Source organism: Roseovarius sp. ZX-A-9 (assembly GCF_028369135.1).
GTDB lineage: Bacteria > Pseudomonadota > Alphaproteobacteria > Rhodobacterales > Rhodobacteraceae > Roseovarius.
In genome coordinates, this window is record NZ_JAPWHW010000015.1 from 1 (window position 1) to 56,531 (window position 56,531).

53 protein-coding genes and 1 pseudogene (1 of these 54 running past the window's edge) are annotated in these 56,531 nt (G+C 66.2%); 28 read left to right on the forward strand and 26 right to left on the reverse strand.

The genetic code is table 11. From position 1 onward, the window contains the following. From O3306_RS14650 to O3306_RS14660, 3 genes are all read left to right on the forward strand, one after another. Positions 1-191 (forward strand): hypothetical protein (locus tag O3306_RS14650; protein ID WP_272008639.1); only part of this gene is annotated, 191 nt, incomplete at its 5' end. A gap of 126 nt (positions 192-317) precedes the next feature. Further along, positions 318-1,925, forward strand: coding sequence for a hypothetical protein (locus O3306_RS14655; protein WP_272008641.1), 1,608 nt, complete (start codon positions 318-320; stop codon positions 1,923-1,925). Between the two features lie 108 nt (positions 1,926-2,033). After that, entirely contained in the window at positions 2,034-2,927 is an 894-nt protein-coding gene (locus O3306_RS14660) for a fructose bisphosphate aldolase (protein WP_272008643.1), read from the forward strand. Between the two features lie 16 nt (positions 2,928-2,943). Here O3306_RS14660 and O3306_RS14665 read toward each other — a convergent pair whose 3' ends face one another. Continuing rightward, complete coding sequence (locus O3306_RS14665) at positions 2,944-4,557, reverse strand: acyl-CoA dehydrogenase family protein (protein WP_272008645.1); 1,614 nt, start codon at positions 4,555-4,557, stop codon at positions 2,944-2,946. Between the two features lie 176 nt (positions 4,558-4,733). Between O3306_RS14665 and O3306_RS14670 the strand changes: the two genes are divergently transcribed. Next, positions 4,734-5,033, forward strand: coding sequence for an FtsB family cell division protein (locus tag O3306_RS14670; RefSeq protein ID WP_272008647.1), 300 nt, complete (start codon positions 4,734-4,736; stop codon positions 5,031-5,033). Positions 5,034-5,042: 9 nt separating this feature from the next. On the opposite strand, the gene betA is transcribed toward O3306_RS14670, so the two are convergent. Continuing rightward, entirely contained in the window at positions 5,043-6,719 is a 1,677-nt protein-coding gene (gene betA / locus O3306_RS14675; RefSeq protein ID WP_272008649.1) for a choline dehydrogenase, read from the reverse strand. Positions 6,720-6,857: 138 nt separating this feature from the next. Between betA and betI the strand changes: the two genes are divergently transcribed. Next, on the forward strand, positions 6,858-7,541 hold the full coding sequence (betI, locus tag O3306_RS14680) for a transcriptional regulator BetI (RefSeq protein WP_272008651.1): 684 nt from the start codon (positions 6,858-6,860) through the stop codon (positions 7,539-7,541). A gap of 83 nt (positions 7,542-7,624) precedes the next feature. Further along, on the forward strand, positions 7,625-8,665 hold the full coding sequence (locus O3306_RS14685; protein ID WP_272008653.1) for a PLP-dependent cysteine synthase family protein: 1,041 nt from the start codon (positions 7,625-7,627) through the stop codon (positions 8,663-8,665). Here the strand turns inward: O3306_RS14685 and O3306_RS14690 are convergent. Continuing rightward, positions 8,662-9,306, reverse strand: coding sequence for a hypothetical protein (locus tag O3306_RS14690; protein WP_272008655.1), 645 nt, complete (start codon positions 9,304-9,306; stop codon positions 8,662-8,664). The two genes, O3306_RS14685 and O3306_RS14690, sit on opposite strands and share 4 nt — an antisense overlap. Positions 9,307-9,542: 236 nt before the next feature. On the opposite strand from O3306_RS14690, the gene selD reads away from it, so the two are divergent. Further along, positions 9,543-11,723 carry a selenide, water dikinase SelD gene (gene selD / locus O3306_RS14695; protein WP_272008656.1) on the forward strand — a complete coding sequence of 727 codons (2,181 nt, stop codon included), beginning with the start codon at positions 9,543-9,545 and terminating at the stop codon, positions 11,721-11,723. On the opposite strand, the gene mnmH is transcribed toward selD, so the two are convergent. Continuing rightward, positions 11,716-12,762 carry a tRNA 2-selenouridine(34) synthase MnmH gene (mnmH, locus tag O3306_RS14700; protein WP_272008658.1) on the reverse strand — a complete coding sequence of 349 codons (1,047 nt, stop codon included), beginning with the start codon at positions 12,760-12,762 and terminating at the stop codon, positions 11,716-11,718. The two genes, selD and mnmH, sit on opposite strands and share 8 nt — an antisense overlap. Positions 12,763-13,054: 292 nt before the next feature. Between mnmH and hmgA the strand changes: the two genes are divergently transcribed. From hmgA to O3306_RS14730, 6 genes are read left to right on the forward strand one after another with little or no spacing between them, the layout of a single operon-like run. Then, positions 13,055-14,416, forward strand: coding sequence for a homogentisate 1,2-dioxygenase (gene hmgA, locus O3306_RS14705; RefSeq protein ID WP_442970009.1), 1,362 nt, complete (start codon positions 13,055-13,057; stop codon positions 14,414-14,416). A gap of 31 nt (positions 14,417-14,447) precedes the next feature. Then, on the forward strand, positions 14,448-15,413 hold the full coding sequence (locus O3306_RS14710; protein ID WP_272008660.1) for a fumarylacetoacetate hydrolase family protein: 966 nt from the start codon (positions 14,448-14,450) through the stop codon (positions 15,411-15,413). An 8-nt stretch (positions 15,414-15,421) separates the two neighbouring features. Next, the gene (locus tag O3306_RS14715) at positions 15,422-16,372 is read left to right on the forward strand and encodes an MBL fold metallo-hydrolase (protein WP_272008662.1); all 951 of its coding nucleotides are present in this window, start codon (positions 15,422-15,424) and stop codon (positions 16,370-16,372) included. Next, entirely contained in the window at positions 16,369-16,884 is a 516-nt protein-coding gene (locus tag O3306_RS14720; RefSeq protein ID WP_272008664.1) for a DinB family protein, read from the forward strand. Before O3306_RS14715 ends, O3306_RS14720 begins: the two co-directional genes overlap by 4 nt. After that, positions 16,884-18,518: an FAD-dependent oxidoreductase gene (locus O3306_RS14725; protein WP_272008666.1), complete on the forward strand. Its 1,635-nt coding sequence runs from the start codon at positions 16,884-16,886 to the stop codon at positions 18,516-18,518. The genes O3306_RS14720 and O3306_RS14725 overlap by 1 nt, the downstream gene beginning before the upstream one ends. A 3-nt stretch (positions 18,519-18,521) precedes the next feature. Then, complete coding sequence (locus tag O3306_RS14730) at positions 18,522-18,710, forward strand: DUF2783 domain-containing protein (RefSeq protein WP_272008668.1); 189 nt, start codon at positions 18,522-18,524, stop codon at positions 18,708-18,710. A gap of 27 nt (positions 18,711-18,737) precedes the next feature. Here O3306_RS14730 and O3306_RS14735 read toward each other — a convergent pair whose 3' ends face one another. Beyond that, entirely contained in the window at positions 18,738-19,346 is a 609-nt protein-coding gene (locus O3306_RS14735) for an enoyl-CoA hydratase/isomerase family protein (RefSeq protein ID WP_272008670.1), read from the reverse strand. Then, positions 19,343-20,101 (reverse strand): SDR family oxidoreductase, encoded by a 759-nt coding sequence (locus O3306_RS14740; protein ID WP_272008672.1) that lies wholly within the window; start codon positions 20,099-20,101, stop codon positions 19,343-19,345. Before O3306_RS14740 ends, O3306_RS14735 begins: the two co-directional genes overlap by 4 nt. Positions 20,102-20,239: 138 nt before the next feature. Between O3306_RS14740 and O3306_RS14745 the strand changes: the two genes are divergently transcribed. After that, complete coding sequence (locus tag O3306_RS14745; RefSeq protein WP_272008674.1) at positions 20,240-21,760, forward strand: DUF2125 domain-containing protein; 1,521 nt, start codon at positions 20,240-20,242, stop codon at positions 21,758-21,760. A gap of 52 nt (positions 21,761-21,812) precedes the next feature. Here O3306_RS14745 and O3306_RS14750 read toward each other — a convergent pair whose 3' ends face one another. Next, on the reverse strand, positions 21,813-22,205 hold the full coding sequence (locus O3306_RS14750) for a GFA family protein (protein WP_272008676.1): 393 nt from the start codon (positions 22,203-22,205) through the stop codon (positions 21,813-21,815). A gap of 134 nt (positions 22,206-22,339) precedes the next feature. Between O3306_RS14750 and O3306_RS14755 the strand changes: the two genes are divergently transcribed. Further along, positions 22,340-23,686, forward strand: coding sequence for a TldD/PmbA family protein (locus tag O3306_RS14755; protein ID WP_272008677.1), 1,347 nt, complete (start codon positions 22,340-22,342; stop codon positions 23,684-23,686). Beyond that, complete coding sequence (locus tag O3306_RS14760) at positions 23,673-24,446, forward strand: inositol monophosphatase family protein (protein ID WP_272008679.1); 774 nt, start codon at positions 23,673-23,675, stop codon at positions 24,444-24,446. Before O3306_RS14755 ends, O3306_RS14760 begins: the two co-directional genes overlap by 14 nt. 51 nt (positions 24,447-24,497) lie before the next feature. Here the strand turns inward: O3306_RS14760 and plsY are convergent, their stop codons facing one another. From plsY to O3306_RS14790, 6 genes are all read right to left on the reverse strand, one after another. Then, positions 24,498-25,103, reverse strand: a complete 606-nt coding sequence (plsY, locus tag O3306_RS14765) for a glycerol-3-phosphate 1-O-acyltransferase PlsY (protein WP_272008681.1) — start codon at positions 25,101-25,103, stop codon at positions 24,498-24,500. After that, a complete protein-coding gene (pyrC, locus tag O3306_RS14770; protein WP_272008683.1) occupies positions 25,103-26,392 on the reverse strand; it encodes a dihydroorotase in 1,290 nt (429 codons plus the stop codon). The genes plsY and pyrC overlap by 1 nt, the downstream gene beginning before the upstream one ends. A 122-nt stretch (positions 26,393-26,514) precedes the next feature. Next, positions 26,515-27,039 (reverse strand): aspartate carbamoyltransferase catalytic subunit, encoded by a 525-nt coding sequence (locus tag O3306_RS14775; RefSeq protein WP_272008685.1) that lies wholly within the window; start codon positions 27,037-27,039, stop codon positions 26,515-26,517. Beyond that, positions 27,036-27,464, reverse strand: coding sequence for a hypothetical protein (locus tag O3306_RS14780; protein ID WP_272008687.1), 429 nt, complete (start codon positions 27,462-27,464; stop codon positions 27,036-27,038). The genes O3306_RS14775 and O3306_RS14780 overlap by 4 nt, the downstream gene beginning before the upstream one ends. Positions 27,465-27,490: 26 nt before the next feature. Beyond that, positions 27,491-28,024, reverse strand: a complete 534-nt coding sequence (locus O3306_RS14785; RefSeq protein ID WP_272008689.1) for a hypothetical protein — start codon at positions 28,022-28,024, stop codon at positions 27,491-27,493. After that, positions 28,021-28,989 carry an aspartate carbamoyltransferase catalytic subunit gene (locus O3306_RS14790; RefSeq protein ID WP_272008691.1) on the reverse strand — a complete coding sequence of 323 codons (969 nt, stop codon included), beginning with the start codon at positions 28,987-28,989 and terminating at the stop codon, positions 28,021-28,023. Before O3306_RS14790 ends, O3306_RS14785 begins: the two co-directional genes overlap by 4 nt. A 168-nt stretch (positions 28,990-29,157) precedes the next feature. On the opposite strand from O3306_RS14790, the gene O3306_RS14795 reads away from it, so the two are divergent. The 6 genes from O3306_RS14795 to O3306_RS14820 all read left to right on the forward strand — a co-directional run bounded on the left by O3306_RS14795 (position 29,158) and on the right by O3306_RS14820 (position 36,796). After that, positions 29,158-29,964, forward strand: a complete 807-nt coding sequence (locus O3306_RS14795; RefSeq protein WP_272008693.1) for a uracil-DNA glycosylase — start codon at positions 29,158-29,160, stop codon at positions 29,962-29,964. Continuing rightward, on the forward strand, positions 29,961-30,560 hold the full coding sequence (locus tag O3306_RS14800; RefSeq protein ID WP_272008695.1) for a metallophosphoesterase family protein: 600 nt from the start codon (positions 29,961-29,963) through the stop codon (positions 30,558-30,560). The genes O3306_RS14795 and O3306_RS14800 overlap by 4 nt, the downstream gene beginning before the upstream one ends. Then, positions 30,557-31,177, forward strand: a complete 621-nt coding sequence (locus tag O3306_RS14805) for a LysE family translocator (RefSeq protein ID WP_272008697.1) — start codon at positions 30,557-30,559, stop codon at positions 31,175-31,177. The genes O3306_RS14800 and O3306_RS14805 overlap by 4 nt, the downstream gene beginning before the upstream one ends. Before the next feature lie 3 nt (positions 31,178-31,180). Further along, positions 31,181-31,723 (forward strand): molybdenum cofactor biosynthesis protein B, encoded by a 543-nt coding sequence (moaB, locus tag O3306_RS14810; protein ID WP_272008699.1) that lies wholly within the window; start codon positions 31,181-31,183, stop codon positions 31,721-31,723. Positions 31,724-31,815: 92 nt separating this feature from the next. Next, complete coding sequence (locus tag O3306_RS14815; protein WP_272008701.1) at positions 31,816-33,276, forward strand: efflux RND transporter periplasmic adaptor subunit; 1,461 nt, start codon at positions 31,816-31,818, stop codon at positions 33,274-33,276. Positions 33,277-33,391: 115 nt separating this feature from the next. Beyond that, complete coding sequence (locus O3306_RS14820; protein WP_272008702.1) at positions 33,392-36,796, forward strand: efflux RND transporter permease subunit; 3,405 nt, start codon at positions 33,392-33,394, stop codon at positions 36,794-36,796. Here the strand turns inward: O3306_RS14820 and O3306_RS14825 are convergent. Next, entirely contained in the window at positions 36,775-37,593 is an 819-nt protein-coding gene (locus tag O3306_RS14825; RefSeq protein ID WP_272008704.1) for a protein-disulfide reductase DsbD domain-containing protein, read from the reverse strand. The two genes, O3306_RS14820 and O3306_RS14825, sit on opposite strands and share 22 nt — an antisense overlap. Positions 37,594-37,806: 213 nt before the next feature. Between O3306_RS14825 and O3306_RS14830 the strand changes: the two genes are divergently transcribed. Further along, positions 37,807-38,361 carry a YqgE/AlgH family protein gene (locus O3306_RS14830; protein WP_272008871.1) on the forward strand — a complete coding sequence of 185 codons (555 nt, stop codon included), beginning with the start codon at positions 37,807-37,809 and terminating at the stop codon, positions 38,359-38,361. Between the two features lie 75 nt (positions 38,362-38,436). Here O3306_RS14830 and O3306_RS14835 read toward each other — a convergent pair whose 3' ends face one another. From O3306_RS14835 to O3306_RS14870, 8 genes are all read right to left on the reverse strand, one after another. Beyond that, on the reverse strand, positions 38,437-41,022 hold the full coding sequence (locus O3306_RS14835; RefSeq protein ID WP_272008707.1) for a TIGR02302 family protein: 2,586 nt from the start codon (positions 41,020-41,022) through the stop codon (positions 38,437-38,439). 46 nt (positions 41,023-41,068) lie between these two features. Next, positions 41,069-42,334: a diaminopimelate decarboxylase gene (gene lysA / locus O3306_RS14840; protein ID WP_272008709.1), complete on the reverse strand. Its 1,266-nt coding sequence runs from the start codon at positions 42,332-42,334 to the stop codon at positions 41,069-41,071. 74 nt (positions 42,335-42,408) lie between these two features. Next, positions 42,409-44,421 carry a M3 family metallopeptidase gene (locus O3306_RS14845; protein WP_272008711.1) on the reverse strand — a complete coding sequence of 671 codons (2,013 nt, stop codon included), beginning with the start codon at positions 44,419-44,421 and terminating at the stop codon, positions 42,409-42,411. A 3-nt stretch (positions 44,422-44,424) separates the two neighbouring features. After that, positions 44,425-45,480, reverse strand: a complete 1,056-nt coding sequence (locus tag O3306_RS14850) for a HesA/MoeB/ThiF family protein (RefSeq protein WP_272008714.1) — start codon at positions 45,478-45,480, stop codon at positions 44,425-44,427. Continuing rightward, complete coding sequence (gene dut, locus O3306_RS14855; protein ID WP_272008716.1) at positions 45,480-45,941, reverse strand: dUTP diphosphatase; 462 nt, start codon at positions 45,939-45,941, stop codon at positions 45,480-45,482. The genes O3306_RS14850 and dut overlap by 1 nt, the downstream gene beginning before the upstream one ends. Before the next feature lie 36 nt (positions 45,942-45,977). Further along, complete coding sequence (gene coaBC / locus O3306_RS14860; RefSeq protein ID WP_272008718.1) at positions 45,978-47,171, reverse strand: bifunctional phosphopantothenoylcysteine decarboxylase/phosphopantothenate--cysteine ligase CoaBC; 1,194 nt, start codon at positions 47,169-47,171, stop codon at positions 45,978-45,980. Between the two features lie 102 nt (positions 47,172-47,273). Continuing rightward, on the reverse strand, positions 47,274-48,038 hold the full coding sequence (locus O3306_RS14865; protein WP_272008720.1) for a ChaN family lipoprotein: 765 nt from the start codon (positions 48,036-48,038) through the stop codon (positions 47,274-47,276). Further along, positions 48,035-48,913 (reverse strand): RNA polymerase factor sigma-32, encoded by an 879-nt coding sequence (locus O3306_RS14870; RefSeq protein ID WP_272008722.1) that lies wholly within the window; start codon positions 48,911-48,913, stop codon positions 48,035-48,037. Before O3306_RS14870 ends, O3306_RS14865 begins: the two co-directional genes overlap by 4 nt. Positions 48,914-49,021: 108 nt before the next feature. Here O3306_RS14870 and cobU point away from each other — a divergent pair, with 108 nt between their 5' ends. The 4 genes and pseudogenes from cobU to O3306_RS14890 all read left to right on the forward strand — a co-directional run bounded on the left by cobU (position 49,022) and on the right by O3306_RS14890 (position 52,537). Continuing rightward, on the forward strand, positions 49,022-49,543 hold the full coding sequence (gene cobU, locus O3306_RS14875; protein ID WP_272008725.1) for a bifunctional adenosylcobinamide kinase/adenosylcobinamide-phosphate guanylyltransferase: 522 nt from the start codon (positions 49,022-49,024) through the stop codon (positions 49,541-49,543). Next, the gene (locus tag O3306_RS14880) at positions 49,540-50,112 is read left to right on the forward strand and encodes a histidine phosphatase family protein (protein WP_272008726.1); all 573 of its coding nucleotides are present in this window, start codon (positions 49,540-49,542) and stop codon (positions 50,110-50,112) included. The genes cobU and O3306_RS14880 overlap by 4 nt, the downstream gene beginning before the upstream one ends. Before the next feature lie 60 nt (positions 50,113-50,172). Next, positions 50,173-51,045 carry a glutathione S-transferase gene (locus O3306_RS14885; RefSeq protein ID WP_272008728.1) on the forward strand — a complete coding sequence of 291 codons (873 nt, stop codon included), beginning with the start codon at positions 50,173-50,175 and terminating at the stop codon, positions 51,043-51,045. 68 nt (positions 51,046-51,113) lie between these two features. Continuing rightward, positions 51,114-52,537: pseudogene (locus O3306_RS14890) on the forward strand (YifB family Mg chelatase-like AAA ATPase). Here the strand turns inward: O3306_RS14890 and O3306_RS14895 are convergent. The 4 genes from O3306_RS14895 to rsmI all read right to left on the reverse strand — a co-directional run bounded on the left by O3306_RS14895 (position 52,515) and on the right by rsmI (position 55,699). Next, on the reverse strand, positions 52,515-53,408 hold the full coding sequence (locus O3306_RS14895) for an alpha/beta hydrolase (protein WP_272008730.1): 894 nt from the start codon (positions 53,406-53,408) through the stop codon (positions 52,515-52,517). The pseudogene O3306_RS14890 and the gene O3306_RS14895 overlap by 23 nt on opposite strands. Beyond that, a complete protein-coding gene (gene gshB, locus O3306_RS14900; RefSeq protein ID WP_272008732.1) occupies positions 53,405-54,340 on the reverse strand; it encodes a glutathione synthase in 936 nt (311 codons plus the stop codon). Before gshB ends, O3306_RS14895 begins: the two co-directional genes overlap by 4 nt. A gap of 61 nt (positions 54,341-54,401) precedes the next feature. Next, on the reverse strand, positions 54,402-54,815 hold the full coding sequence (locus O3306_RS14905; protein ID WP_272008735.1) for a YraN family protein: 414 nt from the start codon (positions 54,813-54,815) through the stop codon (positions 54,402-54,404). Further along, positions 54,812-55,699, reverse strand: a complete 888-nt coding sequence (gene rsmI, locus O3306_RS14910) for a 16S rRNA (cytidine(1402)-2'-O)-methyltransferase (RefSeq protein ID WP_272008737.1) — start codon at positions 55,697-55,699, stop codon at positions 54,812-54,814. The genes O3306_RS14905 and rsmI overlap by 4 nt, the downstream gene beginning before the upstream one ends. An 86-nt stretch (positions 55,700-55,785) precedes the next feature. Between rsmI and O3306_RS14915 the strand changes: the two genes are divergently transcribed. Further along, positions 55,786-56,531, forward strand: partial view of a penicillin-binding protein activator gene (locus O3306_RS14915; RefSeq protein ID WP_272008739.1) — the 5' portion only. Its footprint extends 439 nt past the window's final position; the window shows 746 of its 1,185 coding nt (coding positions 1-746); it begins with the start codon at positions 55,786-55,788; its stop codon lies off the right edge, out of view.

Genomic DNA, 56,531 nt, shown 5'->3' on the forward strand with positions numbered 1-56,531 from the left:
TCATAAGCAGTTTACGACAACTGCACTATGGCGCATTGCGACGCCGGTTGATGCAGGAGCCATCCACCCCATCCGCACAGCTGCCATCCGGGACGATGAAACCGCCCCCTGCAAATTTCAGCGAAGGCATTAGCCTGTTCAGACCCATATTGCGTTCGGGGGCAAACGTGGATTTTCAATACGAACTGTAAGGGGTTTGATATTCCGTGCGGGCTTTGGCGGGCGCGTCCGGCGAGGGTAAGGGAATCCGCTATTGTATGCGGCACGGTCGCTCGGCTAGCCTGTTGCGAACTGCACCGGGACAAAAGGACGCCGTCATGAATGCTCTGAAATCCGCGATACTGGCCACCTGCACCTGCCTTGCCCTGCCTGTCGCGGCACTGGCCGAGGGCGACCCCAAACCGGGCCTGCTGGATCTCATCACGCCGGACGCCATCGCCGGATCGCTGGCCAGCGTCGCCATTTCGGCGCTGCGCACCCAGATGGAAGTGGAATACGACCATATGGAGACCGACGTGATGCGCGGGACGGTGGCGCTGTCGGGGGTGACGCTGCGCCCGCAACTGCCCTATGACCGGGCCCGCCAATGCGAGGTCAAGCTGGCGCGGATCCGCTTTGACATCGGCAAGCAGCGCCCGCTTCTGGCAGCCTCGAACATTTCGGTGACAGCGATCGGCGCGCGCGCCAACATCGCCTGTCTCGACCGCGATATCGGCTTGGCGCTGCGCACCGCAGGCTATCCGCAGATCGAGCTGGACCGGCTGGTTTACGAGATGGATTACTTCCACGGCTCTGGCGAGATTCGCGCCAATGCTTCGGCCACGATCAATGATCTGGCGACGATCGACCTGGCGATGTCCGGCGCGATCCTGCCCCGGCTCGACCGCTATGGCTATACCGGCGATCCGGCGATCCGGCTGCGCCGCGCGGTGCTGGGATTGCAGGATCATGGAGGTTGGGAGCGCCTGTCGCAGCTCATGCCCGAGAACCTGCGCCAGCCGGATGTGATCCGTGGCCTGGGTACCGAAGAGCTGACCAACATGCTCAGCCAGAACGGCACCCGCGCGCTGACATCGACCGAGCGGCGGTTCATCGAGGATCTGATGGACCACGTTGCGCGGTTTGTCCGCACCCCCGGCGAAATCACCATCGAGGCCGAACTGCCCGCCGACGGGATCGTGATCGAACCCGAAGTGTACCAATCGCCCGAGGAACTGTTGCAGGCGCTGGCCCCCGATGCGCGTTCTGCGCCGCTGGCCCAGTCGCAACTGCTGAGCGAAGATCTGCTGAAACGCAAACAGGCCGAGCTTTCGCGGGCCGACCGGCTGGAACTGGCGCAGGCGCTGCTGGAGGGCAGGGGCCTGCCGCGCGCCGAGGCGCTGGTGCCCGACTTGCTGGCGCCGATGGTCGACGCAACCAGCGCTGACGGCGCGCAGGCCGCGTTGATGACGGCGCAGGCGCTGATGCCATATGACGCCGGCAAGGCCTATCAGTATGCGCTGATCGCCAGCGAGGCGCGGCTGCCCGAGGCGGTGCCGCTGCTCGATGCGCTGGAGGCGCGGCTGACGACCGGTGCGGTGATCGACGCGCAGGACACCTACCTGGACGCCAGCGGTGCCGAGATCGGCGCAGCGGCCCTGCCAGCGGATGGCGACGTGCGCGCGGTCCGGCGGCTGGCACTGGCGCATTTCACCGGGCTGGATGCGGCGCGCTCTTACCGGCTGGCCTATTACTATGCGCTGATCGCCGAGGCGGCGGGTGATATCGGCGCGCGGCCCCTGCGCGAGGACATCGAGGCGCGCTTTGCCAATCGCGGCGACACCGTAAACGCGCTCTGGATTCAGACCCGGACCAGCGTGCAGGAAAAGGCGCTGTCGGACTGGGTCGAGTTGGGGCTGGCGGCGCGCTTCCGCCGCGACGACTGACTGGCGGCGCTGGCGGTCGCCGTTAGCGCCACCACAATTGCAACGCAGACGTCGCTCGCCTAGAAGCGGGGCAATTCGACATATCCATTACAGAGCGGAGCCGCACAGATGCCCAACCAGACCCAAGCCGAGAAGATGCGCAGCGCAGGCGGATTTATCGCCGCACTTGACCAGAGCGGTGGTTCCACGCCCAAGGCGCTGAAGCTCTACGGTGTCGACGAGAGCGCCTATGGGTCCGAGGCTGAGATGTTCGACCTGATTCACGCCATGCGCGCGCGCATCGCGCAGGCCCCGGCCTTTACCGGCGACAAGGTGATCGGCGCGATCCTCTTCGAGATGACGATGGACCGGCAGATGGGTGGCAAGCCGACCGCGCAGTTCCTGTGGGAAGAGCGCGGCGTCGTGCCGTTTCTCAAAGTGGACAAGGGGCTGGAGGACGAAGCAGACGGCGTGCGCCTGATGAAACCGATGCCGGATCTGGATGCGTTGCTGGAACGCGCCCGCGCCGCGGGTATCTTCGGCACCAAGATGCGCTCGGTCATCGACGCCGCGTCCGCCAGCGGCATCGCCGCCAACGTGGCGCAGCAGTTCGAGGTGGGTCGGCAGATCCTGGGCCACGGCCTGATCCCGATCATCGAGCCGGAAGTGACGATCACGATTGCCGACAAGGCCGCGGCCGAGGATATTCTGCTGGCCGAACTGACCAAGGCACTGGATGCGCTGCCCGAAGGCACGCAGGTGATGCTGAAGCTGACCCTGCCCGAGACGGCGAACCACTACAAATCTCTCGTTGATCACCGGGCGGTGATGCGGGTGGTGGCGCTGTCTGGCGGGTATTCGCGCGAAGAAGCCAATGACCGGCTGGCGCGCAACACGGGCGTGATCGCCAGCTTTAGCCGGGCCCTGACCGAAGGGCTCTCGGCGGATCAGAGCGACGCGGATTTCAACGCGACGATTTCGGCCACGATCGACAGCATCTACCAGGCGTCAATCGCGGGGTAGGTGCGGGCCGCGCCCCTCACGGCCCCAATCGCGCCAGAATAGCACCCGTATCCACCCCGGTGATCGCGCCGGCGGTACGGCCGCGCGCCTCCAGCCGGGTGGCGACATAACCATCGCTCACGGCGGGCGGCGCGTGGCGGATCAGCACCGAGGCAGTCAGCAGGGTCGCAAGGCTCTCGACATACCAGCGCAGATCGCCCTCGTCCGGCAGACACGGGAAGCGCCGTATATGCGCGTCGAGTGCGGCGTCATAGCGCCGTGACTGGCCGGTGGCGGCGCCCAGTTCCGCGCTCAGGATTTCGGCGGCGGCGGGCATGCGGCGCAACGTGCGCAGGAGATCCAGACAGATCACGTTGCCCGACCCTTCCCAGATAGCATTCAACGGTGCCTCGCGGTAGAGCATCGGCAGCGGGGTGTCCTCGATATAACCCATGCCGCCCAACGCCTCCATCGCCTCGAAGACCAGCGGCGGGCACAGCTTGTTGCCAAGGTATTTGGCCAGCGCCACGCCCAGCCGCGCCAGCGTGCGGTCGGCCTCTGATCGCCCGTCAAAGGCGCGGGCGACATGCAGGCCCAGCGCCAATGTCCCCTCCCAGTCCAGCGCCAGATCGGCCAGCACGCGGGCCATCAGCGGCTGGTCGATCAGCTTCGCGCCAAATGCGCTGCGGTGCCGCGCCCAGTGATGTGCCTCGGTCAGGGCGGCGCGCATCAGCCCCGCCGGGGCCATCGCGGTATCAAGGCGCGTGTGATGCACCATCTCGATGATTGTGCGCACGCCTGCCCCCTCGTCCCCAAGCCGGTGGGCGCAGGCATCGGCATATTCGATCTCTGCCGAGGCGTTGGAGCGGTTGCCCAGCTTGTCCTTGAGCCGCTGGATGTGCACCGCGTTGCGCGCGCCCTCCAGCCAGCGGGGCACGACAAAGCAGGTCAGCCCGCCCGGTGCCTGCGCCAGCGTCAGGAACCCGTCGGACATCGGTGCGGAGCAGAACCATTTATGCCCGCGCAGCCGGTAGAGATCACCGTCGCGTTCCGCGCGGGTCGTCGTGCCGGTCAGGTCCGAGCCGCCCTGTTTCTCGGTCATAGCCATGCCCATCGTCGCTGCCGCCTTGCGTGGCAGGGGGACGGGCGCGGGATCGTGCAGGCGCGCGGTCAGCTTGGGGCTCCACTCGGCAAACAGCGTCTTGTCGGCGCGCAGCGCGGGCACGGCGGCGTAGGTCATGGTCATCGGGCAGCAGACGCCCGGCTCTACCTGGCTGGTCAGGTAGACCATTGCGGCATGGGTGCTGTGCCCGCCTTCCGCACCCTCCCACGGCAGCGCGGCATAGCCGGCCCCGAGCCCCAGCTGCATCAACTCGTGATAGGCCGGATGATAGCGCATCTCGTCCAGCCGACGACCGCCTGCATCAAACAGCACCGCCTCGGGTGGGTTGCGATTGGCGGCGCGGCCCGCCGCGCGTGTCTCAGCCCGGCCCAGCCTGCTGCCGTAGCGGGCCAGATGCGCGGCGTCGGCGGTGTGGGCATGATCCTGCAATGCCGGGTCATCTGCCCAGAGGTCGAGATCGCCGCGCGGTTCGGGTTGATTCGTGACCACATGGGTGTCGGTCTCTGTCCGGGGCGGGGAATGGGGCATCGGCGGGTCTCCTTTGGCGCACCCATTAAGCGGATCACATGCCCTGATTGCAACGGCTGCGACCATTGCACACCGCGTGGCGGGAAAACGATTCCCAAACCGGGCGGGATATGCGACTGTCCCCGAACAGCGCCCGTCAGAGGCGCGGATATTGAAGAGCACCGAGGCAGACCGACATGATCACCCGCAAGAAACCTGCGCTGGGCGTATTGGCCTATTTCGCCGTGGCGTTCAGCCTTTGTGTCTATTTCACATTCGCCGCCGTTCAGGGCGATTACGGCCTGTTCAGCCGGGCCGAGATCGAAGCGCAGCGCGCCGAGTTGCAACTGCAACTGGACGCGATCGAGGCGCAGGTGGCACGCATGGACAACCTCACCCGGCGGTTGTCGGATACCTACCTGGATCTTGACCTGCTGGACGAGCAGGCGCGCAGCGTGCTGGGCCTGCTGCGCAGCGACGAGCTCGTGATCCGCTAGCAGCCCGAATCAAGCGCGACGTGCCGCCTTGACGGTGGTTTCCCACTCGGGGTGAATCCACGGCTGCTGGTTTGAGGCGGGCAGCAAGCCGCGCCCCAGAATGTGATCGCTGGCCTTTTCGCCGGTCATGATGCTGGGGGCGTTGAGATTGCCATTGGGGATGCGCGGAAAGATCGAGCTGTCGGCGACGCGCAAGCGGTCCACGCCGATCACCCGGCATTCGGGATCGACCACCGCAGTCGGGTCATCTGCCGCGCCGATCTTGCAGGTGCCGCAGGGGTGATAGGCGCTCTCGGCATGTTCACGGATGAAATCATCCAGCTCGGCGTCGCTCTGCACGGCATCTCCGGGCTGGATTTCCCGCCCCCGGTAGGGCGCAAAGGCATCCTGCCCGAAAATCTCTCGGGTCAGGCGGATGCAATGGCGAAACTCGGCCCAGTCGTCGGGGTGAGACATGTAGTCAAACGCGATTTTTGGCGCGTCGGCGGGATTGGCAGAGCCGAGTCTGACCGAACCGCGCGATTTACTGCGCATCGGGCCGACATGCGCCTGATAGCCATGGCCCTCTGCCGCCGCCTTGCCATCATAGCGCACGGCGATGGGAAGAAAGTGGTATTGGATGTCTGGATATTTCACGCCCGGCGCAGAGCGTAGGAACGCCACGCTTTCAAACTGGTTCGACGCGCCGAGGCCGCTTTTCGTGAACAGCCACTGCGCCCCGATCATAGCCTTGGAAATCAGGTTCCAATATTTGTACAGCGTGATCGGCTGAATGCTTTGCTGCTGGATATAAAGCTCCAGGTGGTCTTGCAGGTTCTGTCCGACACCGGGCCGATCTGCGATCACCTCGATCCCGTGTTCGGCCAGATGCGCGGCGGGGCCGATGCCGGACAGCATCAAGATCTTGGGTGAATTGAACGCCGATGCCGCGACGATCACCTCGGCGTTGGCGTGCACCACTTCGATCTTGCCGCCGCGCTCGATCTCGACGCCGGTTGCGCGACCGTCCTCGATGATCACCCGGCGCACGAAACAGCGCAGCAAGTCGCAATTGGGCCGTTTCAGTGCCGGATGCAGATAGGCGTTGGCCGCGGACCAGCGGCGCCCTTTCCAGATGGTCTGATCGAAGGGGCCAAAGCCCTCTTGCTTCTCACCGTTGTAATCGGCGGTGGTCTCATAGCCGGCCTGCCGCCCTGCCTCGACAAAGGCTTTGATCAGCGGATTGGCCAAGGGGCCACGTTGCACATGCAGCGGGCCATCCGTTCCGCGCCAAGCCGGGTCGCCGCCATGGCCGCTATCGTGCCAGTTTTCCATCCGCTTGTAATAGGGCAACACGTTCTTGTAGCCCCAGCCGGTCGCGCCTGTTTCCTCCCAATGGTCGAAATCGCAGGCGTGGCCGCGAACGTAGCACATCCCGTTGATCGAGGATGATCCGCCAACGACCTTGCCGCGCGGGGCGGCCAGACGCCTGCCATTCAGGTGCGGTTCGGGCTCCGTGGTATAGCCCCAGTCATACATCGACATGTTCATCGGATAGCTCAGCGCGCCGGGCATCTGGATGAACGGGCCTGCATCGCTGCCGCCATATTCCAGTACCAGAACCGAATGTTTGCCGTCCTCTGACAGGCGGTAGGCCATCGCCGACCCGGCAGAGCCGGACCCGATGATCACGTAATCGGCTTGCATAACTTGCGACTCCCGGCGCTGTGGATTGCAGGAATACTTACCGTTGGTCAGTTTTTATGTCAAAAGGTAATTATTGTTACTCCGCTGCCCGTTGTCTAAGTTGTGGCAACAAGAATTCCGCAGACACGAGGCACGCAGATGGCACGGCAAAGCATTGGCGAGATCAGGCGCGCAGAGCTGTCGCAGGCGGCGTTCGATGCGCTGGTCCAGTTCGGCATGCGCGGTACCACGCTGGAGCGGGTGGCAAAGATCGCAGGCGTGTCCAAGGGCGTCGTTCTGCACCATTTCAAGGACAAGGATGCGCTCTTTGAGGCGGTGCAGCGCAAGGCCAACACCGTGCTGCGCGAATGCGTGGTCGAATTGCTGCACCATGCCGATACCCCCGTGGAACGGCTCTATGCGATCATCGTCGGCAATTTCGCCGAGCCGGTCTTTCAGCAGGAAATCTGCCATGCGTGGATCAGCCTGTGTTCGGATGTGCCGCACCACCGCCAGAGCCAGCGCATCCAGACCGCGGTACATGCGCGCATGCGGTCGAACCTGCTGAGCGCGCTGCGCCCGCTGATGCCGCTGGACCGCGCGCGACAGACCGCGTTCCAGTTACGCACGGTGATGGATGGGATCTGGCTGCGCGCCAGCTTTCAGGCGCAGCCGATGCCGGGGCGGCAGGGGGTGGATCAGGTGGATTACGCCGCGCGGCATCTGATGCCGGACGTGGTGCCGGACCTGGCCGAATTCGACGCGGCGCGGCAGAAGATGGAGACGCTGGCCGGGATCATGCTGAGTACGCGGGCCTTCCGCGAACGTGCCCTGACCGGGTAGTGCCACGCGCGCCCGGTGACGCGATAGACAGCTTCGCGCCGCGGGTGATATAGCGGGGCGCAACGGTACGAGGGGGCATGGTTATGGCAGACTGGATTGTCGAGGCGATCGAGAAAATCGAGGCCGATGTTCGGCGTTCGTCGGATACGCATCTGTTGAAGCTGCCGCTGCCGCAGCTCAAAGGCGTCGATATCTACCTCAAGGACGAAAGCACCCACCCCACCGGCAGTCTCAAGCACCGGCTGGCGCGCTCGCTGTTCCTCTATGCGCTGTGCAACGGCAAGATCGTGCGAGACACGCCGGTGATCGAGGCATCGTCGGGCAGCACGGCGGTGTCAGAGGCGTATTTCGCCCAGATGCTGGGCCTGCCCTTCATCGCGGTGATGCCGCGCAAGACGGCACAGAGCAAGATCGACAAGATCACGCTCTATGGCGGGCAGTGTCATTTCGTCGACAGCAGCCCGCAGATGCATGACGCGGCGGTGAAACTGGCGGCAGAGATGGGCGGCTATTTCATGGATCAGTTCATGTATGCCGAACGCGCCACCGACTGGCGCGGCAACAACAACATCGCCGAAAGCATCTTCGAGCAGATGAGCCGGGAGCCGCACCCGGTGCCGCATACGCTGGTGATGAGCGCGGGCACCGGCGGCACCTCGGCCACGCTGGGGCGCTATCTGCGGTATCGCGGTCACCGCACGCAGCTGGTGGTGGTGGACCCGGAAAACTCGGTTTTCTACGACAGCTACCAGACCCGCGATGACACGCTCACCGCCGATTGTTCCAGCCGGATCGAGGGGATCGGGCGGCCACGGGTCGAGAAATCCTTTCAGCCCGATGTGATCGACGCGATGATGCAGGTGCCCGACGCCGCCAGCGTCGCCACGATCCTGTGGCTTGAGCGGCTGATCGGCCGCAAGGCGGGCGCGTCCACCGGCACCAATCTGTGGGGCGCGCTGAAGGTGGCGCGCGACATGGTGGACCGGGGCGAGACGGGCTCGATCGTCACGCTGCTCTGCGATGGCGGCGAGCGGTATCTAGACACCTATTACAATCCGGCATGGGTGCAGGAATGTATCGGCGATATCACGCCTTATTCCGAGGCGCTGGAGGACTGGTTCTAATCGGTGGTCGCCGTGACCAGCCGGTAGGCCGCGATCCGGTAGCAGAAATAGAGCCACGCCGCCGCGCCAACGAACTTGAATCCTTCTTCCAGCGCTTGCGACAGCCCGTAGCTGATCGGCAGGATCTCCTGCACCGCATCTACCACCACGGACATGGCCAGCAGGCCACCGGCCGTGAGAAAGGCGAAGGCGTCGATCTGTTTGATCTTGGCGTAGTATTTGCGCAGCAGGTAGCCCACGAACAGCGCATAAATCGGGATCAGGATACCTTCGGTGATGAACCGGTCGTGGATCAGGAAAAAATCATCCACCGCCAGGAAGGCCGAGAACCAGCCGCACAGGACCAGCAGCATCTTGTGCGCCTCTCCGTCATGCCCCGCACCGGCCGCCACGCGAAAGAAGCAGACCGTCGTCGCCGCCACCCAGAGCCACGCGCCGATGCTGGAGACAAAGCCGAGGAAGCTCGATTCCTTGGTGATCTGCGCCGTATCGCGGAGCGTTTCGACCAGAGTGAAGCCGCCCAGCGCCATCGCGCCCAGCGAGATGAGGTAGAAGACCAGCGCCGGGATGCAGCAATAAATGGCGATGCGGCGGAAATTTGCGGCGGTGAATTCGGCCTTGAGGCCACCGAATCTCGACATGGGACTGCCCTTTGCTGTTCTTCGGCGGGCGTGGATCGCCGCCGTTCCGGACCAGTGCCGCGAAACGCGCGGCAAATCAAGCCTGCGATGGCGGTGCGCGCGGCGGTGTGGCTTGCGGCATTCAGCACGGTTTCAAAATCGGCGGAATGTGACTACTTGCTTGGGGTGCGGGCAAAGTCGCCCCCGGCATTCCGAATGACCAGGTGGAGAGCCATGACCACAATGAGAGATGACCGATGCTGACGGTAGTGCCCTATACACGCGATCTGGTACTTGTCGGTGGCGGACATGCGCATGCGCTGGTGCTGAAGGCTTGGGCGATGGACCCGCTGCCCGGTGCGCGCCTGACGGTGATCAATCCGGGGCCGACGGCGCCCTATACCGGTATGTTGCCGGGGTATGTGGCGGGGCATTACGGGCGTGATGATCTGGAGATTGACCTGGTGCGCTTGTGTCGCCACGCAGGCGCGCGGCTGATCCTCGACAGGGCGGTCGGAATTGACCGGGCGCGTCGCGAGGTGGTGTTGGCCGGGCGCGGGCCGGTGGCCTATGACGTGGCCTCCATCGATATCGGCATCACGGCGCGGATGGACCTGCCGGGATTTGCGGAACACGCCATCGCGGCCAAGCCACTGGATGCCTATGCCGCGCGCTGGGCCGATTTTCTGGAGCAGGCCGCACGCGGTCAGGTGGCCCCTGAGGTGGCAGTGATCGGCGGCGGCGTTGCCGGCTGCGAACTGGCGATGGCGATGGCATTTGCATTGCAGGCCGCGGGCGTCGCGCCGCGGGTGACGGTGATCGAGGCGGCGCCGCAGGTTTCCGGTGTCGGTGACAAGGGGCGCCGGCGTATTCTGGCGGCGATGGACGGTCTGGGGATCGTGGTCAGAACCCATGCCAAGGTGGTCGAAATCCGGCCCGATCAGGTGCTGCTGGAAGCACAGGACCCGGTTGCGGCGTCGCTGTGCGTCGGTGCGGCGGGCGCCTTCGCACATGGCTGGATCGCAACCACGGATTTGCCCCAGCAGGCGGGGTTCATCGAAATCGGCGCCGATCTGGGCGTGGTCGGCGATGATGCGCTCTTTGCGGTGGGCGATTGTGCGGTGATGCCACATGCGCCCCGGCCCAAGGCAGGCGTCTTTGCCGTGCGCGCCGCGCCGATCCTGCATCACAACCTGCGCGCGGCGCTCAGTGGCGGCAGGCGCAAGACATGGCGTCCGCAGAAAGATTTTCTCAAGCTGATCTCACTGGGCGGGAAATCCGCAATGGCCGAGAAATTCGGCCTGACGCTTTCGGGGCCGTTCATGTGGCGCTGGAAAGACCGGATCGACCGCACCTTCATGCAGCGCTTGAGTGATCTGCCAAGCATGGCCGCGCCCAAGGCAACGGGCGAACTGGCCAGCGGCGTGGCCGAAATGCTGGCGGCCCGGCCACTATGCGGTGGCTGTGGCGCCAAGGTGGGACGCGGCGTGCTGTCGGGCGCGTTGCATACGGTGGCGCCCCCCGGTGGCGATGTGGTGACCGGCGCGGGCGACGATGCGGCGGTGATCCGCCAGCCCGGTGGCGGATTTCAGGTGATCAGCACCGATCATCTGCGCAGCCTGGTCGACGACCCGGCGCTGATGACCCGGATCGCGGCGGTGCATGCCTTGGGCGATGTCTGGGCGATGGGCGCGCGCCCGCAGGTCGGGCTGGCCTCGATTGTCGTGCCGCAGATGTCTGCCGCATTGCAGGCGCGCACGCTGGCGGAGATCACGCAGGTGGCGACCGAGGTTCTGAATGCGGCTGGCGCCGAGCTGGTCGGCGGGCACACGACCATGGGGGCAGAGCTGACGATCGGCTTTACCGTGACCGGCACGCGCGAAACGATGCCTCTGACGGTGGCCACGGCACAGGCCGGGGATGTGCTGATCCTGACGCGGCCCATCGGGTCTGGCGTCATTCTGGCGGCGGATATGGCCGGGCAGGCGGACGGGCGCGCCGTGGCGGCGGCGCTTGCCATCATGGCGCAGCCGCAGGACCGCGAGGCCGCCGTGCTGGCCCCGGTTGCCCACGCGATGACGGATGTGACGGGGTTCGGGCTGGCCGGGCATGTGCAGACGTTCTGCGCGGCCTCCGCGCTGGATGCCACCCTGTGGCAGGATGCCATTCCGGTCTACGCGGGTGCGCGTGCGCTGTCGGATGCGGGCGTGTCATCAACGCTGATGCCCACGAACCGTGCCGATGCGCCGGTCGCAGGGGTGGAGGATGCGCTGCTGCATGATCCGCAGACGGCCGGCGGATTGCTGGCGGCGGTGCCCGAGGTCCGGAGTGCTGCGGTGGTCGCAGCGTTGGCTGCCAAGGGATGCACGGGCCATGTGATTGGCCGGCTGGACAGTGGCACGGGGCGTTTGCACCTGAAGGCGTCGCGCCTTAACTGAACCGCGCGCGCAGGCTTTCCGCAGTGCGCGCAAGGGTGCTGTCGTCGAAATCCGACAGCTCGATCCTGTGCACGGCGTCCCGTGTGAGGGCTGCGGATTTGGCATAGCGCGGGTCATAGTGATCGGCGATCAGCCCGGCGGCCAGTGCCTGCCAATCGCCTGTCTGCACCTGCGCCTGCCACCCGGCGATCCGGTCGCGCGGATGATAGGGGCGCAGTTTGTCCAGCAGATCGCTCAGGGCAGCCTTGTCCTCGGTCAGGTCGGCATAGGCACGACAGAGGAATCGGCTGCGTGCGCTTAACGGGGCGGTGATGTGGATGCGTGGGGCGTTCATCATCAGCGCCCAGAGCGATGGCGGGATCAGCCGTTCACCGATCTTGCTGCTTTCGGCCTCGACAAATGTGACCTTGGCAGGGTCGAGCGCGGTCAGTTGCGCGGCGAGGCGGGTTTCGAACATCTTTTGCGACGGCTGCGCCGTGCCGGTGGTGCCAAAGAGCGACCCGCGATGCGCTGACAGCCCTTCGAGGTCAAGGATCTGTGCGCCCTGCGCGGCCAGTTGGTGCAACAGCGCGGTCTTGGCCGTGCCGGTGCCGCCGTCGATCAGCACCAGGCGGTGCGGCAGCGGCGTCTTGTAGAGCATCTTCACCACCTCGCGGCGGTAGCTCTGATAGCCCCCCTTCAGCAGTTGCACCCGCCAGCCGACCTGATCGAGGATCGTGGCAAAGGCGCCCGAACGTTGCCCGCCGCGCCAGCAATAGACCAGCGGCTGCCATGCGCCACTTTTCTCGGCCAGCGGCCCTTGCAGGTGGGTGGCGGTGTTCTGCGCCACCAGCGCACCACCGATCTTGCGCGCGTCGAACGGGCTGACCTGGCTGTAGATCGTTCCGACCTCGGCGCGCTGCGCATCGCTGAGCACCGGCATGTTGAGCGCGCCGGGCAAATGGTCCTCGGCATATTCAGCCGGGGCGCGCACGTCGATGATCGTATCGACAGTCAGATCTTGCAGATCAGCCAGAGAGGTGAGGACAAACGGGGTCATGGGGGCCTTTGCTGCGTGGTGTCACGGGTCTGCCCCTCATCTACCGCGCTTTGCCATGTGACTTCACGTCAAAACTGGCCGCACACCAGAGAGTCGCAACAAGCTGAACAAGCGGCCACATGGAGCAGGCGAAGAAAATGTATCCTTTCGGGCAGCCGCTTCAAATCGCCGACATGTCGCGCGAACCCTGATTCAAGCGTGCATTCCGGCTGTTGCCGCCACCGCACCGCTTGCGTTGTGCGATGCATAAGCAACTGATAGCCTTTTGACAGATTCCGGATCGGAGGCTTCAATGACCAAGGAAATCCAATCCCACGCGATGACCCAAGCTCCGTCATTGCCCGGTCCGCACGCAGGTTACATGCCCGGTTTCGGCAATGATTTCGAGACCGAGGCACTGCCCGGCGCCTTGCCACAAGGCAGGAACAGCCCGCAGAAATGCAACTACGGCCTTTACGGTGAACAACTGAGCGGCACCGCCTTTACCGCGCCCAGCCATCAGAACGAGCGCACATGGTGCTACCGCATCCGCCCGTCGGTCAGGCATTCGCACCGCTATACCAAGATCGCGCTGCCATATTGGAAATCCGCGCCGAACATCGTGCCGGACGTGGTCAGCCTCGGGCAGTACCGCTGGGATCCGGTGCCGCATGGCGATGCGCCGCTGACCTGGCTTACCGGCATGCGTACCATGACCACGGCGGGCGATGTGCATACGCAGGTCGGCATGGCGAGCCATATCTACCTTGTCACCGAGAGCATGCAGGACGCCTATTTCTACTCCGCCGATTCCGAACTGCTGGTGGTGCCACAAGAGGGGCGTCTGCGGTTCTGCACCGAGCTGGGCATCATTGATCTGGAACCCAAGGAGATCGCGATCCTGCCGCGCGGATTGCTCTACCGGGTCGAGGTTCTGGAGGGGCCGTGCCGTGGCTTCGTCTGCGAGAACTACGGTGCCAAGTTCGACCTGCCCGACCGGGGGCCGATCGGGGCCAACTGCATGGCCAACCGGCGCGATTTCAAATCGCCCGTCGCGGCCTTCGAGGATCGTGAGGTGCCCAGCACGGTCACGGTCAAATGGTGCGGCGAATTCCATGAAACGCAGATCGGGCAAAGCCCGCTCGACGTGGTGGCGTGGCACGGCAATTACGCGCCGGTGAAATATGATCTGCGGACCTATTGCCCGGTGGGGTCGATCCTGTTCGATCATCCCGATCCGTCGATCTTCACGGTGCTCACCGCGCCCTCGGGGCAGGCGGGCACGGCCAATATCGACTTCGTGCTGTTTCGCGAACGCTGGATGGTGGCCGAGGATACCTTTCGCCCGCCGTGGTACCACAAGAACGTGATGTCCGAACTGATGGGCAACATCTACGGCCAGTATGACGCCAAGCCGAAAGGCTTCGTGCCCGGCGGCATGAGCCTGCACAACATGATGCTGCCGCACGGGCCAGACCGCACCGCGTTCGAGGGCGCATCGAACGCTGACCTGAAGCCCGAGAAGCTGGACGAAACCATGTCCTTCATGTTCGAGACGCGCTTTCCCCAGCAACTGACCGAGTTTGCGGGCAAGGAGGCCCCGTTGCAGGACGATTACATCGACTGCTGGGAGAGCCTGGAAAAGAAATTCGACGGCACGCCGGGGGCGAAATGAGCCTTTTTGCATTCAGGAAAGCGGGGACGGCGTGAAGGTTGTCACGCATGGGCGGCGGCCCGAGGGGCCATTCGTGGTCGTGCCCGCGCCGGGTGGCGGCCTGTCTGGGCACCGGATGACCGCACATGCCAGTCTGGCGGCATTTCTGGAATCGGGCGAGGGCGCGCCAGAGTGTGAAAAGGACGCGATCACGCTGGATCAGGCCGATTGCCTGGCCCCTTTGCCGCGCACGCATACCTTTCTGGATGGGTCGGCCTACGTGAATCATGTCGCGCTGGTCCGACAGGCGCGCGGGGCCGAGATGCCCGCACGGTTCTGGACCGATCCGCTGATGTATCAGGGCTGCGCGGATTTCTGCCCGGGGCGCAGCGGATATGCGGCGGACCCGGAATGGGGGCTCGACTTTGAAGGCGAGATCGCCGTGATCACCGGGGATGTGCCGATGGGCGCCAGTGCCGACGCGGCGGCGGCGTCGATCCGGTTTGTCATGGTTCTGAACGACTGGAGCTTGCGAAACCTCATTCCTGATGAACTCTCGAAAGGCTTCGGCTTTGTGCAGTCCAAACCGCCTTCTGCCTGTTCTCCGATAGCGGTCACGCCCGACGCGTTGCCGGGATGGGACGGTCGCAAACTGCACGGAACGCTATGTGTTGATCTCAACGGTGCGCCCTTCGGTCGGGTGGCCACCGGCGAGGACATGACCTTCGACTTTGGCCAGCTTGTCGCACATGCCGCCAAGACCCGCGCCCTGCCTTCCGGGGCGGTTATTGGGTCCGGCACCGTGTCCAACCGGGATGCAGATGGCGGCCCCGGAAAACCCATTGCCCAAGGCGGGCGCGGCTATGCCTGCATTGCCGAGCAGCGGATGGTCGAAACCATTCTGCACGGTGCCCCCGCGACAGGGTTTTTGCAGGCAGGGGATACCGTCCGCATCTGGTATGAGGATGAAAGAGGCGACGCGCCCTTTGGGGCGCTCGACCACGTAATTCAGGATTAGGAACAGACATGGCCAAGGCATTCGCATCTCAAGGCGACCTGAGTGAAAAGAAAATCACCTTTGACGAGGTGGGCGCGGGCCTCTGGGCTTTCACCGCCGAGGGCGACCCGAATTCCGGCGTGATCATCGGCGACGACAGCGTGATGATCGTCGAGGCACAGGCGACCCCGCGTCTGGCGGGTAAGGTGATCGAGTGCGTGCGCAGCGTCACCGACAAGCCGATCAGCCATGTGGTGCTGACCCATTACCACGCGGTGCGCGTGCTGGGCGCCTCGGCCTATGGTGCCGATCAGATCATCATGTCCGACGTGGCCCGCGCGATGGTGGCAGAGCGCGGCCAAGAGGATTGGGACAGCGAGTTTCAGCGGTTCCCGCGTCTCTTTGAAGGGCACGAGAGCATTCCGGGTCTGACATGGCCCACGACCACGTTCAGCGACGCCATGACCGTCTATCTGGGCAAGCGCCGGGTGGACCTGATGCATCTGGGCCGGGCGCATACGGCGGGCGATATCGTGATCCACGTGCCCGACGAAAACGTGATGTTCACCGGTGATATCGTCGAGGACCGCTCGGCCTGCTATTGCGGCGACGGGCATTTCCACGACTGGCAGGACACCCTGGACAATATCGCCGCCTTCGATGTGGACGCCATCGCGCCGGGGCGCGGCGGCGCGCTTGTCGGCAAGGATGCGGTGGCGCGCGCGATTGCCAGCACCCGCGATTTCGTGGCCTCCACCTATGCGCCGGCCGCGCGGGTGGCCGCACGGGGCGGCACGCTGAAAGAGGCATGGGATGGCGTGCGCGCAGCCTGCGACCCCAAGTTTGCCGATTACGCGATCTACGAGCATTGCCTGCCCTTCAACGTTGCCCGCGCCTATGACGAGGCGCGCGGCATCGACACGCCCCGCATCTGGACGGCGCAGCGCGATCTGGACATGTGGGCGGCGCTACAGGGATGAGCGCGCCCTACAGCAGCATGGCGCGCAACAACGCCTGGGCAAACGGGGTGTTCTACACCGCGTTGCGGGCGCTGGGGCCGGGTGATTTCACAGCCCTGCGCCCCGGCTTCTTTGGCTCGCTGGCGGCGACAATGAACCATATCCTGCTGGTGGATCGCTATTACATCGCAGCCCTCGAAGGTGCGCCGCTCCGTTACAGCGCGATCGACGCGCCAGAGATCACCGATGTGGCCGCCCTTGCCGCCGCACAGGCGGCAGAGGACGCGCGGCTGATCGCGCTCTGCGACAGACTGGATGCCGATGCCCTGACCGATACTTGCACGACCCTGCGCGATGGCGGGCCGGTGGCCGAGCGTGTGGATGCGGTGTTGCTGCATCTCTTCCAGCATCAGGTGCATCATCGCGGGCAGGCGCATGTGCAACTGCACAGCGCCGGAATCGCGCCGCCGCAACTGGATGATTTCCACCTCGCCTATGGCCGCGTCCCGTCGGCGCAACGCTGGCAGGACTGATGGGGCCGGGGCTGCGCGCTGATCCCGTGTCGTTTCGGCTTTACCCCTATGCCCGCGTGCCGGATCAGGACGCGCCCGCGCGGCGGCATGCCGTCGTGGTGGTCGGCGGCGGGCCCGTGGGCCTTGCCCTGGCGCTCGATCTGGGGCGGCGCGGCACGCCGGTGCTGCTGTTGGACGACAACGAAGGCGCGGGCCAGGGCAGCCGCGCCATCTGCTTTGCCAAGCGCACGCTGGAGATCGCCCACCGGCTGGGGGCGGCCACGCCGATGCTGGACAAGGGCGTGGTGTGGAATGTCGGGCGGGTCTTTCACGGCGAACATCAGGTGTTCGAGTTTGACCTGCAACCGGAAACCGGACACCGCAACCCGGCCTTCATCAACCTGCAACAACCGTATTTCGAGCGGTTCCTCGTGGATGCGATCCGCACCGCGCAGGCCGAAGGCGCACCGATCGAGCTGCGCGGCGGCAACCGTGTCACCGCCATGACCCAAGAGGCCGATCACGCGGCGCTGGAGGTCACGACGCCTGATGGCGCCTATACTCTCGAGGCCGATTGGCTGATCGCCTGCGACGGTGCGCATTCGTCGATCCGTGATTTCATGGGGCTGGAATTCGAGGGCCGCGTGTTCGAGGACAATTTCCTGATTGCGGATGTGCGCATGACTGCCGGGTTCCCGACCGAACGCTGGTTCTGGTTCGCGCCGCCCTTCGAGGGCGCCGGGAAATCGGCGCTGCTCCATAAGCAGCCCGATGATATCTGGCGGCTCGATTTCCAGATCGGCTGGGACATCGACCGTGCTGCGGAGCTGGCCCCGGAGAAGGTGCGCGCACGGGTCGATGCGATGCTGGGGCCGGGGGTGGAGTATGATCTCGACTGGACCTCGGTTTATACGTTCCAGTGTCGCCGCATGCGCAGGTTCCGGCATGGCCGGGTGCTGTTTGCCGGTGACGCGGCGCATCAGGTCTCGCCCTTTGGGGCGCGCGGTGCCAATTCGGGCATTCAGGATGCCGACAATCTGGCGTGGAAGCTTGATCTGGTGATCCGCGGGCAGGCCCCCGATACGCTGCTGGACAGCTATTGTCAGGAACGCGGGTCCGGGGCGGACGAGAACATCCTGCACTCCACCCGCGCCACCGATTTCCTGACGCCCAAGAGCGAGATCAGCCAGATCTTCCGCGACGCCGTGCTTGGGCTGGCGCGACGCCACGCCTTTGCCCGGTCCTTCGTCAATTCGGGCCGTCTGTCAGAGCCTTGCGTCTATGACGACCTGCCGCTGACCGGAGCGGATGCGCTGACAGACGGCCCGGCACGCACCCGCCCCGGCGCGGCCTGTGTCGATGCGCCGCTGGCGGATGGTTTCCTGCTGGATCGGTTGCCGGGGGAATTCGTGCTGCTGGGGCTCAATGCGCCGCTGCCCGATCTGGCCGGTATGGAGGGGATCACGCTGCACAGGCTGGCGCTGGATTGTGCCACGGATGATCCAACCGGCGCGCTGGCGGCGCGCTATCTGGGCGCTGCGGCGCAGGCGGTCTACCTGATCCGTCCCGATCAGCATGTGGTCGCGCGCTGGCCGGATGCACAGGCCGGAGCCATCACCGCCGCGCTGCGCCGTGCCATTGCCCTGAAAGGATAGACCATGCCCCTGATCCTGGATCCCAATATCGACGATGCCGACGGGTTCTATGACGAATTGCTGGCGGCGCATCACGGTCTGACCAAAGCCGAGAGCGACGCCCTGAACGCGCGCCTGATCCTGATCCTGGCGAACCATGTGGGCGACCGCGCCGTGCTGCGTCAGGCGCTGGAGGTGGCGCGCGAGAAGTAGCAGCGCATATTCACGACCGGGCAGGGATCAGGGGATCATCGCCTTGATCGCGGCGGCGTGCTCTGGCGTGGCGCCCAGCGTGTCAGCGGCCAGCGCATGGGCGGTCGTCATCAATGCTTCCGGCGCGCAAAGCGCGTTGAGCAGCCCCCAGCGCCCGGCGGTCTGTGCGTCGATCTTGCGCCCGGCCATCAGGATCAGCTTGGCCCGCCCCGGACCGACGAGGGCCGACAGGCGCGCGGGGTCCGACGGCTGCGGCAGAAATCCGAGCTTCATCACCGGGTAGAACATCATTGCGTCCGGCACCGCGATGCGCAGGTCGCAGGCCAGAACCATGCCCATCGCGCCGCCCGCGACCGTCCCGTTCAGCGCGGCGATGCTGAGGCCGGGCAGGGCGGCAATCGCGCCCGACAGGCGTTCCCATTCGGGGCTGGTCGCCAGCCCTTTGCGCGCCGCCTCCAGATCGGCGCCGGCGCTGAACACATGGCCGGCCCCGGTCAGGATCAGAACCCGAGCCTCTTGGGCGTCCTGCGCGATATCGGCCAGATCGGTCAGCATCGCCTCAGTCAGTGAATTGGCCTTGTCCGGGCGGTTGATCGTGACGGTCCAGACGCCATCGGATTTATCCAGCCCGATCATATCAGGCCGACCCGCTGCCGGATATCCGGGTCGCGCAAGGAGATTTCCTGCCCCAGATAGCCGTCGCTCGCGGCGCTGCACATCCACAGCAGCGCGCGTGCGGGCCAGTCGGGCGGGATATGGTCGGACCAATCCAGTTCGCTGACCGGGTTGATGCCGCTGGCCTTGATTGCGCGCTGCATCTGCGTTGCCACCGTGCCGGGGGACAGACCCATCACGCGCAGCCCGTGGGCGGCCCCTTCCAGATGGGCGCTCTGCGTCAGCATCGCGGCCCCTGCCTTGGACGCGCAGTAGGCGCTCCACCCCTCCAGCGCGCTGTGGGCTGCGCCGGATGAAACCGTCAGGATCGTGCCGCCGCCTGCGGCCTGCATCACCGGCATCGCCGCGCGCATGCCGTGATAGACACCCTTGAGGTTGATATCGATCGCCCGACCCCATGCCTCGGGGTCCGATGTGGCCAAGGGCGCGATCGGCTCGATCACCCCGGCATTGCCGATCAGAACATCGACACTGCCGAACGTGTCCTGCGCGGTCTGCACCGCTTTCTGCATGTCGTCGGCGCGGCTGACATCGCAGGGCAGTGCGCGGGCCTGCGGGCCGATCTCGCGCGCCAGCGCGGCGATGGCCTCGCCACTGCGCGCCAGCAGCAGCAGGTTCGCGCCCGCATCGGCAAAGACCTGCGCCGCGGCGGCGCCAATGCCCCGGCTCGCCCCGGTGATCAGCACCGTTTTGCCTGTCATGGTCTTGTCCGTCATGGCCTGCCGTCTCCTTCTGCGCGCGCGTCCGCCCCGTCGTATCCGCCGGGCCCGTCGGCGTCCAGCCAGAAGCCCACTTGACCCTGAGGGGATATGAGCCGAAGCTGTTCGGGATTATTTTTTTCAGAAGGGTTCATAATGGGCACTTATAGACATATCGGCGGCGCCATTGCTGCAACGGCAATTTTGATGACGGGCAGCACGGCGTTCGCCGATGTAACAGCACGACAGGTCTGGGACGACTGGCAGTCCTACATGGACGGTTTCGGCTATGACGTGACCGCCGAGGAAAGCGAAAGCGGCGGCGACCTGAAGGTGTCGAACGTGGCCATGACCTTTCCGGTCCCCGAAGAAGACATGTCGCTGACGATCACCTTGTCCGAAATAACGTTTTCCGACAATGGCGATGGCACGGTGGCGATTTCCGTTCCCGCACAGATGCCGGTAACGGTTGTCGGTGATGGCGACGAGGCGTTCAAGGTGGGGCTGGACTATCTCACGCAGGGCTGGAACATGGTGGTTGCGGGCGATCCCACCGACATGACCTACACCTATTCGGCGGCCACCATCGGCCTCGCGCTCACTGGTATCGAGGCCGAAGGCGAGACGATTGAACTGGGCACCGCCGAGTTCGAGATGGCCAATGTCTCGGGCTCCTCGCGGATGACCACAGGCAATATCCGCAGCAACGTGCAGAAAATCCTGGCCGGGGCCGTCTCCTATGCGGTCGACATGAAGGACCCCGACAACAGCGAGTCGCATTTCGTCGTCAAGGGCGGCACCGCCAGCCTGGCAATGGAGGCCGAAACCAACCTCCCGCTCGAACTGGACATGAACAACATGGCCGAGGCGGTCAAAGCCGGCTTTGCGGTTGATGGCAGATACGAGTTCGGCCCCGGCCAGATGAACTTCAACTTCAGCGATCGCGGCGACGTCACCCAGGGCAAGACAAGCAGCAAGGGTGGCTCGTTCATCGTCTCCATAAGCGAGGCGGGCATCAAGTACGGCGTTGGGTATGATGAGCTGTCGTTCGAGATGATGGGCGGCGAAATTCCCTTCCCCGTGGCGATGGCGATGGCCGAGTTCGGCTTTGACCTGCTGATGCCTGTCTCCAAGAGCGACGAAGAGCAGGATTTCGGTCTGGCATTCGTGCTGAGCGATTTCACCATGAGCGACATGATCTGGGGGATTTTCGATCCGTCAGGCCAATTGCCGCGCGATCCCGCCACCATCGCGTTTGATGTGTCGGGCGCGGCCAAGCTGTTTTTCGACCTGCTCGATCCCGAAGCAATGGAAGCCGCAGGCAGCGGCGAAGAGATGCCAGGCGAGCTGAACGCGCTCAAGCTGAACGATCTGACGGTCAGCGTGGTCGGCGCCGATCTGAAAGGAACGGGCGATTTCACCTTCGACAACACCGATCTGGCCACTTACCAAGGCTTCCCCAAGCCGATCGGCGAGGTCAATCTGGCGCTCGCGGGTGGCAACGGGCTGCTCGACAAACTGGTCGCGATGGGCTTTGTCCCCGAGGATCAGGCGATGGGTGCGCGGATGATGCTGGGCCTGTTCGCAGTGCCGGGCGATGGTGAGGATACGCTGAAATCCAAGATCGAATTCACCGATACCGGCGGCATTCTGGCCAATGGTCAACGGCTGAAGTAAACTGCCAACCTGCCGAACATCAGCCGCCGGCCCGATCGGGTCGGCGGCTTTTTCATGGGCGCGGGGGTGCCAGATCCACATGCAGCCAATCGGGCGCCTGCGCGCGAAAGGACTGCGATTGCGGGGCCAGCTCTGCGCGGCCTGTCTGGTCGAAGACCCCCAGCAGCAGCGCGATCACCGGCGCGTCATCCACCGCCCCCAGCGAACTGCCGCAATTGCCGCAAAACGCCCGGCTTGACCCGGCCGAGGACCGCCACAGGCGCGGCGCGCCACCAGGGCCGGTCCATGTGACCGCCTGCGCCGGAAATTCCACCCATGCCGTGATCGGCGCGCCGCTGTGGCGCTGGCACATGGTGCAGGCGCATGTATGCAGGCTGCCCGCCGGGCCGGTCGCCGCAAAGCGCACATTGCCGCACAGACACCCGCCAAGGTAGGTTTCTGCCACTTGCTTCCCCCTCTTTTGCCTTCGCTGCGCCCCAGTGCAGCAGCCTGCGGCCCCTGCGTCAAGCGCGGCGTGGCTTGCTGCCCTTGCACCTGTGCGGAGTGCGGACTACGTCTGACAACAAAGCGGAGCAGAAAATGACCCATTCCCATGCCGACCTGACCCAGATGATGCTTGATGCCGCACGCCGTGCCGGGGCCGATGCCGCCGATGCGCGCGTCGCAGAAGGCCGCTCGAACGTTGTTGAAGTGCGCGGCGGGGTGCTGGAGCACGCCGAACGCGCCGAGGCGGTCGATCTGGGCCTGCGCGTGTTGGTTGGTCAGCGACAGGCCAGCATCTCGTCTTCGGATGTGCGGCCTGAAACGATCACCATTCTGGCGGAACGCGCCGTTGCCATGGCACGCGAAGCCCCCGAGGACCCCTATATCGGCCTTGCCGAGCCTTCGCAGCTGGCAACCGGCTGGGACATGGACGTGCTGGAACTGGCCGATCCCGCGCCCGAACCGACGCCCGCCGCGCTACAGGATCTTGCCTGTCGCGCCGAGGCCGCGGCGCTGGATGTACCCGGCGTGACACAGGCGCAATCGGCCACCGCCGCTTATGAAACCCGCGGGCTCTACATGGCGCTCAGCAACGGCTTCTCGGCGGGCTATGCCCGGACAGGCAGCTATGTCGGCACCACGGCCATCGCCGGCACCGGCAGTGGGATGGAGCGCGACAGCGACGGCGATGCCCGCATCTTCGCCGCCGATATGCGCACGCCCGAGGATATCGGCCAGCGTGCCGGGGCCCGTGCGGTCGAACGTGTCGGCGCGCGCAAACCGCCCACCGGGGCCTATCCGGTGCTGTTTGACGAACGCGTCGCGGCCTCGCTGATCAGCCATCTGCTGAGCGCCGCCAGCGGTACGGCGGTGGCGCGCGGAGCCTCTTGGCTGCGCGGGCGGCTTGGCGAGCAGGTGCTGCCCGCCGCGCTGTCGCTGGTCGAGGATCCGCACCGAGTGCGGGTGCGCGGCTCTGGCGCGTTCGATGCTGAAGGCTTGCCGACACGCCGCCGGGCGATCGTCGATGAGGGCAGGCTCACCGGCTGGACGCTGGACCTCGCCACCGCGCGGCAACTGGACATGGCGCCCACCGGCAATGCCAAGCGCGGGCTGTCCGGCCCGCCCATGCCCGGTCACTGGAATATCGCGCTGACCCAGGGAGAGGCCAGCCGCGATGACCTGATCGCGCAGATGGGCACTGGCCTGCTGGTCACGTCGATGATCGGCTCCACGATCAACCCCAATACGGGCGATTACTCGCGCGGCGCGTCCGGCTTCTGGGTCGAGGCTGGGCAGATCGCCTATCCGGTGAATGAATGCACCATCGCGGGCAGCCTGCCCGAGTTTTTGCAGCGCATGACACCGGCCAATGACGCGCGCGCGCATCTTTCGACGGTGGTGCCGTCGCTTCTGGTCGAGGGGCTGACGCTTGCCGGCGCGTGATCTGGAACTGTTGCAACAGGCCGCGCGCGAAGCGGGCGAGGTTGCCAAGGGCTATGCAGGCGAGAGCGCGCGGCGCTGGGACAAGCCCGATAACGCCGGCCCCGTGACCGAGGCGGATATCGCGGTGAACGATGTGCTGGAACGGATCCTGCGCAGCGCCCGCCCGGACTATGGCTGGCTCTCGGAAGAGAGCGAGGACGAACCGGGCCGTCTCGATGCCGAGCATGTCTTTATCATCGACCCGATAGATGGCACCCGCAGTTTCATCGAAGGCTCGCGCTCCTGGGCGCATTCCATCGCCGTGGCGCATCGCGGGGTCGTCACCGCTGCCGTCATCTACCTGCCCCGCAAGGACAAGCTTTATGCCGCCACCACCGGGCAGGGGGCGACGCTGAACGGCGCACCGGTCCGGGTCAGCGCGCAGGCCGGGCTGGACGGCGCGTCGGTGCTGGGCGCCAAGCCGACCTACGCCCCCGAAAACTGGCGCATTCCGGTTCCCGCCTTTTCGCGCGTCTACCGCCCGTCGCTGGCCTACCGGCTGGCCTGCGTGGCCGAAGGACGGTTCGACGCGATGCTGACGCTGCGCCCGACTTGGGAATGGGACGTGGCGGCGGGCGACCTGATCCTGCGAGAGGCTGGGGCGCATGTGTCGGACCGGCGCGGCGGTGTCTTGCGGTTCAACAACGCGGTGCCGCAGGTGGGTGGTATCGTCGCGGCGGGGCCAGCGCTGCACAGCGCACTCATCGGCGCGCTGGCGTAACCTCGCCCGCAAAATCCTGCCGCGTCACCCGTTATTGCTGCCCGCAGGGGATCACTTTTTCCCGATCTTCGGCTCGGTCCCGGCGCGGATGCGGCGGATGTTGTCCTTGTGCCGGATAAAGATCAGCAAGGTCAGGATTCCGCCCATGATCACCATTTGGCCGGAGCCCAGGAACAGCATCCAGATCGTCGATGTCGCCGCCGCCGTGACCGCCGCAAAGGACGACATGCGCGAAGCTGCCGCCGCCACCAGCCATGTCCCGCAGCACGCCACACCGACCGGAAACGCCAGCGCCAGCAGCAGGCCGAGGAACGTCGCTACCCCCTTGCCGCCGCGAAAACCCAGCCAGACGGGAAAGCAATGCCCGAGAATGGCCATGAGCCCCGCCAGTTGCGCCGCATCCTCGCCCGTCAGCCAGCGCGCCAGCAACACCGCCAAGGCCCCCTTGCCGCCATCCAGCAGCAGCGTGGCAAGGGCCGCGCGCTTGTTGCCGGTGCGCAGCACGTTGGTCGCGCCGATATTGCCCGACCCGATGTCGCGCAGATTGCCCAGCCCCATGGCGCGCGCAATCACCATGCCGAACGGAACAGAGCCGATCAGGTAGCCCAGCACGGCCCAAAGCAGCAAAATGCCGGTGGCGGTCTCGATTGGGGGCATCAGGGGGCCTCGTAGACTGGGGTGCCTGCAACGAATGTGATCCGCACTTTACCTTGCATGCGGGCCTCGTCAAAGGGCGTGTTCTTGGATTTCGACAGTAGTTTGAACCGGTCCATGATGAACGGTGCGTCCGGGTCGAACAGCACCAGATCGGCGGGCGCGCCCTGTGCCAGCCGCCCGCAATTCAGGCCCAACCGTTTCGCCGGGTTGTAGCTGAGCGCGCGAAACAGCACCGGCAGGTCCAGATCGCCCGAGTGATAGAGCCGCAGCGCCGCAGGCAGCAGCGTCTGCAGCGCCACCGCCCCGCTGGCCGCCTCCTCGAAGGGCAGGCGCTTGCTTTCTTCGTCCTGCGGCGTGTGCATCGAACTGATCGTGTCGATCAGCCCGTCACGCAGCGCCGCGATCACCGCCTGCCGGTCATCCTCCGAGCGCAGCGGCGGCTTGACCTTGAAGAAGGTGCGATACCCCGCCACGTCCAGTTCATTCAGCGTGAGGTGGTGGATCGACGTGCCCGCGGTGATGTCGAGCCCGTTGCGCTTGGCACGCTCCAGCGCGGGCAGGGCGCGCGCGGTGGTGATCTGGTCAGCGTGATAGCGCGCGCCGGTCATTTCCAGCAGCGCGATATCGCGGTCCAGCCCCATCCGTTCGGCCATCGGCGACACGGCCGGCAGACCGTAGAGCGAGGCGAACTTGCCCGACGTGGCCGCCGCGCCTTCGCTCAGGCCCGGATCCTGCGGATGCGCGATCACCAGCGCGCCCAGCGACCGGGCATAGGTCAGCGCGCGGGCGAACACCTTGGTATTGCGCACCACATGATCGCAATCGGTAAACGCAACCGCGCCCGCATCCATCAAGAAGCCGATTTCGGTCATCTCCTGCCCGGCACGGCCCTTGGTCAGCGCCGCCATCGGCAGCACGTTGACCGGGGCCGCCTCATTGGCGCGGCGGGCCACGAATTCCAGCACCTCGGGGCTGTCGATCGCGGGCATTGTATCGGGGCGCGTGGCGATGGTGGTGACACCGCCCGCCGCCGCCGCCAGACCCGCCGAGCGATAGCTTTCCTTGTGCCGCTCACCGGGCTCGCAGACCTTCACCCCGATATCCACGATGCCGGGAGCGAGGCATTTGCCGCCCGCGTCGATCACCCGCGCGTCGCTCGGCACCCCTTGGGGCTGACCTTCGGAATAGACCTGCGCGATCAGGCCATCCTCGATCAGCAGTGCGCCGAGGGTATCGGTGGCGCCTTCGGGGTCGATCAGGCGGGCATTGGTGATCAGGGTGCGGGTCATTCAGGCAACTCTTTGTTTCATGGTCTGTCGCGCCAGGGCGCGGGGGGCCTGAACATCTGATGCCGCTTTTCGGGCAGATGTGCGAGCCAGATATGCGCAGGGGATCGTCGGTGCCGGATCGGTCATGCCTCGCGCTCCTGCACATTGCGCATCAGGCGATACACCTTGGCGCCGTCGTGGATCCGTTCGAACCCGATCCTGACGGTATAATGCCCGTTCTTGCCGCGCTTGCGCTCTTCGTGAAAGATGATCGTGCTCAGGTCGCCGCTTTCGAAATCCAGCACCGTGTCCTCGGTGATCGGATAGGATTTCAGCCGCTTGCCGACCACCGGCAGATCGGTGGCGATAAAGGCGCGCCTGTCGGTCAGCGTGTACCAGATATGCCTGCGGGAGTAAGGCCCCCAAAAGAATGCCCAGGCGATGATGCCCGCGCCCACGGAAAAGTGGATCAGGCCAAACATCCAGAACCCGCCCGGCGCCTGCGACGCCATGATCATCCAGAACATCGCAAAGGCGGAAAACGCCAGGCCAAACAGGGCCACGCCAATCTGGGCGGGCCGCAGCACGAACCCGGGATCGGGGCGGCCCTGCCAGAGGATCGTCTCACGCGGGTCGAGTATCCCGGCCCAGTCGCCCTGTGTGTTCATAGGGTGCCCTCCGTCATAGCGGCCCTGATCCGGTCGCGGGTCGCGGCGCGATCGGCCTGGTACTTCAGCAGATGCTTGTCACCGTCGCGGGTCACGATCTGCACCGCACTGCCGAACATTCGCAACTCGCGGATATCCGCCAGCCGCACGGCGCGTGTGGCCGGGCCCAGCAGACGCCGGTCGGTCAGATCCCAGCGCGCCGCCAGTTCGTCAGAGGCCACATAGAGCGTGCGCACCGCCACGGCGGCCAGACCGCCCACTGCCCCGGTCCAGACATGCGGATTGCCGATGGCCCAAAGCACCAGCATGCCGATGGCCATTGCCGCCGCCGCCAGCCAGGCATGATCGCGGTAATAGGTGGCGCGGTCAGGGTAAAAGCTGTGCTGCACCCGCTCGGTATCCTCCAGCGGCGTGGTAGGCGTCATGCCCTGGGGGATGCCGTCGTCCGGCCTCACAGCGCCAGCGCCAGGCCGATAATGATAACCCCGACGACAATCAGCGCCAGCGGCCACCAGTTGCGCTTGGCCCGTAGCGTGACGGCGGGGGTGGCGGGGCTGATCACGCCCTGCGCGCTGGCCGATGGCAGCGGTTCGAATTGCACAGGCGGGCGTTCTTCGCGAAAGGTTGCGATATGGCGCAACGGCGCGCGCGGGCGCAGCGTCACCGCCTCGCCACCAAACGCGCGCGAACGCACGATCAGCACGCCGTCCGTCAGCGCGTCCAGCCGCGCGCGCATGCCCTCCAGTTCGGCAGGCGCTACGCCGAACCCGTCTTCGAGATAGCGCGCCAGCCCGACACCCGTCAGATCGGTGGCGGGAAACAATTCGACCTGATCGGCGGCCAGAGCCTCGATCCCGAGCGCATCGGCAACCGGCCAGCTGCCATTGCGGCGCCCGAATGCCTTCAGGGCGTCCGCGTCCAGATCGACGGCAAAGAGCCGCACTACCCCGACTTCGCTGGCGGGAATGTCCATCTTGCCGCTCATGTCATGACCTCTTTGGCTGTGGCTCTGCTGCTGCGTCTTGAACGCAACTGCCGTGCCAAAAGGTCCATCGCGGCCATGCGCACGGCCACGCCCATCTCGACCTGCTCCTGAATCACGCTGCGGTTGATGTCGTCCGCCAGCTCGCCGTCGATCTCGACGCCGCGATTCATCGGGCCGGGATGCATCACGATGGCGTCCGGTTTGGCATGGGCGAGCTTTTCCGCATCAAGCCCGTAGCGGTGATAATATTCGCGCTCGGACGGGATGAAGCCGCCATCCATGCGCTCCTTCTGAAGCCGCAGCATCATCACCACATCGACACCATCCAGCCCGCGCGCCATGTCGTCATAGACCTCGACGCCGAACTCGCTGATCTGGCTGGGCATCAGGGTGGGCGGGCCGATCAGGCGGATGCGGTTCTCCATCTTGCCCAGAAGCAGGATGTTGGAGCGCGCCACGCGGCTATGGGCGATGTCGCCGCAAATGGCGATGTTCAGCCGGTGCAGCCGTCCCTTGGCGCGCCGGATCGTCAGCGCGTCCAGCAGCGCCTGCGTCGGGTGCTCGTGCCGCCCGTCGCCCGCGTTCAGCACCGCGCAGTTGACCTTCTGCGCCAGCAGATCGACCGCGCCGGATTGCGGATGGCGCACCACCAGCAGATCGGGATGCATCGCGTTCAGCGTCATCGCGGTGTCGATCAGCGTCTCGCCCTTCTTGATGGAACTGGCCTGCATCGCCATGTTCATCACATCCGCGCCAAGCCGTTTGCCCGCGATCTCGAAACTGGCCTGGGTGCGGGTGGAGTTTTCGAAGAACATGTTGATCTGGGTAAGACCCGACAGTGCATCGGTGTGTTTCACGTCGCGCCGGTTCAGCGCGGCATACTGGTCGGCCAGATCCAGCAGCGTCGTGATGTCGTCTGGGGCCAGTGGCTCGATTCCCAGCAGGTGATCATGATTGAACGGCACGCGAGCAGGCTCCTTGGGGGCGGACGATGCCGGTTATCGCATCAAGCGCGGGCGCGATCAATGCGCAAGCGGCGGCGCGGGCTGCCGGTGGGGGATTGCGTATCTGGAGAAAGACGAAAGCCCTGCGTTGCCGCTTTTCCCCGGACGCGCCGCGGGGTAGCTTGGGGCATGGATTCGGCAATGGAATATTACAGCGCGCGCGCTGCCCTGCAATGGCAGGTGGAACTGGGGGCCGACGAGGCGCTCGGCGATGTGCCGATCAATCGCTACGAGTTGCCGGACACCGCACCGGGCAAGCCCGCGCGCCCCGTCCCGGTGGCCGCAATGGCCGGCGCGCAGGCTGCACCGCCACCCGAGCCCGACAAGGTTGATCCGGTGGCCGATGCAAGGCGCATGGCGCAGGCCGCGGGCGATCTGGACGGGTTGCGCGCCGCGATGGCCGCCTTTGAGCATTGCGAGTTGAAGCGCGGAGCGCGCAATCTGGTGTTTGCCGACGGCCAGCCGGGCGCGCGGCTGATGGTGATCGGCGAGGCGCCGGGACGTGAGGAAGACCGCGAGGGCCGGCCCTTTGTCGGGCGCGCCGGGCAGCTTCTGGACCGGATGCTGGACGCCATCGGCATGGCGCGGGGCGCCGAGTCGGCGGCGAATTCGGTCTACATCACCAATGTGATGCCCTGGCGGCCGCCGCAGAACCGCGAGCCGACGCCAGAGGAAATTGCGATGATGGTGCCCTTCATGCAGCGCCATGTAGAGTTGGCCGCGCCTGATGTGCTGATCCTCGTGGGCAATATCAGCTGCGACGCGGCGATCGGTAAACGCGGCATCACCCGGCTGCGCGGCCAATGGGCCGAGGCTTATGGCCGGCCGGCCATGCCGATGTTCCACCCTGCCTACCTCTTGCGCCAGCCACAGATGAAGCGCGAAGCCTGGGCCGATTTGCTGGAGGTGCAGGCACGCCTGCGAGAGATGACATGAAAATCCTGGCCTTTTCCGACCTGCACCATGCGCGCGCCCGCGCCGAAGATCTGGTGGCCGCCAGCCGCCGCGCCGACCTGGTGATCGGGGCGGGTGACTTCTGCAACACCCGCAAGGACCTGGCGGGCGCGATGGCGCTGTTGAGCGGGATCAAGACGCCGATGGTGCTGGTCCCCGGCAATGCCGAGAGTATCGAGGAATTGCGCGCCGCTGCCCCGCGCACGGCCACCGTCCTGCATGGCAGCGGAACGCAGGTGGGCGGGCTGCGCCTGTTCGGTCTGGGCTACGGTGTGCCCCAAACGCCCTTTGGCGAGTGGTCATGCGACCTGAACGAGGCCGAGGCGGCCCGCATGTTGGCCGAATGCGACCGGGCCGATATCCTGATCCTGCATTCACCGCCCAAGGGGATCGCGGACCGCACGTCAGCCGGGCAATCGGTCGGCTCCGAGGCGATCCATGCGGCAATTGAACGGATCCAGCCGCAGCTCGCCGTCTGCGGCCATATCCACGATAGCTGGGGCCAGACCGGGCTGATCGGGCGCTGCAAGGTGCACAACCTCGGCCCGCGCCCCAATTGGTTCGAGTTGGGCGAATGATCGATCCGCTGACCTTTCTGACCTTCGTGCCCGCGGCATTGGCGCTGAACCTGACGCCGGGGGCGGACATGATGTTCTGCCTCGGGCAGGGGTTGCGTGCCGGACCCCGGTCTGCGGTCGCGGCCAGTGCGGGGATATCGGCGGGCGGCATCGTACATGTGACACTGGCGGGGCTGGGTCTCGGGGCGGTGGCGCAGCAGGTGCCCTGGGCGCTCGACGTGATCCGCTGGATCGGGGTCGCCTATCTGCTGTGGCTTGCATGGGGCGCGCTGCGCCTGCGCCTGCCGCAGCGCACCGATCTTCCGATTCGGGCAAGGCGGGCGTTCCGCGACGGGTTCATCGTCAATCTGACCAACCCCAAGGTGATCCTCTTCGTATTGGCCTTCGTGCCGCAATTCGTCGATCCTGCAGCAGGCAGCATCCTGGGGCAGTTCCTGATCTACGGCGCGGTGCTGGGGGTCGGCGGCTTTGTCATCAACGGCGCAGTCGGTGTCTTTGCAGGCGGGCTGGGCCGCCGGATGACTGCCGCACCGCGTCTGGCGCGCGGGCTGGGCTATGCCTCCGCCGCGATCTTTACCGGGCTGGCCTTGCGCCTGGCCCTGCTGCAGAGGGCCTGAATCATGAGCCAGATCGACGAGACCAAGGAATTCATCCCCGTTCGCATCGCCGTGCTGACGGTCAGCGACACGCGCACGCTAGCCGACGACCGCTCCGGCGACACGCTGGCAGAACGGGTCGAGGCGGCGGGGCATGTGCTGGCCGCGCGCGCCATCGTGACCGACGACCGCGCCGCGATTGCCGGGCAGTTGCGCGCATGGATAGCCGATGACGGGATCGACGCGATCCTCTCGACGGGGGGCACCGGCCTGACCGGGCGCGATGTGAGCGTCGAGGCGCACCGCGACGTCTATGAAAAGGAAATCGACGCTTTCGGCACGGTCTTTACCATCGTCTCGATGAAAAAGATCGGCACCAGCGCGGTGCAATCGCGCGCCACGGCGGGCGTTGCGGGGGGCACCTACCTCTTTGCGCTGCCCGGCAGCCCGGGCGCGTGCCGCGATGCCTGGGACGAAATCCTGGCACCGCAGTTCGATTACCGCCACCGGCCCTGCAACTTTGTCGAGATCATGCCGCGCCTTGCCGAACACCAGCGCCGCAAGTAGCGCCATACCGCCCGCGCTTGGCATTTTCACGCATGTGCTTACATTAGACAGGTGCGTCCGCGCGGCGCGCGCCGGGTAAGGTTCGATTGATCATGCGGTTTTTGCGTCAAAGTCTGACGGGTCTTTTTCTGGTGTCGCTGACACTGGGCCTGCTCAGCTATGCTGGTTTCATGGTGTATACGGCGGTCGCCGAACGGCTGGCCAAGGAACCCCGCGTGGCCGAGCGCCGCGAGCGGGTCTTTGCAGTCAACGTCATCACCGCCACGCCGCAGCAGATCACCCCGGAACTGGTCGCCTTTGGCGAGGTGCAAAGCCGCAGATCGCTGGAAATCCGCGCTCGGGCGTCCGGCACGCTGGTCGAACTGGCGGATGCCTTCGAAGAGGGCGGACAAGTGCGCGAAGGCCAGTTGCTGGCCCGGATCGACCCCGCCGACAGCCAGGCGGCGCTGGACCGCGCCGGCAGCGATGTGCGCGACGCGCGCAACGAAACCCGCGAAGCACAGCGCGCGCTGGAACTTGCCGGCGATGAACTGGACGCGGCGGCCGACCAGGCGGCGCTTCAGGATCGTGCCTTCCAGCGTCAGCGCGACCTGGCCGAGCGCGGTGTCGGCACCGCTGCCGCGGTCGAGGCCGCCGAACTGGCCGCCGCACAGGCGCGCGCCACCGTGCTGTCCCGGCGACAGGCGCTTGCCGAGGCCGAGGCGCGGGTCGCGCAGGCGGCGACCCGGCTTGAGCGGGCCATCATCGACCAGCAAGAAGCGCAGCGCAGGCTGGACGACACCGCGATTGTCGCAGGCTTTTCCGGCAGCCTCAGCGATGTCAGCGTGGTCGAGGGCAGGCTGGTTTCGGCTAACGAACAACTGGCGCGGCTGATCGACCCGGCATCGCTCGAAGTGGCGTTTCGCGTGTCCACACCGCAGTTTTCTCGGCTTCTGGACCCGCAGGGCATGTTGTTGAAGGCACCAGTGCAGGTCACGCTCGAGGCGTTCGGCGTCGATCTGCAGACCACCGGCACCGTGACCCGCGCCAGTGCGGCGGTGGGCGAGGGGCAGACCGGGCGTCTGGTCTTTGCCCGGCTGGATGCTGCGCAGGGCCTCAAGCCCGGCGATTTCGTGACCGTGCGCATTCAGGAACCACCGCTGGACAATGTTGTGCGCCTGCCTGCTGCGGCGCTTGGCGCGGATGGCGCCGTTCTGGTGCTGTCTGCCGATGATCGGCTGGAACCGGTCGCCGTGACACTGCTGCGCCGGCAGGGCGACGCCATCCTCGTGCGCGCCCCCGAATTGGCCGGGCGCGAGGTGATTACCCAGCGCTCGCCGCTGCTGGGCGCCGGGGTCAAGGTCCGCCCGCTGCGCCCCGCCGACGCCGGCGCACCGGCCGAAGTGCCGCAGATGCTGGAACTTGGCGCCGAGCGCCGCGCCCGGCTGATCGCCTATGTGGAGGGCAACACCGACATGCCCGAGGCGGTCCGGACCCGCCTGCTGGCCGAACTGGAGCAACCCCGCGTGTCCGCCCGCGTCGTGCAGCGGCTGGAAAACCGCATGGGAGGGTAGGGGTGTTCCGCGCGGCAGCTCACTCCGAGGCAACGCGGCCCAAAGTTGGCAGCGAATGCACCCATACGCCACGCGCGCCGTGCCTCAACAGTCTTGATACCGCGCGGTTAACCCCATGACCCGCGCGCTGCCCTCTGCCGCTGGCGGCTTGCTGTCCTACTTCACGCGCCACCGCACCGCCGCCAACCTGTTGCTGGTGGTGATGCTCGTGCTCGGGCTTGCCGCAGCACCGCGGATGCGCGCGCAATTCCTGCCCGATGTGGTCATCGACACGGTCTCGGTCTCGGTGATCTGGGAAGGGGCCGGAGCCGAGGATATCGACTCTGCCATCGTGCAGGTGCTCGAACCGGTGCTGCTGGCCGTCGAAGGGGTCGAGAGCAGCACGTCAAGCAGCCGCGAGAACAGCGCCAGCATCGCGCTCGAATTCGATCCGGGCTGGGACATGGGGCGCGCGGCAGATGATGTGCAGGCCGCCATCGACGCGGTCACAACCCTGCCCGAAGAGGCCGAGGAACCCGAGGTCCGGCGCGGCGCGTGGCGCGACCGGGTAACGGATGTGGTGCTGACCGGCCCCGTGGGCACGCAGCAACTGGGCCTTTATGCCGACGAGATGGTGACACGCCTCTTTGCCGCTGGTGTGACCCGCACCACCGTGCGCGGCATCGCCGCCCCCGAAACCATCATCGAGGTGCCCAGCGTCGCGCTGATGGCCCATGACATCACCATGGCCGAGATCGCCGCCGCCATCGGTGCCGAGGTGGATGCAAACCCCGCAGGCGACGTGGAAGGCGCCAACACCCGCGTGCGCACCGGCATCCAAAAGCGCGACCCCGCCCAGATTGCGGCGATCACGCTGCGGGTGAACCCCGACCGGTCCAAGCTGACCGTGGCCGATGTGGCCACCGTCCGGGTCGAGGGCATCGCCCGCGAGCGCAGCTATTTCGTCGGCGAAAACCCGGCCATGTCGATCCGTGTGGACCGCTCGGCCAGTGGCGACGCGCTGCAGATCCAGGAAACCGTCGAGAGGGTGGCGCAGGAGATGGCCGAAACCCTGCCCGAAGGTGTCTCGGTCGATCTCATCCGCACCCGGTCCGAGATGATATCGGCGCGCCTCAACCTGCTGCTGAAAAACGGGGCCACCGGGCTCTTGCTGGTGGTCACGCTGCTGTTTCTCTTTCTCAATGCGCGCATCGCCTTCTGGGTGGCGGCGGGCATCCCGGTGGCGATGCTGGCGGCGGTGGCGCTCATGTATGCGGCGGGGCTGACGCTTAACATGATCTCGCTCTTTGCGCTGATCATCACGCTGGGGATCGTGGTGGATGACGCCATCGTGGTGGGTGAACATGCCGATGCCCGCGCCCGCAAACTGCGCGAAACCCCGGTCGAGGCCTCCGAAAACGCCGCAAGGCGCATGGCGCTGCCGGTGTTCTCGGCTACCCTGACGACGCTGATCGCGTTTTTCGGCCTCACCGTGGTCAGCGGCCGGTTCGGGGATCTGATCGCCGATATCCCCTTTACCGTGATCGTGGTGCTGACCGCATCGCTGATCGAATGTTTCCTGATCCTGCCACACCACATGAGCCATGCCCTGCTGCACACGGCCAGACAGCATTGGTACGATGCACCCTCGCGGGTGGTCAATCGCGGCTTTGTCTGGGTGCGGAGCAGCCTGTTTCGCCCGCTGATGGCAGCGGTGATCTGGGCGCGCTACCCGGTTCTGGCGGGCGCGATCCTGGTGCTGGCCTCGCAGGTCACGCTGTTTGTGACGGGCGATGTCACATGGCGGTTCTTCAACGCGCCCGAACGGGGCAGCGTGACGGGCAATTTCGCAATGGCACCGGGCGCCACCCGCACCGATTCGCTGGAAATGATGCGGGAAATGCAGCGCGCCACCGATGAGCTTGGCGCGGAATACGAGGCGACCTACGGGCGCAATCCCATCGCCTATGTCATCGCCGAAATCGGCGGCAACGCGGGCTATGGCATGGCGGGGACCGAAACCAAGGAACCCGACCAACTGGGTGGCATCTCGATCGAGCTGATAGATGCCGATCTGCGCCCCTATTCCAGCTTTGCCTTCGTCGCGGATCTTCAGGATCGCGTGGTGCATCACCCGCTGGCCGAAACCGTCAGTTTCCGGGGCGGGCGCTCGGGCCCCGGCGGCGATGCGCTCGATGTGCAGTTCTACGGTGCCAGCGCCGAGGTGCTGAAAGCCGCGTCAGAGGCGCTGAAGGCCGCGCTCTTGCGCTACCCCGAAGTGTCCGGTGTCGAGGACAATCTGGCCTATGACAAGGAAGAGCTGATCCTTGACCTGACCCCGCAAGGGGCGGCGCTGGGCTTTGACATCGACGGGCTGGGGCGGGTTCTGCGCGCGCGGCTGGGCGGGATCGAGGCGGCGACCTACCCGGTCGGCCCGCGCAGCGCCGAAATCCGCGTCGAACTGCCCGAGGGCGAACTGACCGCCGATTTTCTGGAACGCATGCAACTGCGCACGCCGACAGGGCAATATGTGCCGCTGGCCGATATCGTCTCGGTCGAGCGCCGCAACGGGTTTTCCACGGTCCGGCGCGAAAACGGCATCCGCCTGATCAGTGTCACCGGCGACATTTCCGAGGACGACCCCGCCCGCGCCGCCGAGATCACCGCCGCGTTGCAGCAGACCGTCCTGCCGCGCATCGCCAGCGAGCATCAGGTCGAATGGCGCATGGCGGGCCTGAGCGAGCAGGAGGACGAATTCCTCGCCGATGCGCGGCTGGGCCTGATGCTGACGCTCACAGGTATCTACCTGGTGCTTGCCTGGGTGTTTTCCAGCTGGACCCGGCCCCTCGTGGTGATGGCGATCATTCCCTTCGGCCTTGTCGGCACGATCTACGGTCACGCGCAATGGGGCGTGCCGCTCAGCATGTTCACGGTTGTCGGGCTGCTGGGCATGACCGGTATCATCATCAACGACGCCATCGTGCTGGTCACGACAATCGACGAATACGCGCAGGATCGCGGGTTGATTCCGTCGATCATCGACGGCGCGGCAGACCGGCTGCGGCCCGTGATGCTGACCACACTGACGACAGTGGCGGGGCTGGCGCCGCTGCTGTTCGAGCGCTCGCAACAGGCGCAGTTCCTGCTGCCCACGGTGATCACGCTGGTCTACGGGCTGGCCTTCGGCATGGTGATCGTGCTGCTGGTGGTGCCGGCCCTCATGGCGGCGCAGAACGATCTGGCGCGCCAGACCCAGGCGTTGCGCCGGGGGCTGCGCATGCGCCATCGGCCCATTCGGCTGGCGCTGGGCGCCGGGCTGGGCGCGGTGCTGCTCTGGCTGGGGGCGACGATGGGCGCGGTGATCTGGACGGGCAGCCTGCCCGCGCCGCTCGTGGCGCTGCTGCCGTTGCCGGATGGCATGTCCCCGCTCGGCGCGGCGCTGCTGGCCTTCCTCGGTGGCGCGGCGGCGCTGGTTCTGGGGCTTTACGTGATCATGGCGCTGGCGCAGGGCCTGCGGCGTCAGCCCGCCGGGCAGCCCTGAATATCCACCGCGTAGGAGGTGCCCAGCACGGTGATCCGCAGGGCAGAGCGGTTGACCGCGAAACTGCGCCCTTCCGCATGTTCCAGCCGGGTCTGCGCCGTCAGCGTGCCGCCGTTGCGCGTTGTTTTGGCTGGGGCGACCCAGACTTGCGGGTTGTCCGTTTCGATTACCGCAACTTCGGTGCCGCCTGCGCTAGGCATGCGGATATCGGCCCGTAATGTCAGACCGCCTTCGCGCGGCGACAGGGTGCAGTGCACGCTGCCGACCCGCGCCTCGGTCGCGCTATAGGGCCGATCGGCCAGCGCGGCGGCGATAGCCGGATCGCGCCTTTGGGCGTCCCGGGGCAGGGTCGCGGAAATGTTCAGGTTCACCGGGATGCAGACATCCTCACACACTCCGAGATCAAGCGCGCCTTGCAGCCGGATATCGCGCCCGGCGCGATCCGGCAGCACCTTGAGCGGAAACACCACGCGCCCCGTATAGCCGATCGTGGTCATCCCGTCCTGCAACAGCGCCGCGGGCGTGGGCCACTGGATCTCGACCCCGGCCAGATTGCCCGATCCGCGCCAGTCGAAGCTGGGCGGAATGCCCAGATCGCCGGGTGCGCGCCAATAGGTTTTCCAGCCCGGCCTGAGCGTGATTTCCAGCCCGGCCATATGCGTGCCGTCGGCCATCCGCCAGCCGGTCAGCACCCGCGCCTTCAACACATCGTCGAGGGATCCGGCCGCCGCAACGGGCAAACCGGGCGCCAGAAGCGCGGCACAGGTCAGAAAGATATGGAACAGGCGCTGTATCATGCATCCGACATGGGCCATCCGCGCCGCAATGCCAACTCACTTTCCGGCGACAACTCTGCAACAATCCGTGCCCGGCCTGTCCGGCTTCCCATATCGAGCCTGCCACGCGGGGTGCTTGTCATGCCCGTGTCACTGCCCCATTGTCAGAACAGGACACAGCGCCAGTACCCCACAGGACCGCGCCGCGAAAAAGGAGACGACGTGACCCACGAAATGGAATTGACAGGCCAGTTGCTCATTGCCATGCCGGGCATGGGAGATGACCGGTTCGGCCATTCGGTGGTATTCATGTGCGCCCATTCGCCCGATGGTGCGATGGGCCTGATCGTGAACAAGCCGACCTCGGACCTGTCACTGGGCCACCTGCTGGAGCAACTCTCGATCAAGCCGGGCCCGCAGGCCCGCGACCTGCCGGTGTATTTCGGCGGCCCGGTCGAACACGGGCGCGGCTTCGTGCTGCACGAGACGGGCTATGTCTCGCCGGTGTCGACGCTGCAGGTGAACGAGACATTCGCGATGACCGCGACACTCGATATCCTCGAGGACATGGCCGGCGGGGGCGGTCCGGCGCAGGCGGTGATCGCGCTGGGCTATGCCGGCTGGGGGCCGGGGCAACTGGAAGCCGAGATTGCCCATAATGGCTGGCTGATCTGTCCGGGCACGCCCGAACTGGTCTTTGGCACCGCGGATGTCGCGAAATGGGAAACCGCGCTGACCTCGCTGGGGATCAGCCCGCTGACCCTGTCGGCCGAGGCCGGCCGCGCCTGACTATACCCGTACGGGCATGATGCGCCGTGGGTGGTTTGAGTATTTTTGGCAAAATGAAGAATGGACCTGCGCCGGTCAGAACCGGTCGAGCAGGCGTCGCAGGTAGTCGCGTTCGACCTCGGGGCGGTCGCCCTCGCCCGAGCGGCGGCGAATCTCGTCCAGCAACTCGCGGGCGCGGCGATAGACATCTTCGCCCTGCAACAGACTGTCCTGCGTGCCCGCCTGATCGCCCTGGCCCGCAATGCGCCCCAGCGGATCGGATTGTTGCGCCCCGTCCGCACCCCGCGCCTGACCCTGGCCGCCCTGGTTTTTGCGATTCGCCTCTGCCAGCGCCTCGCCGAGGTTGCGCATGCCGTCGCGCAGGGCATCCATCGCCTGTGATTGCTGGTCGATGGCTTCGGCCAGATCGTCCTGACGCAGCGCCTGTTCGGCATCGTTCATGGCGCGGTCTGCACGCTCGAGTGCCTCACGCGCCGCATCGCCCGCCTCGGAGCCCTGGCCGGGCAGGTTGCCGCGCTGGCGCTCCAGCTCGCGGCGCAGCGCTTCTTGCCGGTCGGCCAGACCACCCGCGCCGGGCTGCTCGTCGCCCTGTTGCTGGCCCTGCTGCTGACCTTGGCCCTGACCCTGACCGTTCTGGCCTTCATGGCTCTGGCCGCGACCCTCGCCGCCGCTGCGGCCTTCGTTGCCCTGGTTTTCACCCGCCTGTGCGCCGGGATTGAACTGTTCCTGCAGATCGCGGAACGCCTGATCCGACAGGCCCTGTTGCTGGCGCAGGGTATCGGCCAGACCTTCCATCGCCTGCTGCCCTTCGGACTGGCCCTGGCCGCCTTGCCCTTCGGTGACGCGCAGGTTCTCCATCATCTCCTGGAATTCCTCCAGCGCCTGCTGTGCCTCGGCCATGCGGCCCTGTTCCATCAGCTCCTGGATGCGGTCCATCATGTCCTGCAGATCCTGCTGGCTGAGCTGCATCGAATTTTCGCCGCTGTCGGGCTGGTCGGTGTCGTTCTCGCGCTGGGCCTGCTGCGATTTCTGCCGCAGGTAATCCTGCGTAGCATCGCGCAATTCCTGCATCAGGCGGGCGATCTCATCCTCGCTGGCCCCGTTCTTCATCGCCTCGGTCAGCCGTTCCTGCGCCTTGCGCATCCGCTCAAGCGCGTCGCCGATATCGCCATCCTCCAGCAGCAGCGCCAGATCCCACATTGCGGCACCGATCTCGTCTTGTGCATCCGTGGTCAGCGCGTCGTGGCGCACCAGCGTTTCCAGCCGCCGCAGGATCACGCGCAGTCGCAGATAGGCTGTTTCCGACCGGAACAGCCCGCTTTCGGGCCGGTACGATATGGCGCGCAGGATCTGCGCCACGTCGCGCGCGTTCTGGCGGGACCACAGCAGCGCCTGGCGCTGTTCGACCACTGCCGCCGCCAACGGGTCAAAGAACCGCCGCGCGGGCAGGGTCATCGGCACGAGCGCGCTGCTGCCGGTCTGGTCAAGCGCGTCCGTTACGCGCAACTCCAGCGTGACCGGCAGATGCGCCCAAGGGTGATCTGACAGGTTCTCGATCAGCGTTTCGGTGAACGCATTGCGGTTGCCGGTGATCGGCATGGGCAGTTCCAGCTCGATCGCCTCGCGCGGCTCCGGATCGGTGGCAAGCCCGTAGCGGCGCGTCACCCGGTCGACATCCAGCCGGAATATGGCGGTGCCGCTGGTCACGCCGTAATCGTCGGTGGCTTGAAAGGGTTGGTGCATCTGGCCGTCGAATGTCGTGCGCTTGCCGTCATCGATCAGCGCGACATCCGGTGCCGCGTCGGGCAGCACGGAGATGGTCCAGCTACGCCCGCCAGCGCCCTCGATCGCCAATGTGCCGCTCTGGGTGATCTCGAAGCTTTGCTCCGGGTCGGTGGCGGCGCCGACGCCGTCGGTCCGCCCCGAGACGGTCTCGGATGTACTGAGCGCACCCGGTGTGCCGTAAAATCGCAGGGTGACGCGGCTGCCCTCTGGTACGGAGATCCGGTCCTTGAGGTCGGGCAGGTAAAGGCTGGGCAGGCCGGTATAGTGGGGCGGCTCGATCCAGCCCTCCCAGGCCGGGCCTGCTGCGGCGGCCTGTGCCCCGCCGGGGCCGATCTGCGTCACCGTGCCCACCCGCCAGATCGACCCGAACAAGAGCGCGACCACCAGCCCCAGAAGGGCAATGTAGCGCAGGCCGAACGGATCGCGTTTTGACAGCCGCAGATCAGGCTCTATCGCCCGCGCGCTGCGTGCCGCGGTGGCCATGCGGGTCAGATGCACGCGCCACAACGCCTCGGAGGCGGCATCGCCCGCGCCGATGGCCTGCCGGTCTGCCAGCGCCGCCAGCGGTCGCCCGGGCAATGCGGCATCCATGCGCGCCAGCGCCTCGGCCCGGTGCGGCCAGCGAAACCGCCGCAATCCCTGCACCGCAAAGACCAGCGCGCCGATGGCGGCCCCGACCAGCGCCGCGCCCACCAGTTCGACCATGGCCCAGTCCTGAAAGCCCAGCATCAGCGCCGCCGCCGTCGCGGCGATCAGTGTCCAGAGCGGCCAGAACGCCTGCACCAGGCGCTCGGCCAGAAGCCCGGCCCAGGTCAGGGTCAGCGCCAGACGCAGCCGCGTCAGCACATCGTTCAGAAGGGGAGGCTGTTCAGCCATCTGTTTGTTCGGCCACCTTTCCGGCAAGGGCCAAGCGCGCCACGCGCTACAGCCATTCGGGGATGGTATCGCGATTTATGATTTCGTCAAAGCTCGGTCGTGCCCTTATGACGGCGAATTGATGCTCATGCACCAGAACCTCGGGGATCAGCGGGCGGGTATTGTATTCGCTCGCCATCACCGCGCCGTAGGCCCCGGCACTACGAAAGGCGACCAGATCCCCGGCGGCAAGCGGCGGCATCATCCGCGCGCGGGCAAAGGTGTCACCGCTCTCGCAGACCGGGCCGACGATGTCGTAGGGCTGTTGCGCGGCACCCGGCTTCGGCTCGATCACCGGGATGATATCGTGCCAGGCGTCATACATCGCCGGGCGGATCAAATCGTTCATCGCGGCATCCAGGATCAGGAAATCGCGGTCCTCGCCGGACTTCACATAGATCACCTCGCTGACCAGCAGCCCGGCATTGCCCGCGATCAGCCGCCCCGGCTCGATCTCGATCTCGCAGCCCAGATGGCCCAGCGTGTCGCGGATCAGCGCGCCGTATTCGGTGGGCAGCGGAGGCGCAGTGTTCGAGCGCGTGTAGGGAATGCCCAGCCCGCCGCCCAGATCCAGCCGCCTGATGTCGTGCCCGTCAGCGCGCAGCGCTTCGGTCAGTTCCGCGACCTTCGCATAGGCCAGCGCGAAAGGCTCCAGATCGGTCAACTGGCTGCCGATATGCACGTCGATCCCGATCACCTCCAGCCCCGGCAGGGCCGCCGCATGCGCATAGACGGTACGCGCGCGGGTGATGGGAATGCCGAACTTGTTCTCGGATTTGCCGGTGGCGATCTTGGCATGTGTCTTGGCATCCACATCCGGATTGACCCGCACGGTGATCGGCGCGCGCAGCCCCAGCTCCAGCGCGACCGCGTTCAGCGCCTCCATCTCCGGCTCGCTCTCGACGTTGAACTGGCGGATGCCGCCCTCCAGCGCCAGCCGCATTTCGTCGCGCGTCTTGCCAATGCCCGAGAATACGATGCGCTCGCCGGGCACGCCCGCGGCCTTGGCGCGCAGGTATTCGCCGCCCGAAACCACGTCCATGCCGGCCCCCAGCGCTGCCAGCGTCTTCAGGATCGCCTGATTGCTGGCCGCCTTCATTGCGTAGCACACCAGATGGTCCATTCCCTCCAGCGCCTCGTCAAATAGGCGAAAATGCCGCTCCAGCGTGGCGGTTGAATAGACGTAGAACGGCGTGCCGACGCTGGCCGCGATCTCGGCCACCGGCACGTCCTCGGCATACAGCGCCCCGTCGCGATAGAGAAAATGATCCATGATGCAAATCCAGTTGTTCCGTTGGCGTCATATCAGAGTAACGGCCTGCTGCAACAACCGCCGCCGATTTCGCCCTATGCGCTCAGCCCGCGCCCCTTCAGCAGCGCCGCTGGCCCCGGCATCCGGCCACGAAACGCCAGGTAAAGCGCCTCGGCATCCTCCGATCCACCACGCGACAGGATGTGCCGTTCCAATGCGGCGGCGCGCTCGGGGTCGAACGGGCCACCGGCCTCCTCGAACGCGGCAAAGGCATCGGCATCCATCACTTCGGACCACATGTAGCTGTAATACCCCGACGAATACCCGTCACCGGAAAACACATGCGCGAATTGCGGCGTCGCATGGCGCATGGTGATCGCCTCCGGCATGCCGATTTCGGCCAGCACCTCGGCCTGCCGCGCCATCGGATCGGCGGGCGGCGTGCCCTCGTGAAACGCCAGATCGACCAGCGCCGAGCCGAGATATTCAACCGTCTGAAACCCCATGTCAAAGGTCGCCGCCCCCAGCACCTTGTCCAGCAGCGCCTTTGGCATCGCCTCGCCGGTTTCGGCATGGGTCGCGAATTCGGCCAGCACCTCGGGCACTTCCAGCCAATGCTCATACAGCTGGCTCGGCAGTTCGACGAAATCACGCGCCACCGACGTGCCGCTGACGCTCTCGTAGCGCACATCCGACAGCATCTGATGCAGCGCATGGCCGAACTCGTGGAACAGCGTGCGCGCGTCGTCATAGCTCAGCAGCGCCGGGTCGCCCTTGGCAAAGTTGCACACGTTGATGACCACGGGCGCCTGCAGCTCGGGAAATTTCGCCTGACCCCGCATGGCAGAGCACCACGCGCCAGAGCGTTTCGAGCCGCGCGCGAAATAATCCCCGATGAAGACCGCCACATGCGCGCCATCCCGCGTCACCTCCCACGCCCGGCAATCGGCGTGGTAGAGCGGCACATCCAGCGCGCGAAACTCCAGCCCGAACAGGCGGTTCGCACAGGAAAATGCCGCCTCGATCATCCGGTCCAGTTGCAGATAGGGCTTCACCTCGCTCTCATCCAGATCATGCTCGGCCTGCCTGCGCTTCTCTGCGTAATAGCGCCAGTCCCACGGCTCCAGCGGGCCGTTGACCCCGTCTTCCTGCATCATCTGCGTCAGGGTTTCAGCATCGGCCAGCGCCTGCGCGCGGGCAGGGGCCCAGACCTGCATCAGCAGATCACGCACCGCCTGCGGCGTCTTGGCCATCTCGGTCTCCAGCTTGAAATCGGCAAAGCTGTCATAGCCCAGCAATTGTGCCCGCTCGGCGCGCAGCGCCAGCGTCTCGGCGGCGATGGCGCGGTTATCCGTCTCGCCGCCATTCGCCCCGCGCGCCTCCCACGCCGCGAACGCCTGCTCGCGCAGGTCGCGTCGGTCGGAAAACTGTAAAAACGGCACGATCAGCGACCGCGACAGGGTGATCACCGGACGATCCAGCCCCTTTTCGGCACCTGCCGCGCGGGCGGCAGAAATCAGGAATTCGGGCAACCCGTCCAGATCATCCTCGCCCAGTTCCATCTGCCACGCGGCCTCGTCCGCCAGCAGGTTCTGGGTGAACGCGGTGCCCAGTTCCGCCAGCCGCGCCATGATCTCGCGCATCCGCGCATCCTCGGCCCCGGTCAGCGCCGCACCCGCACGGCGAAAGCCGCGATGGGTCAGCATCAGCACGCGGGTCTGCTCCGGCGTCAGATCCAGCGTGTCGCGCGCCTCCCACAGCGCCTCGATCCGCGCGAACAATGCCTTGTTGCCCGACACCCAGGATGAATACCCCGCCAGCTTGGGGGAAAACTCGCGCTGCAACGCCTGCCGCGCCGGGTTGCTGTCCGCGCCCGCAAGGGTGAAAAACACCGACAAGACCTTGTCCAGCGCCGCGCCCGATGCCTCCAGCGCCTCTATCGTGTTGGCAAATGTGGGCGGCTCGGGATTGTCAGCAATCGCCGTGATCTCGGCCCGCGCCTCATCCAGCGCCACGTCAAAGGCCGGGGCAAAATCCTCGTCCGAAATTTCGGAAAACGGGGCCAGTTGAAACGGGCCGGTCCAGTCGCGCAACAGCGGGTTGGTCATCAGTTAATCCTTTTTTCCACCGCACACACGGCAATCCGCGCGCGGCGTCAGTTTGAACTTGCGCGCATCCGCATGCAGCGCGTCGTAAATCAGCATCTCACCGTGCAGCGGCGTGCCCGCCCCGGTGATCAGCTTGATCGTCTCACCGGCCATCATCGCGCCGATCACGCCGGGCAGGGCGCCCATCACCCCGGCCTCGGCGCAGGACGGGGCCAGATGTGCCTCGGGCGCGCGCTCGAAAATGCACTCGTAACAGGGCGTGCCGCGCGCCGGGTCAAATATGTTGAGCTGCCCTTCCCATTGCGTCAGCGCGCCGGACACCAGCGGTCGCCCCAAGGCTGCGGCGGTCCGGTTGGCCAGGTAGCGGGTCTCGAAATTGTCCACGCCTTCCAGGATGATGTCATATTCGGCAAAGAGATCGGCGGCGATCTCCTCGGTCAGGCGGCGGTGATAGGGCTGCACGGTCACATGCGGGTTCTGCGCAGCAATGGCCGCTGCGGCCGATTGCACCTTGGGCAGGCCGATATTGGCCTCGGGATGGATCACCTGGCGTTGCAGGTTCGAGGCATCCACCACATCGTCGTCAATGATCCCGATGGTGCCGACCCCGGCAGCGGCCAGGTACATCAACGCGGGCGATCCCAGCCCGCCGGCCCCGATCACCAGAACCCGCGCCGCCTTCAGCTTCTTCTGCCCCGGTCCGCCAACCTCGTGCAGCACGATATGGCGCGCATAGCGCTCCAGCTCCGCATCCGAGAAACTGCCGCGTTGCTGCGTTGCCGGCTCTCGCGCCGCCCCCCGTGCCGCCGCGCGCGCCCGCAACCAGCCCAGCACCCGGCCATAGCCCAGCCCCAGCGCCGCGAACCCGCCCAGCAACAGCCACGGCGCGGCACTCTCGCCAGTCGCCAGCCGCAGCGTATGCCCCTCGGGCAGCCCCAGATGCAGCGCCACGACGCCGGCCCACAAACATCCGATCATGCCCCAACGCAGCCGCGCGGGCGTGCCGAGGACCGCCCCCAGCCCCCAGAGCGCCCCCGCCAGAACCACGACCAGTAACATCAGCCCGCGCCCGTCGAGCCAAAGCCGCCCGCCCCGCGCGCTGTCGCATCCAGGTCATCGACCAGATCAAACCGCGCCTGCACCACCGGCGCCACTACCATCTGCGCAATCCGTGCCCCGTGGGCCACATGAAACGCCGCATCGCCCGTGTTCAACAGGATCACGCCCAACGGCCCTCGATAATCCGAATCGATGGTGCCGGGGCTGTTGGGCACACAGATCCCGTGTTTCAGCGCCAGCCCCGAGCGCGGCCGGATCTGCACCTCGTAGCCCTCCGGGATCGCCAGCCGCAGCCCCGTCGGTATCAGTGCCCGCTGCCCCGGCGCCAGCGTCACACCATCCCGCGCGCCGGGGGCGAAATTCGCGCGCAGATCAGCCCCCGCCGCCCCGGCGCTGGCATAGACCGGCAGGCCCAGCTCCCGATCCGCCTCATCATCCCAGACAACAGATATGCCCACCATCCCCCGCCCTTTCATCTTTCCGAAAATACCTGAATCCTACGCCAGCGCCGCCGCGATCCGCTCTGCAAGGCGCGCCGCCACCCGCGCCTTGTCCATGCGCGGCCAGGTCTCGGCGCCCTGCGCGTCGATCACGGTCACGGCGTTCTCGGGGCCGCCCATGATGCCGGTCTCGGCACGCACATCATTGGCCACGATCCAGTCGCAGCCCTTGCGCGCCCGCTTGGCAGTAGCGTTTTCCACCACGTCATCGGTCTCGGCGGCAAAGCCTACGACCAGCGCGGGCCGCGCCTGCGTCAACTGCGCTACATGCGCCAGAATATCGGGGTTCTCGGCAAACTCGATCTTCGGCAGCCCGCCCTTGGTCTTCTTGATCTTCGAGTCACTGGCCCCCACCACGCGCCAATCCGCGACGGCGGCGGCAAAGACCGCCGCATCCACCGGCAACGCCGCCTTGACCGCCGCCAGCATCTCCTGCGCGGTCTGGACGCGGATCACCTCCACGCCTCCGGGCGGCGGCACATCCGCCGGGCCGGTCACGAACACCACCTCTGCCCCCAACGCGGCCAGCGCGCGCGCCAGCGCCGTGCCCTGTGCGCCTGACGACCGGTTGGCGATATAGCGCACCGGGTCAATCGGCTCATGGGTCGGCCCGGAGGTGACCAGCACCCGTTTGCCCTTCAGCAGCCCGTCCGCCAGCGCGGTCTCCACTGCGGCGGCAATCTCCAGCGGTTCCGCCATCCGGCCGGGGCCATGCTCGCCGCAGGCCATGTCGCCTTCGTTCGGACCGACAAAGCCGATGCCGTCACCGCGCAGCACGGCGATGTTGCGCTGCGTCGCAGCGTGCTGCCACATCCGCACATTCATCGCGGGCGCGATCAGCACCGGCGTGTCCGTGGCCAGCAGCAGGGTCGAGGCCAGATCATCCGCATGCCCCTGCGCCATCTTTGCCATCAGATCGGCCGTGGCCGGGGCCACCACGATCAGATCGGCACTGCGGCTCAGCTCGATATGGCCCATCTCGGCCTCGTCGGTCAGATCAAACAGGTCCTGGAACAGCTTGTGCCCGGCCAGCGCAGACACCGACAGAGGCGTGACGAACTCCGCCCCCGCCCGCGTCAGCACCGGCGTCACCGTCGCGCCGCGCTCGCGCAGCCGGCGGATCAGGTCCAACGCCTTGAAAGCGGCAATGCCGCCGCCGATGATCAACAGGATATTCTTCGAGGCCAGCATCCGGCGGCTCCCTTGCGATACCGGCCAGAGACTAGGCGCGCACCCGGCCAGAGACAAGGGCAAGCCGCACGCCAAGGCGCGCCCGGCGGCGCGCAACCGGGCTCATCGGAATGCATCGCACGGATCGTCCCGCTCTGGTGCAGGGGCGTCGCGCAACGCATCGAACACGCCGTCCGGCGGTACGCCGTCCTCGCCCTGGCCCAGCGCGTGTATATCCAGATCGGGCGCGGCGCGGGCCAGCAGCGCAGGCGCCCCCCAGTCGCGCCTTGCATGGCCATTGCCGGTGATCACCACCACCGGCCCGCCAGTCTCGCGATAGGCGCGCAGGGCCACGCGCGCCAAAGTGGCATCGCGCAGCCGCTGGATCGCCACCATGTCGGGCAGCATGTCGGCGGGCAACGCATCGCAATGCGCCTCCATCTGCGCCGCCTCACGCGCGGCCTGTTCGGCGTCGGGCAGCGGCTCGGTCAGCCCGAAATCGGCAGCTTCGGGGCCAAAGACCTCCGCGATGTCGCCCGCCATCGCCGCCCGCGCCACCGGTCTGGGCACGCCCGCGCCATAGACCGGCGCCGCGGGTGCGGCGGCAAATATCGGATAATAAAGCCCGAAATCGGGCCAACCGCTCTCGGCCCAGCCCAGCGCGGCCTCAAGTGCCTGCCGGTCTCCGCGCAGCGCGGGCAGGGCGGCGCGCACCTGCTCCGGGGTCAGCATTTCGAACACCAGCGCGGCGGGCGCGATCTGCGCCGTCATTTCGGCCTGTATGCGGTGATGGTCGGGATTGTCATGCACCTCGCCCAGCAGCCACACATCCTGCGCCATGGCGGGCAGGCCGAGCAGGCTACAGACAAGGGCAATGCGGCAGATCATGCCAGCAGGCTATGCACCTCGCTGCCATTGGCTTCAAGCGTCTTGCGCATCTTGGCAAAGGCTGCGGCCTCTAACTGACGCACACGCTCCTTGCTCAGGTTCAGCTCCCGCCCGAGGCTTTCCAATGTGCGCGGTTCGTCACGCAGCTTGCGCTCGCGCACGATCAGCCGCTCGCGGTCGTTCAGCCGTGCCATCGCCTTGGTCAGCCAGCGGCGCAGCGCGGCGCGGTCATGCGCCTGCTCCACCTGCTCGTCACCGCGCAGGCCGTCATCCTCGATCGTGTCGATCCATTCGCGGCCTTCGTCCTCGGCGCTCTGCGTCGTGTTCAGCGAAAAATCCGATCCCGACAGGCGGCCCGACATCATCTCGACATCGCGCAGCGGCACGCCCACCTCCTGCGCGATCATCTCGCGCATCTGGTGGCTGTCCAGTTCCACCCCGTCGGCCATCGCTTCACGCTCCAGCCGGGCCTGTACCCGGCGCAGGTTGAAAAACAGCGATTTCTGCGACGACGTGCTGCCGGTGCGCACCATCGACCAGTTGCGCATCACGTAATCCTGCACACTGGCCTTGATCCACCACACCGCATAGGTCGAAAACCGCACCCCGCGGTCGGGGTCGAACTTGTCGGCGGCCTTCATCAGGCCCAGCCCGGCCTCCTGGATAAGATCGTTCATCGGTGCGCCGTAGCGGCGAAACTTGAACGCCATCGAAATCGCCAGCCGCATATAGGCGGTGATCAACCGGTGCAGCGCCGCCTCGTCGCGGTGATCGCGCCAGGCATAGGCCAGCGCCAGCTCGGTCTCTGCGTCCAGCAGTTCCGCCTTCATCGCCTTGCGCGACATTGCGCGCTCGTCATGCATGTCCTGTGCCATCGGTTCCCCCCGATCTCATGGCGCATCTTGCTTTGCGCCCTTTCTCAGTCTTGCACCCGGTGGTACGCAGGGCAAATCAACCCGGATCAAAAAAAAGAGTTTACTACCATGTTTGGGCAACGCGCACTGGTCCTCGGTGGTTCCGCCTCTGGCAAATCTTCGTTCGCCGAGGGGTTGGCCCGTGACACCGGGCGGGCCCGCATCTATCTCGCCACGGCACAGGCTTTTGACGCCGAGATGGCGCAGAAGGTGGCCCGCCACCAACAATTGCGCGGCGACGGCTGGCACACGATCGAGGCCCCGCTTGATCCCGGCCCGGTGCTGGCCGAGGCGCGCGCCGATCAGGTGGTCCTGCTGGATTGCGCCACCATGTGGCTGAGCAATCACATGCTGGCCGGGGATGATCTGGACGTGGCCGAGGCCGCGCTGATGGCCGGTCTGGCGGCCTGCCGCGCGCAGGTCATCATCGTGTCGAACGAACTGGGCCTGTCGGTCGTGCCCGACAATGCGTTGGCGCGCCGGTTCCGCGACGCGCAGGGGCGGCTGAACCAGCGGCTCGCGGCGCAGGCCGATCTGGTGGCGCTGGTGATGGCGGGGCTGCCCATGGCGCTCAAGGGGACGCTGCCATGAGCCGCATCTACTGGGTCCGTCACGGCCCGACCCACGCCAAATCCATGGTTGGCTGGTCCGATCTGCCAGCCGACCTCAGTGATACGGCACAGCTTGCGCGGCTCGATGCTTATCTGCCTCGCGACGCGCTGGTGATTTCCTCTGACCTCATTCGTGCGCGCGCCACCGCAGATGCCATTCAGCAAAGCCGCAGCCGCCTGCCTGATGATGCCGACCTGCGCGAGATCCATTTCGGCGCTTGGGAGCTACAGGATTTCGATTCGGTTGATGACTCCGCGCATCTGCGTCGTTTCTGGGAAGAGCCCGGCGACATATCCCCTCCCGGCGGCGAAAGCTGGCACGCGGTCAGCGCCCGGGTCAGCGGTGCCGTGGCGCGGCTCCGCGCGGCGCATCCGGGGCGCGACATCATCGCCGTGGCGCATTTCGGCGCGATCCTCAGCCAGGTCCAGCAGGCATTGCAGATCGACGCCTACGCGGCACTGGGCCACCATATCGACAACCTTTCGGTCACGGTGTTGCAGGCGCATGGCCCGCGCTGGCGGGCCGAGACGATCAATCACCTGCCGTGATCGACTGCCGCACAATTCATTGTTAACGCGCGGGCATCCATTGGCGCTATCCTGCGGCGCATGACCTATGATATCATCCTCGGCGATTACGCCTACTCCAGCTGGTCGCTGCGCGCCTGGCTGTTGTTCGACCGCTTCGGCATCTCCCGCAATCTCACGCTGGTCAGCTTCAGCAAAGGCTCGGTGCCTGACCAGATGCCCGGCTGGGCCCCGGCCAAGACAGTGCCCGCCATGCGCACCCCCGATGGCGCGATCATCGGCGAATCCATCGCACTGGCCGAAGAGCTGGCCAGCCGCCATCCGGACCTGATGCTCTGGCCCAGCGACCCCGCCGCGCGTGCCACCGCCCGCACCCTCACCGCCGAAATGCACGCCGGGTTCACCGCGCTGCGCAGCGATTGCCCAATGAACCTGCGCAAGGCCTATACCGGCGTCACCCCATCAGCGGCGGTCGAGGCCGATCTGCGCCGGCTTGAAGCGATCTGGGACCACGCGCGGCAGGTCTGCGCGTCTGACGGCCCGTGGCTCTGCGGCGATTACTCCATCGTCGATGCCTTCTACGCCCCGGTCGCCGCGCGTATCGCAGGCTACGGGCTGGCGGTCTCGGACACCGCGCAGGCCTATGTCGCGGCACATCTCGCCGATCCGTCCTTTTGCCGCTGGCGCGCGATGGGGCTGGTACATGGCCCCGATCTGGAGCGCTACAGGATGGACCACGCCACGGGCACATGGCCCGGCCCCACACCGGCCACGGCGCGCGCGGTAGAGGCCGGGACCGCCGAGAATGCCACCTGTCCCTATTCCGGCAAGCCGGTCACGCATCTGATGGAAACCGACGGGCGCATCTTCGGCATGTGCAACGCCTTTTGCCGGGACAAGACCGTGGCAGACCCCGACGCCTGGCCCGCCTTCACCGCGCTGCGCGATGGCTGAGCGTTAACCTTTCTTAAATCCCTCTTGCGCTACCGTTAACCACGATTGACGCCAAAAGAGGGGCCAGAATGGTCGCGCGCGCCTACACCGTTGCCTTCGAGGGGGTCGAGGCCAGACAGGTCGAAGTGCAATGCGCCGTGACACCCGGCCTGCCTGCCTTTTCGCTGGTCGGCCTGCCGGACAAGGCAGTGAGCGAGGCGCGCGACCGGGTGCGCACCGCGCTCAACTCGATGGCCATCGCGCTGCCCAGCAAACGCATCACCATCAATCTCAGCCCCGCCGACATCCCCAAGGAGGGCAGCCATTTCGATCTGCCCATCGCGCTGGCCCTGCTGGCCGCGCTCGAGATCATCCCCAAGGACGCGGTGGAAGAGACCACGTCGCTGGGCGAATTGTCGCTCGACGGCTCGCTGATCCCGGTGGTCGGCGCATTGCCCGCCGCGATGGCCGCCGCGACCGAGTCACGCACTCTGCTCTGCCCGCTCGGGTCAGGGGCCGAAGCCGCCTGGGTGGGCGCCGCGCGGGTCATCGGCGCGGCCAACCTGGCAGACGTGGTGCGCCACTATACCGGCCAGTCACCGCTGCCACCGGCCGAACCGGGCGAGGTGCTGCAAGCGCCGGCTGGCCGCGATCTGCGCGACGTCAAGGGCCAGGAACGGGCCAAGCGCGCGCTGGAAATCGCCGCCGCCGGCCGCCATCACCTCCTGCTGGTGGGCACGCCCGGATCGGGCAAATCCATGCTCGCCGCGCGCCTGCCGGGCATCCTGCCGCCTCTCGATGCCCGCGAGGCGCTGGAGACGTCGATGATCCACTCGCTCGCCGGTCTGCTGGACGAGGGCGGCATCAATCGCGCCCGCCCGTTTCGCGAGCCGCACCATACCGCGTCGATGGCGGCCATCGTCGGCGGCGGTCGCCGTGCCAGCCCCGGCGAAATCAGTCTGGCGCATAACGGCGTGCTCTTCATGGATGAATTCCCCGAATTCCCCCGCACCGTGCTGGAAACGCTGCGCCAGCCGATCGAAACGGGCGAGGTGATGATCGCCCGCGCCAACGCCCATATCACCTATCCCTGCCGCTTCATGCTGATCGCCGCCGCGAACCCCTGCAAATGCGGCTACCTCAGCGATCCGGCCCGCGCCTGCGCCCGCGCGCCCGCCTGCGGCGAAGACTACCTTGGCCGGATCAGCGGCCCGTTGATGGACCGGATCGATCTGCGGGTCGAGGTGCCGCCCGTCACCTTCACCGATCTGGACCTGCCCCCCGCGGGCGACAGCTCGGCGCAGGTCGCCGCGCGCGTTCTGGCCGCCCGCGAGATGCAGGCCGCGCGCTCTTGCTCAAGGTGGCGGAGCGGTTCGGCCTGTCGGCGCGCGGCTATCACCGGGTGTTGCGCGTGGCCCGCACCATCGCCGATCTGGACGGATCGCCAGATGTCCGTCGCCCGCATGTCGCCGAGGCGGTCAGCTACCGGATCACAGCCGCGAAAGAGATGTGATCCACGCCGCCAGCTCTGCCAGCGTCTGCCGTGCCTCGGGCAGCAGCGTCTGAAAGATAGGCCAGACATGGGGCAGGTCGTGTTCCACGATGCAGGTCACATCGACGCCCTGCGTCATCAGATGCTCGGTCATGCGGCGGCTGTCATCCAGCAGGATTTCCGTGTCGCCCACCGTCAGCCAGACCGGCGGTGCGCCGTAAAAACTGGCAAAAAGCGGCGAGGCGCGCGGATCATCCGCCGGATGGCCGGCCAGATACATCTGCGCCATGTCACCCACACGTTCGGCGGGCAGGATCGTGTCGGATTTTGCGTTGTCGCGGATGCTGTTGCTGCTGAAGGTGACATCGGTCAGCGGCGAAAACGCAAAACAGCCCAGCGGCAACGGCAGCCCCTGCGCGATGATCTGCGCCAGCAGCGACAGGGCCAGACCGCCGCCGGCACTGTCTCCGCCGATGATCACGCCGCCGGGGCGATCCATCACCGCGCAGTATGCGGCCAGCGCATCCTCTGGGGCGGCGGGAAAGGGATGTTCGGGGGCCAGTCGGTAGCGCGGCAGCATCGCGCCAAGACCGGTCAGCGCCGCCAGCCGCGCCAGCATCGCGCGGTGCGTGGCGGGCGAGCCAAAGACATAGCCGCCACCGTGGAAATACAGGATCAGCGGGCCGGGCCGCGTCTCTTCCGGCGTGACCTCGATTCCGCCGAATGGACCGGTCTGCGCCTCGGAATACCGGGTGCCCCGAATGGTGCGAAAGAAGAGCTTCGCCTTGGTCTCGAAACTGCGGCGCAGCGCCGCGGGGTCCTGCGCACGCGCCAGATGCCGCTTCTCGGTAAGCCGCAGATACGGGCGCAGCAATTGCAGGCGCAGGCTCACTTGCGTTTGGCCTCGATGGCCTCCCAAATCTTGGCGGCGATGTTGACGCCGTCGAACCGCTCCAGCTCCTGAATGCCGGTGGGAGAGGTCACGTTGATCTCGGTCAGGTAGTCGCCGATCACGTCGATACCCACGAAAACCTGCCCCTTTTCACGCAAGAGCGGCCCGATGCGCGCACAAATCTCGCGGTCGCGCTCCGTGAGCGCGACCTTCTCTGGCCGCCCGCCCACATGCATGTTCGAGCGCGTCTCGCCCTTGGCGGGCACCCGGTTGATCGCGCCTACCGCCTCGCCGTCGACCAGGATCACGCGCTTGTCGCCCTTGGCCACAGCAGGCAGGAATTTCTGCACGATCAGCGGCTCGCGGCTGAAACCGGTGAACAATTCGTGCAGCGAGGTCAGGTTGCGGTCGGCCTCGCTCAACAGGAACACACCCGCCCCGCCATTGCCGTAAAGTGGCTTGAGGATGACATCGCCGTGCCGGTCCTTGAAGGCGCGGATGGTGGCCAGATCACGCGCGATGGTGGTGGGCGGCATCAGGTCCGGGAAATCGAGAATCAGCAGCTTTTCGGGAAAGTTGCGAACCCAGAAGGGATCATTCACCACCAGCGTACCCGGCGCGAGCCGGTCCAGCAGGTGGGTGGTGGTGATGTAGAACATGTCGAAGGGCGGATCCTGCCGCAGCCAGACCACGTCGAAATCGGCCAGGTCGACCGTGGTCATCTCGCCCAGGATCGCATGGTCACCGACCACGCGCTGCACCTGCAATGACTGCCCCCGCGCGGTGATGCGGCCCTCGTCATAGGCCAGGTTCTCGGGCGTGTAGTAAAACAGCTCATGCCCACGCGCCTGTGCCTCTTCGGCAAGCCGAAAGCTGCTGTCAGCGTTGATGTCGATCGGACCGATCGGGTCCATCTGAAAGGCGATTTTCATGCAGCAGCCCCCTGAAACATTGTGCCGCCATTACATGCGCTACCTGCGCGCGCTGTGCAAATCAGAAATGCGACAGCGCGCCCTCCATCACCTTGCAATCTCCGGTGCCATCTACGGTGACAAGGTCAAACCGCACCTCGCTGAGAAGCCCCTGCGGCTGCCCGCCAAGGTATTCCGAAGCCGCCGCGTGAATGCGCCGCATCTGCGCCGGGCGCAGGCTGGCACGGGCCGCGTCATGGCTGCGGGCCTGTTTCACCTCGGCAAAGACGATCACGTCGCCGTCACGCAATATCAGGTCAATTTCGCCCCCCTGACCGCGCCAGCGGTGTTCAAGCAGGTCAAGACCCGCCGCGCGATAGAGACGCACCGCGATACCTTCGGCGGCCGCCCCCGACTGCCAGGCGCGCGCACCGCGCACGCGGCGTGCCGCCAACGGGGCGGCGGGCAATGTGGCGATATCAACGTGGTAGCTCATTCCGTATCCTTTTCGGCGGCCGCATCTTCGCCCGCGATTTTCAGCGCCATCTGGTACACCTGCCGCCGTTTCAGCCCTGACGCCTGCGAAACCGTGTCGGCGGCATCGCGCACCGTCATCTGCCGCATCGCATCGCGCAACATGCTGTCTAATTCACCCAAGTTAATATTTTCCGAATGCGCCCGGTCAATCAGCACCACCATCTCGCCCTTGCGCGGGTTTGCCGCGGCTTCGGCGGCCAGCGCGTCCAGCGTATCGCGCTGGACCTCCTCGAATTTCTTGGTCAACTCGCGGGCCAGCGCCGCGCGGCGCGTGCCGCCCAGCACGGCTGCGGCGTCGCGCAGCATGGCCGCGACCCGCTTGGGCGATTCGTAGAACACCAGCGTCGCGGGCACATCCGCCAGCGCGGCGAGTGCGGTTTTTCGCTGAGAGGACGTATTCGGCAGAAACCCCGCGAAGAGGAACCGATCAGTGGGCAAGCCCGACAGCGTCAGCGCGGTGATCACCGCCGACGGGCCCGGCGCCGAGATCAGCGGCAGACCCTCGGCAATCGCGGCGCGCGCCAGGTCGAACCCCGGATCGGCCACCATCGGAGTGCCGGCCTCGGATGCGTAAACCACTGATTTTCCCGCCTGAAGCGCCTCCATCAGGCGCGGCCGCATCCGCGCGCCGTTATGATCGTGATAGGCCAGCAGTGGCCGTTCGCCCAGGGCGATGCCGTGAATATCCATCAGTTTGCGCAGGCTGCGCGTGTCCTCGGCGACGATCACATCGGCGCTGGCCAGGATATCCAGCGTGCGCAGCGTGATGTCGCGCGCCGTCCCGATCGGCGTCGCCACAAGGTAGAGCCCGGGCTCCAGTTTTCGCTCAACCTGTTTAACCACTAGACCCGCCCCACATGACGTTTATTATCACTCCTGAACTGCGGCGGCCCGCACGGCCTGCCCGTCATCACGGAGTGAGATACCCCATGTTTGCTGTTTTGCCATCTGCCCGCAAGGTGCTGCACCTGATTGCCCTGATGCTCGGGGGGCTGCTTGTCGCGGCCTGTCAGCCGGTGGCGATGGGGGGAGGCGGCAATAGCGGCTCGTCGATCGACCCGAATGTACCTGTCACGGTGGCGCTGCTGGTGCCCCATGGCGCGGCCAACGCGCAAGAGGCGGCACTGGCCAAGGATCTGGAAGCCGCCGCGCGCATGGCGGTGGCCGACCTGCAAGGGGTCAAGATCGATCTGCGCGTCTATGGCACCGCCGGGCAGGCCGGCCAGGCACAGCAGGCGGCACTGAACGCGGTCAAGGACGGGGCCAAGATCATCGTCGGCCCGCTGCACGCCGAATCGGCCAATGCGGTGGCTGTCGCCGTGGCGGGCAAGGGCGTGAACGTGCTGGCCTTTTCCAACAATGCCTCCGTCGCGGGCGGCAACCTCTTCGTGCTGGGGCAGACCTTTGACGATACCGCCCGTCGCCTGACGAAATACGCGGTCCGCCACGGCAAGGGCCGCATCCTGACCGTGCATTCCGGCAACCTCGCCGGCCAGTTGGGCCGCGACGCCATCGCCAAGGCAGCCGCCGCAGCAGGGGCCACGATCGTCGGCAACGTGCCTTACGATTTCTCGCAGCAAGGCGTGGTGGCGGCAGTCCCGGTGATCGCGTCCAGCGCGCAGAGCACCGGTGCCGATGCAATTTTCCTCACCGCCAACACTGCCGGCGCGCTGCC

Bases quoted from the DNA above. Each gene is read 5' to 3' on its own strand.
- O3306_RS14655 (WP_272008641.1), top strand. From the start codon at position 318: ATGAATGCTCTGAAATCCGCGATACTGGCCACCTGCACCTGCCTTGCC.
- O3306_RS14660 (WP_272008643.1), top strand. From the start codon at position 2,034: ATGCCCAACCAGACCCAAGCCGAGAAGATGCGCAGCGCAGGCGGATTT.
- O3306_RS14665 (WP_272008645.1), bottom strand. From the start codon at position 4,557: ATGCCCCATTCCCCGCCCCGGACAGAGACCGACACCCATGTGGTCACG.
- O3306_RS14670 (WP_272008647.1), top strand. From the start codon at position 4,734: ATGATCACCCGCAAGAAACCTGCGCTGGGCGTATTGGCCTATTTCGCC.
- betA (WP_272008649.1), bottom strand. From the start codon at position 6,719: ATGCAAGCCGATTACGTGATCATCGGGTCCGGCTCTGCCGGGTCGGCG.
- betI (WP_272008651.1), top strand. From the start codon at position 6,858: ATGGCACGGCAAAGCATTGGCGAGATCAGGCGCGCAGAGCTGTCGCAG.
- O3306_RS14685 (WP_272008653.1), top strand. From the start codon at position 7,625: ATGGCAGACTGGATTGTCGAGGCGATCGAGAAAATCGAGGCCGATGTT.
- O3306_RS14690 (WP_272008655.1), bottom strand. From the start codon at position 9,306: ATGTCGAGATTCGGTGGCCTCAAGGCCGAATTCACCGCCGCAAATTTC.
- selD (WP_272008656.1), top strand. From the start codon at position 9,543: ATGCTGACGGTAGTGCCCTATACACGCGATCTGGTACTTGTCGGTGGC.
- mnmH (WP_272008658.1), bottom strand. From the start codon at position 12,762: ATGACCCCGTTTGTCCTCACCTCTCTGGCTGATCTGCAAGATCTGACT.
- hmgA (WP_442970009.1), top strand. From the start codon at position 13,055: ATGACCAAGGAAATCCAATCCCACGCGATGACCCAAGCTCCGTCATTG.
- O3306_RS14715 (WP_272008662.1), top strand. From the start codon at position 15,422: ATGGCCAAGGCATTCGCATCTCAAGGCGACCTGAGTGAAAAGAAAATC.
- O3306_RS14720 (WP_272008664.1), top strand. From the start codon at position 16,369: ATGAGCGCGCCCTACAGCAGCATGGCGCGCAACAACGCCTGGGCAAAC.
- O3306_RS14725 (WP_272008666.1), top strand. From the start codon at position 16,884: ATGGGGCCGGGGCTGCGCGCTGATCCCGTGTCGTTTCGGCTTTACCCC.
- O3306_RS14730 (WP_272008668.1), top strand. From the start codon at position 18,522: ATGCCCCTGATCCTGGATCCCAATATCGACGATGCCGACGGGTTCTAT.
- O3306_RS14735 (WP_272008670.1), bottom strand. From the start codon at position 19,346: ATGATCGGGCTGGATAAATCCGATGGCGTCTGGACCGTCACGATCAAC.
- O3306_RS14740 (WP_272008672.1), bottom strand. From the start codon at position 20,101: ATGACGGACAAGACCATGACAGGCAAAACGGTGCTGATCACCGGGGCG.
- O3306_RS14745 (WP_272008674.1), top strand. From the start codon at position 20,240: ATGGGCACTTATAGACATATCGGCGGCGCCATTGCTGCAACGGCAATT.
- O3306_RS14755 (WP_272008677.1), top strand. From the start codon at position 22,340: ATGACCCATTCCCATGCCGACCTGACCCAGATGATGCTTGATGCCGCA.
- plsY (WP_272008681.1), bottom strand. From the start codon at position 25,103: ATGCCCCCAATCGAGACCGCCACCGGCATTTTGCTGCTTTGGGCCGTG.
- pyrC (WP_272008683.1), bottom strand. From the start codon at position 26,392: ATGACCCGCACCCTGATCACCAATGCCCGCCTGATCGACCCCGAAGGC.
- O3306_RS14775 (WP_272008685.1), bottom strand. From the start codon at position 27,039: ATGAACACACAGGGCGACTGGGCCGGGATACTCGACCCGCGTGAGACG.
- O3306_RS14780 (WP_272008687.1), bottom strand. From the start codon at position 27,464: ATGACGCCTACCACGCCGCTGGAGGATACCGAGCGGGTGCAGCACAGC.
- O3306_RS14785 (WP_272008689.1), bottom strand. From the start codon at position 28,024: ATGAGCGGCAAGATGGACATTCCCGCCAGCGAAGTCGGGGTAGTGCGG.
- O3306_RS14795 (WP_272008693.1), top strand. From the start codon at position 29,158: ATGGATTCGGCAATGGAATATTACAGCGCGCGCGCTGCCCTGCAATGG.
- O3306_RS14800 (WP_272008695.1), top strand. From the start codon at position 29,961: ATGAAAATCCTGGCCTTTTCCGACCTGCACCATGCGCGCGCCCGCGCC.
- O3306_RS14805 (WP_272008697.1), top strand. From the start codon at position 30,557: ATGATCGATCCGCTGACCTTTCTGACCTTCGTGCCCGCGGCATTGGCG.
- moaB (WP_272008699.1), top strand. From the start codon at position 31,181: ATGAGCCAGATCGACGAGACCAAGGAATTCATCCCCGTTCGCATCGCC.
- O3306_RS14815 (WP_272008701.1), top strand. From the start codon at position 31,816: ATGCGGTTTTTGCGTCAAAGTCTGACGGGTCTTTTTCTGGTGTCGCTG.
- O3306_RS14820 (WP_272008702.1), top strand. From the start codon at position 33,392: ATGACCCGCGCGCTGCCCTCTGCCGCTGGCGGCTTGCTGTCCTACTTC.
- O3306_RS14825 (WP_272008704.1), bottom strand. From the start codon at position 37,593: ATGATACAGCGCCTGTTCCATATCTTTCTGACCTGTGCCGCGCTTCTG.
- O3306_RS14830 (WP_272008871.1), top strand. From the start codon at position 37,807: ATGGAATTGACAGGCCAGTTGCTCATTGCCATGCCGGGCATGGGAGAT.
- O3306_RS14835 (WP_272008707.1), bottom strand. From the start codon at position 41,022: ATGGCTGAACAGCCTCCCCTTCTGAACGATGTGCTGACGCGGCTGCGT.
- lysA (WP_272008709.1), bottom strand. From the start codon at position 42,334: ATGGATCATTTTCTCTATCGCGACGGGGCGCTGTATGCCGAGGACGTG.
- O3306_RS14845 (WP_272008711.1), bottom strand. From the start codon at position 44,421: ATGACCAACCCGCTGTTGCGCGACTGGACCGGCCCGTTTCAACTGGCC.
- O3306_RS14850 (WP_272008714.1), bottom strand. From the start codon at position 45,480: ATGTTACTGGTCGTGGTTCTGGCGGGGGCGCTCTGGGGGCTGGGGGCG.
- dut (WP_272008716.1), bottom strand. From the start codon at position 45,941: ATGGTGGGCATATCTGTTGTCTGGGATGATGAGGCGGATCGGGAGCTG.
- coaBC (WP_272008718.1), bottom strand. From the start codon at position 47,171: ATGCTGGCCTCGAAGAATATCCTGTTGATCATCGGCGGCGGCATTGCC.
- O3306_RS14865 (WP_272008720.1), bottom strand. From the start codon at position 48,038: ATGATCTGCCGCATTGCCCTTGTCTGTAGCCTGCTCGGCCTGCCCGCC.
- O3306_RS14870 (WP_272008722.1), bottom strand. From the start codon at position 48,913: ATGGCACAGGACATGCATGACGAGCGCGCAATGTCGCGCAAGGCGATG.
- cobU (WP_272008725.1), top strand. From the start codon at position 49,022: ATGTTTGGGCAACGCGCACTGGTCCTCGGTGGTTCCGCCTCTGGCAAA.
- O3306_RS14880 (WP_272008726.1), top strand. From the start codon at position 49,540: ATGAGCCGCATCTACTGGGTCCGTCACGGCCCGACCCACGCCAAATCC.
- O3306_RS14885 (WP_272008728.1), top strand. From the start codon at position 50,173: ATGACCTATGATATCATCCTCGGCGATTACGCCTACTCCAGCTGGTCG.
- gshB (WP_272008732.1), bottom strand. From the start codon at position 54,340: ATGAAAATCGCCTTTCAGATGGACCCGATCGGTCCGATCGACATCAAC.
- O3306_RS14905 (WP_272008735.1), bottom strand. From the start codon at position 54,815: ATGAGCTACCACGTTGATATCGCCACATTGCCCGCCGCCCCGTTGGCG.